Here is a 51,314-nt window from a genome sequence, read left to right on the forward strand (position 1 = left end):
CCGGCAGGCGGGTAGCCCGCCGGGCCGACTGCCGGTTGCCCCGCCGGGCCGAACGGCGGCAAGCCCGCCGGGCCGACCGGCGGTTGGCCCGGGGCCCCGACGGGCGGTCGGCCGGGTGCTCCGAGAGGGGGCTGGCCCGGCGCGGGCGGCTGGCCCGGCGCGGCGACCGGCTGCCCCGGCATGGGGGCAGCGGGGCCGCCGGCGGGGCCACCAGCAGGGCCACCGTCTGGGCCGGCTTGGCCGTTCGGCCCGCGGGGCGTGACCGTCGGCCATGCCTGCGGGCGGTCCCCGCGCACCGGGTTCGCCGGCTCGGCGGGCGCACCCGGCTGGACGTTGGCCCCGCCCGCGGGCGGGGTGGTGGGGCCGCCGACCACGTAGAGGGTGCGGTCCTCGCCGGGAGTGTTCGCGCCGGGGGATGCCGGGCGCGCTGGCGATCCGGGCACGGAGGCCTTACCCAGCGGTGGCGGGTCGAGATCCTCCGGCGGCCAGAACGGTTCGTCCGCCGACGGTGCCCCGCTGCCGGGCACGTAGACGCGGTCGGCGTACGGGTCCTCCACGGCGTCCTCCTCCCCCTAAAGATTGAGCTGTGGGCCTGCTAGCACCATTGCACAGCCGCTCATCCCACGTATACCGCCCACGCTCCGGGCTCCGTCCACCACGATCTTTTCCGGCTCATCGACCCGGCGACGCCGTCGTCCAGGATGGGCACCTCGCCGTCCCGGGGCACGATCGCGACGGCCCGGCCGCCGGCCCGGCGCACCTGCATGGCGACCTTCTTCCGGACCAGCAGTGATCGTCGCGCCACCGGGACCGCCACGGCGACCTCGACCCGGCCGTCGGCGGGATCGGCGGAGGTGAGCAGCGGCATCCCGGCGCCACCGATGTACCCGCCCGCGTTCGCCACGACGCACGCCACGATCGGGTCCTCCCCGGCGCTGAGCACCTTGCCGTCCACCTCCACCCGGGCCCGCCAGGGTACGGCCTGGCCGCCCTCGTCGGTGCCGCCGACGAGGGCACCGTCCAGGGTGACCGAGCCGGCGTCGTTGCGGAGCAGGTCGAGCCGGCGCACCGTGCCGCCGAGCACGGCCGCCGCGACCTCCTCCGGCCTCCGCGGCAGCCCCAACTGGGTCGCCAGCCCGGCGACGGGAGCGGCGTTGGCGGGGTCCAGCGGGAGGACGCCGATGGGTGGCAGGTCCGGCACGGTCCGCGCGGATGGCAGGTCGGCCGGGCGGCGGCTGGGCGGCGGCGCGTACCGGCGGACCAGGCGGCGGACGACGGCGCGCACCTGGCCGTCGGCGGCCGCGGCGACGACCAGCCGGGCCTCGCCGTCGGCGTCCGGCCAGGTCAGGCCGTCCGGGCGCGGCGGTGCGTCGAAGCGGGCGATGACCTCGTCGATGGCCGCGTCCGAGTCGGCGGTGACCGTCTCCACCCGCGCGCCGGCGGCGGTCAGCGCGTCCGCGCAAGCCAGTACCGGTACCCGGGGCCGGCAGCCGGGTGTGCCGGAGCCGTCCAGGGTGAGAAGTACCACGTCGTACACCGGCCGGGCCTCCCGCCACGTTCCTGTCCGCGTTCGCGGTCTTGTTAGCCTGACACCTCGGGCTCGCCAACTGGTCGCCACCGGGCACCTGAGCCCCCAGTTAAGGCGGGATGGAGATGCCAGCGATCGTGCTCCTTGGCGCCCAGTGGGGCGATGAGGGCAAGGGCAAGGTTACCGACCTGTTGGGGGAGCGGGTCGACTACGTGGTCCGGTACTCGGGCGGGAACAACGCCGGGCACACGGTGATCACGCCGGACGGGCAGAAGTACGCCCTGCACCTGATGCCCTCGGGCGCGCTGTCGCCCACCGCGATGATCGTGATCGGCAATGGCGTGGTGGTGGACCCGAAGGTGCTGCTCGCCGAGATCGACGGGCTGAACGAGCGCGGCGTGGACACGTCCCGCCTGCGGATCTCGGGGGACGCGCACCTGATCATGCCGCACCATCGGGCGCTGGACCGGGTGGTCGAGCGCTACCTCGGCTCGGCCCGGATCGGCACCACCGGGCGCGGCATCGGCCCGGCGTACGGGGACAAGGTGGCCCGCATGGGCATCCGGGTCCAGGACCTGCTCGACCCGGGGATCCTGCGCCAGAAGCTGGAGCTGGTGCTCCGCGAGAAGAACCAGATGCTGTTCAAGGTCTACAACCGCAAGGCGCTGGACGTGGACGCGGTGGTGGCCGAGTACCTGGAGTACGCGGAGCGGCTGCGCCCGTACATCGCCGAGACCCGGGCGATGCTGTGGGACGCGCTGGACCGGGGCGAGACGGTCCTGATGGAGGGCGCCCAGGCCACCATGCTGGACATGGACCACGGGACGTATCCGTTCGTCACCTCGTCCAACCCGACCTCGGGCGGCGCCTGCGTGGGTACCGGGGTGCCGCCGACGAGCATCACGCGGGTGATCGGGGTCAGCAAGGCGTACACGACCCGGGTCGGTTCCGGCCCGTTCCCGACCGAGCTGTTCGACGACGCGGGGCAGCATCTGCGCAAGATCGGCGGAGAGTACGGCGTGACCACCGGCCGGGAGCGGCGCTGCGGCTGGTTCGACGCGGTGGTGGCCCGGTACGCGGCCCGGCTGAACGGGATCACCGACCTGGTGGTCACCAAGCTGGACGTGCTGAGCGGCTTCGAGAAGGTGCCGATCTGCGTGGCGTACGAGATCGACGGGCGCCGGGTCGACGACATGCCGATGAGCCAGACGGCGTTCCACCACGCCCGCCCGGTGTACGAGGAGCTGGACGGCTGGTGGGAGGACATCGGCAAGGTTCGCTCGTTCGAGGAGTTGCCGGCCGCGGCGCAGCGGTACGTGGAGCGGATCGAGCAGCTGTGCGGCACCCGGGTGAGCGTGATCGGCGTCGGGCCGGGGCGCGAGGAGAACGTGGTCCGGCACGACCTGCTCGGCGGCTGACCCAAGGGCTGGGACGCGGTTATCCACACCCTGTGGATGGATGTCCACAGGGTAGCCTGGGCGCTCGTGCGCGTACTTCTAGTCGGCACCGGGGGGCGGGAGCATGCGCTCGCGCTCGGCCTGGCCGCGGACCCCGCCGTCACCCAGCTGATCGCCGCCCCGGGCAACCCCGGCATGGCCGCCATCGCCGACCTGCGCGAGGTCGTGCCCACCGACCCGGCGTCGGTCGCCGCGCTGGCCGTGGAGGCCGGTGCCGACCTGGTCGTCATCGGCCCGGAGGCGCCGCTGGTGGCGGGCGTCGCGGACGCCGTGCGGGCCAAGGGCATCGCCTGCTTCGGACCCTCGGCGCAGGCGGCGCGGCTGGAGGGCTCGAAGGCGTTCGCCAAGGACGTGATGGCCGCCGCCGGGGTGCCCACCGCCCGCTCGTACACCTGCGCGACGCCGGTGGAGTCGGACCGGGCGCTGGCCGAGTTCGGCCCGCCGTACGTGGTTAAGGACGACGGCCTGGCCGCCGGCAAGGGCGTCGTGGTGACCGGGGACCTGGCCGAAGCGCGCGCGCACGCCGCCGCCTGCGGGCGGGTGGTGATCGAGGAGTACCTGGCCGGGCCCGAGGTGTCGCTGTTCGTGGTGACCGACGGCGAGGCGGCGGTGCCGCTGCTGCCGGCGCAGGACTTCAAGCGCGCCGGTGACGGCGACACCGGCCCGAACACCGGCGGCATGGGCGCCTACGCGCCGCTGCCGTGGGCGCCGCCGGGGCTGGTGGACGAGGTGATGGCGAGCGTCGCGCACCCCACGCTCGCGGAGATGCGCCGCCGGGGCACCCCGTTCGCGGGCCTGCTCTACATCGGGTTGGCGATGACCGCGGCCGGCCCCCGGGTGGTCGAGTTCAACGCGCGCTTCGGGGACCCGGAGACCCAGGTCGTGCTGGCGCTGCTGGAGACGCCGCTGGCCGGGCTCCTGCACGCCGCCGCCACCGGCACCCTGGGTGCCCACCCGCCGCTGCGCTGGCGCCCCGGTTCGGCGGTCACGGTCGTGCTGGCCAGCCAGGGGTACCCGGAGACGGCGCGCACCGGGGACGTGATCGTCGGCGCCGAGCGCCCCGGGATCATCCACGCCGGTACCGCGCGCCGCCCGGCCGATGATGCGGTCGTCTCGTCCGGTGGGCGGGTGCTGTGCGCCACGGCCACCGGTCCGGACCTGGCCGCCGCCCGGGACGCCGCGTACGCGCTGCTCACCGGGGTGGAGTTGACCGGTGCGCAGCACCGTTCGGACATCGCGCTCTCCGCCGTGCGGGGCGAGGTGGGCCTGCCCGGGTAGCCCGGGCGGCGGGCGGTACCCGGTGGGCGAGCCGTCGTCCGGTCCGCGTGGCACGAACAGGGGAGCGCGCGCGGCGGGCCGCGTTCCTACCGTGTGAGGGGACACCGCGCCGGCCGAGAGGGAACCCGATGACTCGCCAGTCCCCGAGACGAGTGATCCTGCTGTCGGCCGCCACGGTGGCGGCTCTCGCGCTGGCCGGCTGCGGCGGCGGTGACGAACCGTCCTCCGCGGCCGTGCCGGCGCCGCCGGTCACTCCGGCGCCGACGACCCCGGCCCCGACCGCGCCGGATCCCACGCCCGCGGCGACCGCCGCCAAGACCAAGAGCGGCACCCCGCGCCCGCCCGCCGGCCAGCAGCCCGCCGGGCCGGCGATCGTCTACTTCCGGGTCGCGACGCCGCCGGTCTGCCCCGGCGCCGAGAATCCGGCGGGCCGGCAGGTGACGGTCGAGTGGAAGGTCACCGGCGCCTCCACCGTGACGATCTCGATCGACGGGCCGGGGATCTTCGACACCTACCCGATGGCCAAGGGCACCGCGACGCTGCCGTTCCCCTGTTCCGGGTCGGCCGGCGACAAGCAGCAGCACACCTTCATGCTGGCGACCGCCGGCGAGATGCCCCGGATCACCAAGAGCATCACGGTGAGCGCGACGGTCAACCAGGGCTGAGAGTCATTCCGGGCGCGGGCGGCGGACCACCACGAAAGCCGCGCGGGCTCCCGGCGCTCGGGAGCCCGCTACGGCGTCGCGGGGCTCACCGGATCGGCATTCCGGAGATGGCCCGGGACACGACCAGGCGTTGGATCTCGGAGGTCCCCTCGAAGATGGTGTAGATCTTGGCGTCCCGGTACCAGCGCTCCACCGGGTGCTCCCGCAGGAACCCGGCACCGCCGAGAATCTGCACCGCCTTCTCGGTCACCGCCACCGCCACCTCGCCGGCCTTCAGCTTGGACATGGAGCCCTCGCCGGCCGCGAACGGCCGGTTGTTGCGCCCCATCCAGGCGGCCCGCCAGACCAGCAGCCGGGCGGCGTCGATCTCCATCCGCATGTCGGCCAGCGCGAAGGCGATCGCCTGGTTGGCGATGATCGGCCGGCCGAACTGCTCGCGTCCCTTGGCGTACTCCAGGGCGTACTCGTACGCCGCCCGCGCGATGCCCAGCGCCTGCGCCCCGACCGTCGGCCGGGTCAGCTCGAACGTGCGCATCGCCGCCTGCCCGGCCGCCTTCCGCCCCTGCCGTGCCCGGTCCAGGCGCGCGAGCAGGGCCTCCCGGCCGCCGAGCAGGCAGCGTCCCGGCACGCGGACGTCGTCCAGAAACACGTCCGCGGTGTGCGAGGCGCGCAGGCCCAACTTCTTCAACTTCCTGGTACCGACGAGGCCGGGTGTGCCGGGCGGCACCACGAAGGCGGCCTGCCCCCGGGAGCCCAGTTCCGGGTCGACCACGGCCGTGACGACGTGCACGTCGGCGATGCCGCCGTTGGTCGCGTACGCCTTCTGGCCGTTGAGGACCCACTCGTCCGTCGCCTCGTCGTACACGGCGCGGGTGCGCATGGCGCCCACGTCCGAGCCGGCCTCCGGTTCGGTGCTGCAGAACGCGCCCACCTTCGGCGTGGACGCGTCACCGAAGCACTGGGGCACCCACTCCACCAGCTGCTCCGGCTGGCCCGAGCCGTAGATCGCGGCGACCGCCAGCGAGGTGCCAAAGATGGACATCGCGATGCCGGCGTCGCCCCAGAACAGTTCCTCGTTCACCAGCGGCATCGACAGGCCCGTCGGGTCGGCCCAGCAGTTGGCGAGGAACTCGAAGCCGTACAGCCCGATCTTCGCCGCCTCCTGGATCAGCGGCCAGGGCGTCTCCTCGCGCTCGTCCCACTCCGCCGCGGCGGGGCGCACCGTGTCGGCGGCGAAGCCGTGTACCCACTCCCGCAGGTCGCGTTGCTCCTCGGACAGGTCGAGGGAGAACTCCGGCATGGCGGCGTCAGGCCTTCGGCATGTCGAACAGGTTGGCGATGTTCGCGGCCAGGCCCAGGTCGCCCTTGGCCTTGAGCTTGCCGGTCATGAACATCATCACCGGGTTGCCGTCGCCGCTGATCACCTTCAGGAACTCGACCGGGCCCATGGTCAGCGTGAGCCGGGGCTCGTCCTGCGGGGGCTTGCGGGTGGTGCAGGTGCCGTCCGCGACGACCACCTCGTAGGTGTCCGAACCGCCGTCCGCGCGACCGGTGATGGTCCAGTGCACCACGGCGTTGGTCGACCCCGCCCGGTCCGGCCGGAACAGCGACGGCATCCGGTCGAACACCGTGTCCAGGATCCGCTCGCGCAGGTCGCCGGACATGACCTCCTTGATCTGGGCGTCCGGTGTCGTCTTTACCAGCTTGGCGAACTGCTGGGGCCCCACCGACGCGAAGGTGGCCGGGTCGAATTCGGTCATCGCTCACTCCCCACGTACTGCTGTCAACTTACTCGCGCGTAACCTTACGCGTGAGTAGGTATGCTCGCAACCATGGCGGCAGCAGCCGGTCCGGCACCCAGTTTCAAGCGCCTCCCCCGCGCCGTGCGCGAGCGGCAGATGCTCGACGCCGCGGTCCGCGTCTTCGCCCGCCGCGGCTTCCACGCCGCGAGCATGGACGAGATCGCCGAGGACGCCGGCATCTCCAAGCCCATGGTGTACGCCTACCTCGGCACCAAGGACGAACTGTTCCTGGCCTGCCTGCACCGCGAGGGCACCCGGATCATGGAGGCGCTGGTCGCCGTGGTGCGCCCCGACCTGCCACCGGACGAGCAGATGTGGCGTGGCCTGCGGGCGTTCTTCCGCTACGTCGGGCAGAACCGCGACGGCTGGGTCGTCCTCTTCCGGCAGGCCCGCGGCCGTTCCCGGGCCGCCGGCGCCCTGGCCGAGATGCGCGCCCGCATCATCGAGATCGTCACCGGCATGCTCGGCCGTGCGGTGCCCGTCGACGGCCGCCCCGTGCGCCCGAACGACCTCACGGCGGTGGCGTACGCGCTGGTCGGCGCGGCGGAGTCGATGGCGGACCGACTGGCCAGCGACCCGGCGGCCGACCCGGACAGGACCGCCGCCCGGATGATGAACATCGCCTGGCTGGGCGCCGCCCAACTGCTCGCCGGCTCCGTCTGGCGCCCCGACCAGCCCTGACGCGACAGCGACCGGAGGCGGTGCCGCCGGTGGTATCAGGCGCCTACGTGATCGAGCCGGTCAGGTGGGGCCTGCCGGAGCGGGCGTCGTGCAGCGTGAACCCGGTGCCGTTCCACCCGAACGAAACCGTGCCGGGCAGGAACACCGGGAGCTTGAACGCGACGTCCACCGTGTACGCCGCCGGGAGGCGGCCGGCCAGCGCCGCGAGGCAGCGGGCCTTGCTCCACATGCCGTGGGCGATCGGGCGGGGGAAGCCGAAGAGCCGGGCGCCGAGCCGCGAGGTGTGGATCGGGTTGTGGTCGCCGGAGACGCGGGCGTAGTCCGTACCGACGCGCCGGGTCGGGCGCCAGACGGCGGAGCCGGGTGGCGGGGTCGGGCGGTCGGCCGAGGTGCGAGAGCCGCCCGGGCCGCCCGAGCGGCGCAGGTACGTGGAGACGCCCGCCCAGACGACCTCCCCCGCCACGCTGGCCGTGGCGACGATGTCGAACTGGTGACCCCGGTCGTGGGGGCGCAGATCGGCGGCGCGGACGGCGAGGTCCAGCCGCTCGCCGGCGTCGATCGGGCGACGGACGGTGATCCGGTTCGCGACGTGGACCAGGCCGATGACCGGGAACGGGAAGCTCGGCGCGGCCATCATGCGCATGGCGAGCGGGAACGCGAGCACGTGCGGGTAGGTGGCGGGTAGGGCATCGGTCAGCCCGAAGCCGCACACCCGGTCGTACTCGGCCAGGTGCGCCCGGTCGACGGTCACGCCCTCCCGGGTCAGGGTGGCCGCCGGCAGCGATGACGGGCGGCGCAGCGGGAGCATGCCGATGACGGCGTGCCGGTAGACCGACATGTCAGGCCCCCAGCAGGCTCTGGCCGCAGACCCGCACCACGTTGCCGGTGACGCCGCCAGAGCCGGGTGAGGCGAACCAGGCAATGGTCTCGGCCACGTCCACCGGCCGGCCGCCCTGCGCCAGGCTGTTCATGCGGCGGCCGGCCTCGCGCAGCGCGAGCGGCATCTTCGCGGTCATCCTGGTCTCGATGAACCCGGGCGCCACGGCGTTGACGGTGATGTTCCGGTCGGCGAGCAGCGGCGCCATCGACCGGACCAGGCCGATCACGCCGGCCTTGCTGGTGGCGTAGTTGGTCTGGCCGCGGTTGCCGGCGATGCCCGCGATGGAGGCCACCCCGACGATCCGGCCACCGGTGCGGATCAGGCCCCGGTCGACCAGTTCGTCGTTGATCCGCTCCTGGCTGGACAGGTTCACGTCGAGCACCCGATCCCAGCGATCGGGGTCCATCCGGCCGATGGTCTTGTCCCGGGTGATGCCGGCGTTGTGCACCACCACGTCCACGCCGCCGTGCCGGGTGCGCAGGTACTCGGCCAGCCGGGCGGGCGCGTCGCCGGCGGTCAGGTCCAGTTGGAGGGTCTCGCCCTTGATGTCGTTGGCGACCTCGGCGAGCGACTCCCCGGCGGCGGGCACGTCGAGGGCGATGACGCGCGCGCCGTCGCGGGCCAGGACTTGGGCGATGGCCGCCCCGATGCCGCGGGCGGCGCCGGTGACCAGGGCGACCCTGCCGGCCAGCGGCCGCTCCCAGTCCTCCGGCGGCGTGACCTCGCCCGGTCCGATGCGGATGACCTGGCCGGAGACGTACGCCGAGCGGGCCGAGAGCAGGAACCGCAGGGTGGACTCGATGCCGGCCTCGGCGCCCGGGGTGACGTACCCGAGTTGGGCGGTGGCGCCGCGGCCGAACTCCTTGCCGATGCTGCGGGTCAGGCCCTCCAGGGCGCGCTGCGCGGTCGCCTCGCGCGGGTTCTCGCAGCTCTCGGGCGGGGTGCCGAGGACCACGACCCGACCGCTGGGCCGCAGCGCGCGGGCCCGCGGGTGGAAGAAGTCGTACAGGGCGCGCAGGCCGGTGGAGTCGACGATGCCGGTGGCGTCGAAGACCAGCCCGCCGAGCGGCGCCTCGTCGCCGAGCGGGACCCCGGCGGCGGTCAGCAGCTCGCGGACCGGGTCGGCCAGCCGACCGTGCGGGGCGCCGTCGACCAGCACGGGCGCCTCGACGAGCGGCTGGCCGGGGCGGTACCGGCGCAGGCGGGGCGGATTCGGCAGCCCGAGCCGCTTGACCACGGCCTTGCCGATCCCGGAATGGGCGAAGCTCGCGTACCTGTCGGCCATGCGAGTAGCCTACTCGCGAGTAGGTTAGTGGCAACACATCGGGAGGAAGCCGTGCGCCGCGTCGCCATCGTCGGGGGCAACCGCATCCCGTTCGCCCGCTCCAACGGCCGGTACGCCCGGGCGTCCAACCAGGACATGCTGACCGCCGCCCTGGACGGGCTGGTCGCCCGGTACGGGCTGGCCGGCGAGCGGCTCGGCGAGGTGGCCGCGGGCGCGGTGCTCAAGCACGCGCGGGACTTCAACCTGACCCGCGAGGTGGTGCTCGGCTCCCGGCTCGACCCGCATACCCCCGCGTACGACGTCCAGCAGGCGTGCGGCACCGGGCTGGAGGCGGCGATCCTGGTCGCCAACAAGATCGCACTGGGTCAGCTGGACGCCGGGATCGCCGGCGGCGTGGACACCACGTCGGACGCTCCGCTCGCGCTGAACGAGGAGCTGCGCCGCACCCTGCTGGAGATCAACTCGGCCCGCTCGCTGGGTGCCCGTCTGCGCGCGGCCGCGAGGCTGCGCCCGACCCAGCCGTTCCGGCCGGAACTGCCGCGCAACGCCGAGCCGCGCACGGGGCTGTCGATGGGGGAGCACGCCGCCCGTACCGCCGTGCGGTGGGGCATCGACCGGGCGGCGCAGGACGAGTTGGCCCTGCGGTCCCACCAGCGGCTGGCCGCGGCGTACGAGCGCGGCTTCTTCGACGACCTGATGACCCCCTACCTGGGGCTGGCCCGGGACCAGAACCTGCGCCCGGACACGTCGCTGTCGAAGCTGGCCGAGCTCAAGCCGGTGTACGGGACCCGCGGGCCGGACGCCGAGCGGGCCACGATGACGGCCGGCAACTCCACCCCGCTGACCGACGGTGCCTCCGTGGTGCTGCTCGCCTCCGAGGAGTGGGCGGCGGAGCGCAACCTGCCGGTGCTGGCCTGGTTCGTGGACGCCCAGACCGCCGCCGTCGACTTCGTGCACGGCGACGAGGGGCTGTTGATGGCGCCCGCGTACGCGGTGCCCCGGCTGCTGGCCCGGCGCGGGCTGACGCTGGCGGACTTCGACTACTACGAGATCCACGAGGCGTTCGCGTCGCAGGTGCTGGCGACGCTGGCGGCCTGGGAGTCGCCCGAGTTCTGCGCGGACCGGCTGGGCCTGGCCGGCCCGCTCGGCTCGATCGACTCGGTGAAGCTGAACGTCACCGGCTCGTCGCTGGCCGCCGGGCACCCGTTCGCGGCGACCGGCGGCCGGATCGTCGCCACGCTCGCCAAGCTCCTGAACGAGAAGGGGTCGGGGCGCGGGCTCATCTCCATCTGCGCCGCCGGCGGGCAGGGCGTGGTGGCGATCCTGGAGCGCTGAGGCGCGACCCGTGGCACCCAACTCCCCAATAACTCTTTGACAGTGGGGGCGACGCGCCCCTAAGCTCCCCAACATGTCTTTGGGAGATGAGCTGGCGGACGCCACCGGCCAGCTGCGGATGCTCGCGCACCCGATCCGGATACGCATCCTGTCCCTGCTGACCGGGGCCGCGATGACCGCCGCCGAGGTGGCGCGCGAGCTGGACCTGACGCACGCCAACGCCAGCTACCACCTGCGCCAACTCCTCGCCCACGGGGTCATCGAGATCGCCGGCGAGGAGCAGATCCGGGGCGGCGTCGCCAAGCGCTACCGGTACCGGGTGGAGCAGGGGCCCGTCCGTGTCCGGGCGCCGCACTCCCCGACCGACGCGAGCGAAGCGGGACGGCGCATGATGATCGCCGCCGTGGCGGCCGAGCTGCGCCGCCGCGCCGAGCGGGAACGGTTCGCCCCCGGATCCATCCTCGCCGACGCCGAACTGTGGGTCGAGCAGGCCGCCTGGGAGCGGTTCCGCGAGCGGGTCCAGGACGCCGCCCTCGACCTGCACCGGGCGGCCCGGCCGCCGCGCACCCAAGGCACCGCCCACGTCAGCGCCACCATCGTCGCCTTCCGAATGGAGACCGGAGCATGAGCGACACCTTCGCCCCGCTGCGCCACGCACCGTTCCGCAACCTCGCCATCGGCACCTTCGTCACCCGGCTCGGCAACGGCGTGGCGCCGATCGCGCTCGCCTTCGCCGTCCTGGACCTCACCGGCTCGGTCCGGGACCTGGGCCTGGTGGTCGGCGCCCGGTCCCTGTGCAACGTGCTGTTCCTGCTCTACGGCGGGGTCATCGCGGACCGGTTGCCCCGCCACCGGGTGATCCTGCTGACCGGTGTGATGGCGGCCGTCACCCAGGGTGCCGTGGCGACGCTGGTGCTCACCCACACGGCGAGCATCGGGACGCTGATGGCGCTCGGGGCGGTCAACGGCATCGTCACCGCGTTCGAACTGCCCGCCGCGTCCGCGCTGATCCCGCAGACGCTGCCGGCGGGCCTGCTCCAGCAGGCGAACGCGCTCAACCGGTTCGGGATCAACGGCGCGATGATCGGCGGTGCCTCGCTCGGCGGCATCCTGGTGGCGGCGGTCGGACCCGGCTGGGGTCTGGCCGCGGACGCGGCCACGTTCGCCCTCGGCGCCGCGCTGTTCGCCCGGATCCGGCTGACCGCCCCGGCCGAGCGCCCCCGCGCCCGGGGCAACCCGCTCGGCGAACTGCGCGTGGGCTGGACCGAATTCCGCTCCCGGACCTGGCTCTGGGTGGTTGTGGTGGCCTTCACCTTCATGAACGCCGCCTGGGTCGGCGCGGTGGGCGTGGTCGGGCCGTCCCTGGCGGACGCCTCGATCGGCCGCGGCGCCTGGGGCGTGGTGCTCGCCGGGCAGACCGCCGGCATGCTGGTCGGCGCGCTGGTGGCGATGCGGCTGCGGATCCGCCGGCTGCTGTTCGTCGGCTGCGCCTGCATGCTGGGTTGGGTGCCGTTCCTGGTCGCGCTGGCCGAGGCGCCGGTGTTGGTGGTGCTGCTGCCGGCGGCGTTCCTCGGCGGGCTCGCCGTCGAGCAGTTCGGGGTCGCCTGGGAGACCACCATGCAGCGGCACATCCCCGCCGACAAGCTGGCCCGGGTCTACTCGTACGACATGCTCGGCTCGTTCATCGCGATCCCGCTCGGCCAGGTCGTCGCCGGACCGGTCGCGCTGGCGGCCGGCGACGCGGCGGCGGTGCTGGGCGCGGCCGGGATCGTGCTGGCCGGAACGCTGTTCATGCTCGCCAGCCGGGACGTGCGCCAGCTGGTCATCGAGCCGGCCCCGGCCCCGGAACCGCCCGCCGCCGCGCCGGCCGACCCGGAGGCCACGGGAGAGCCCGCGGCATCCGAGGCCGCGGCGCCGCGCTGATCCGCTCGCGGGCGGCGGGCGGGTCGGCGGCAGAATGGGGTACGTGCCGAACCCGATCCCGAACGTGCTCGCCGCCCGCTACGCCTCCGCCGAGCTGGCCGCCCTCTGGTCCCCCGAGGAGAAGGTACGCGCCGAGCGCCGGCTCTGGCTCGCGGTGCTGCGCGCCCAGCGCGACCTCGGCGTCCCGGTGCCCGACGGGGTCATCGAGGCGTACGAGTCGGTGCTGGACCGGGTCGACCTGGCCGCGATCGCCGAGCGCGAGCGGGTCACCCGGCACGACGTCAAGGCACGGATCGAGGAGTTCTCCGCCCTCGCCGGCCACGAGCACGTCCACAAGGGGATGACCTCCCGCGACCTCACCGAGAACGTCGAGCAGCTGCAGATCCGCGCCTCGCTCGAGCTGGTCCGGGACCGGGTCGTCGCCACCCTGGCCCGGCTGGCCCGGCTGGCCGTCGAGCACTCCGAGCTGGTCATGGCCGGCCGCTCGCACAACGTGCCGGCCCAGGCCACCACGCTCGGCAAGCGCTTCGCCAGCGCCGCCGAGGAACTGCTCATCGGGTACGAGCGCCTGGCCGACCTGATCGCCCGGTACCCGCTGCGCGGGGTCAAGGGGCCGGTCGGCACCGCCGCCGACCAGCTCGACCTGTTCGACGGGGACCCGGCGAAGGTCGCCGACCTGGAGCGCCGGGTCGCCGCGCACCTGGGCTTCCAGCGGGTGCTGGACAGCGTCGGCCAGGTCTACCCCCGCTCGCTGGACTTCGACGTGGTCGCCGCGCTCGCCCAGGCCGCCGCCGCCCCGTCCTCGCTGGCCACCACGATCCGGCTGATGGTCGGCCAGGAACTCGTGACCGAGGGGTTCCGCCCCGGCCAGGTGGGCTCCAGCGCGATGCCGCACAAGATGAACACCCGCTCCAGCGAGCGGGTCAACGGCCTGGCCGTGGTCATCCGGGGGTACCTGTCGATGGTCGGCGAGCTGGCCGGCGACCAGTGGAACGAGGGCGACGTCTCCTGTTCGGTGGTGCGCCGGGTCGCCCTGCCGGACGCGTTCTTCGCCGCCGACGGCCTGTTCCAGACGTTCCTCACCGTGCTGGACGAGTTCGGCGCCTACCCCGCGGTGATCGGCCGCGAACTGGACCGGTACCTGCCGTTCCTGGCCACCACGAAGATCCTGGTGGCGGCGGTCCGCCGGGGCGTGGGGCGGGAGGTCGCGCACGAGGTCATCAAGGAGCACGCGGTGGCCGTCGCGCTGGCCATGCGGGAGAAGGGCGTCGCCGAGAACGACCTGTTCGACCGGCTGGCCGCCGACGGCCGGCTCGGCCTGACCCGCCCGGAGATCGACGCGCTGGTCGCGGACCGGTCCGCCTTCGTCGGTGCCGCCCCCGCCCAGGTGGCCGCCGTGGCGCAGCGGGTCGCGTCGGTGGTCGCGGCCCACCCCGAGGCGGCCGCGTACACCCCGGCCCCGATCCTCTGAGTCCCTTCGGTCAGGCGGCCGGCAGGGCCGGTTGCTCGCGTTCGCGCTCCCGGCGCTCGTGCTCCTGGCGTTCCCGGTCCCGGCGCTCCTGCTCGCGGTGCCGGTCCTGCTCCTCCCGCTCGACCGCGGCCCGGTCGGCGATGACCACGGCGGTGCCGTAGGCGCAGATCTCCACCCAGGCGGTGGTGACCTCGCGGTGGTCGAACCGCATGGCGACCACCGCGTTGGCGCCCTTCTTCTGGGCGCCGGTGATCATGTTGTCCACCGCCTCCTGGCGCCAGCGGGCCAGGACCTCGGCGATGGCGGGGTTCGGGTCGCCCCAGAGGGTGCGGACGCCCTCGGTGAACGGGTTGTAGGTCCGGGCGCAGATGCCGATCACCTGGCCGACCACCCGGCGGATCAGGTACCCGGGCAGCTCGTCGGTCGTGACCACCAGCATGGACCGAGCGTAAGTGGCCGCGCGACGCGCCGTAGTGGATGCCGAGTCGCCCATTTGTGCGGTTTGATGGTGGATGCCGACCATCCGGGGGAGCGGCGGCCCGGCCGATCCGGCGCGCCTTACCGGATTCGATCACCCGTATCCGATGTCAACGGAGTGTCGCCTGTCCGATACTTGCCGGTGCCGTTTCGGCGGGGAAGCTCCGCAGTTCCGCTGGTCGGCGGGGTACCCGGCCAGCCCGGCCATCGACCCAACGGCCGGATCCCGCCGTTCGCCCGGTAGTCTGGGCCGCGCTTGGACCGTTGCGCCAGTGCCGGCGCGGCGGGCGTCAACTGTCGCGTCAGGGGCGGTGCGCGACATGCACCGGAATCACAGAGCGGGAGTACCTTCAGTGGCTCGCGTCGTCGTAGACGTCATGCTCAAGCCCGAAATCCTCGACCCGCAGGGCCAGGCGGTCGCCAACGCGCTGCCGCGCCTCGGTGTGACCGACGTTACCTCGGTCCGCATCGGTCGTCGAGTGGAGATCGAGTTCGCCGGCGAGCCGGACCTGGACCGGGCCCGGGAGATCGCCGACAAGTTGCTGGCCAACCCCGTCATCGAGGACTTTGAGATCCATCTGGAGTCGCCGGAGGGTTCGGGGGAGCCCGTTCCGGCCGTCAACGGCGCGGGGGAGCCGTCGTGAGGATCGGAGTCGTCACCTTCCCCGGGTCGCTGGACGACACCGACGCGTCCCGCGCGGTGCGCATCGCCGGCGCCGAGGCGGTCCGGCTGTGGCACGCCGACAAGCGGCTGCCCATGATCGACGCGGTCGTGCTGCCCGGCGGCTTCTCGTACGGGGACTACCTGCGCTGTGGGGCGATCGCCCGGTTCGCCCCGATCATGGACGCGGTGGTCGACGCCGCCCGCGGCGGGATGCCGGTGCTCGGCATCTGCAACGGCTTCCAGGTGCTCTGCGAGGCCCACCTGCTGCCCGGCGCGCTCACCCGCAACCAGCACCTGCGCTTCCGCAACCACGACCAGGCCCTGCGGGTGGAGAACGCCGCCGCGTGGACCAACGCGTACGAGCCGGGCCAGCAGGTCGTGATCCCGGTCAAGCACGGCGAGGGCTGCTACGTGGCCGACGAGCGCACCCTCGACGAGTTGGAGGCGACCGGCCGGGTCGCGTTCCGGTACCTGGGCGGGAACCCGAACGGGTCCCGGCGGGACATCGCCGGCATCACCAACGAGGCGGGCAACGTGCTCGGCCTCATGCCGCACCCGGAGCACGCCGTCGAGGCCCTGACCGGCCCGTCCACGGACGGTCTCGGCGTGTTCACCTCGGTCCTGAAGCACCTCGCGGGAGCACCCTCATGAGCACCACCGACCAGGTGGCGCCGCCGGTCACCGGCGACGCGTGGAAGCACGCGCCGGACACCGTCGAGGCGGCCCGCGCGAACCCGGACGAACTCCAGCCGCACCTCGAGTTGGGGCTGCGCGACGACGAGTACGAGCGGATCAAGCAGATCCTCGGCCGCCGGCCCACCCAGTCCGAGCTGGCCATGTACTCGATCATGTGGAGCGAGCACTGCTCGTACAAGTCGAGCAAGGTGCATCTACGCCAGTTCAGCGAGAAGGCCCCGCCGAGCGAGCGGATGCTCGCCGGGATCGGGGAGAACGCGGGCGTCGTCCGGATCTCCGACACGCTCGCCGTGACGTTCAAGGTGGAGTCGCACAACCACCCCAGCTACGTGGAGCCGTACCAGGGCGCCGCGACCGGCGTCGGCGGGATCGTGCGGGACATCCTGGCGATGGGCGCCCGCCCGGTCGCCGTGATGGACCCGCTGCGCTTCGGCGCCGCCGACCACCCCGACACCGCCCGGGTGCTGCCCGGCGTGGTCGCCGGCGTGGGCGGGTACGGCAACTGCCTCGGCCTGCCCAACATCGGCGGCGAGGTCGTCTTCGACCCGTGCTACCAGGGCAACCCGCTGGTCAACGCGCTCTGCCTGGGCGTGCTGCCGGCGGACCGGCTGCAGAACAAGGCCGCGGCCGGCCCCGGCAACGTGGTCGTGCTGCTCGGCGCGAAGACCGGCCGGGACGGCATCGGCGGCGTCTCCGTGCTGGCCAGCGCCACGTTCGACGACGAAAGCCAGCAGCGCCGACCGTCCGTGCAGGTCGGCGACCCGTTCACGGAAAAGCTGCTGATCGAGGCGTGCCTCGAGCTGTACGACGCGAACCTGGTGGTCGGCATCCAGGACCTCGGCGGCGCCGGCCTGACCTGCGCGCTGACCGAGACCGCCGCCGCGGCCGGCACCGGCATGCGGGTCTGGCTGGAGCGGGTGCCGCTGCGCGAGCCGTCGATGGAGCCGCACGAGATCCTGGCGAGCGAGTCGCAGGAGCGGATGCTGCTGATCGTCACCCCCGAGCGGCTGGACGCCGTGCTCCAGGTCGCCGCCAAGTGGGGCGTGCTGGCCACCGCGATCGGCGAGGTCACCCCCGCCCAGCCGGACGGGCAGCCCGGCCGGCTGCTCATCACCTGGAACGGGTACCCGGTGGCGGACGTGCCGCCCGGTTCGCTCGCCGACGACGGGCCGGTCTACGCCCGGCCGATGCGCGAGCCGGCGGACCTGATCCTGCTCCAGGCCGACCGGGCCGAGACCCTGCCCCGCCCGGCCACGCCCGAGGCGCTGCGGGAGACGCTGCTGCGCATGATCGGGTCGCCGAACCTGTGCGACAAGACCTGGGTCACCGAGCAGTACGACCGGTACGTGCTGGGCAACACGGTCCTCGCCCAGCCGGAGGATGCGGGCGTGATCCGGATCGACGAGCGGACCAACCTGGGGGTGGCCCTCTCGGTCGACGGCAACGGCCGGTACGCCCGGCTGGACCCGTACACGGGCGCCAAACTGGCGCTGGCCGAGTCCTACCGGAACGTGATCGTGACCGGCGCGGCACCGGTCGCCGTCACCAACTGCCTCAACTTCGGCTCCCCGGAGGACCCGGGGGTCATGTGGCAGTTCGCGGAGGCGGTGCGCGGGCTCGCGGACGGCTGCGCCGAACTGGGCATCCCGGTCACCGGCGGCAACGTCAGCTTCTACAACCAGACCGGCGCGGCGGCGATCCACCCCACGCCGGTCGTGGGCGTGCTCGGCGTCCTGGAGGACGTCACCCAGCGGGTGCCGATGGGCTTCCACCGCGACGGCGACGTGATCATCGTCCTGGGCGAGACCCGGGCCGAGCTGTCCGGCTCGGAGTGGGCCTGGGTCACCCACGGCCACCTCGGCGGCGTACCCCCGCAGGTGGACCTGGCCCGGGAGAAGCTGCTCGCCGGCGTGCTGGCCGACGCGATCAAGGTGGGCTTCATCAGCTCCGCCCACGATGTCTCCGAGGGCGGCATCGCGCAGGTTCTGGTCGAGTCCTGCCTGCGGCGTGGCGTCGGCGCCCGGGTCGCGCTGCCGCCCCGGTTCGCCGTCGGCGCCATGCCGTTCCTGTACCTGTTCTCGGAGTCCGCGGGCCGGGCGGTGGTGGCGGTGCCACGCGGCCAGGAGAAGGCGTTCACCGCGCTCTGCGACGAGCGTGGCCTGCCCTGGAGCGCGATCGGCGTGGTCGACGCCACCGGCGGCGAGCTGGAGATCCGTGGGCAGTTCACGATCGGCCTGGACGAGCTGCGCGGGGCGTACAGCCGCACGCTGCCGGACCTGTTCGGTGCCGCGGCGGCCACGCCGACCCCGGTCCCGGTCGGGGCGGAGTCCGAGCCGGTGACCGAACTGGCCGCCGAGCCGGCGGCGCAGGAAACCGCCCCGCGCGACGACGGCGACGGCTGACCGGGGAAGGTTCGGCGACGGCGGTGACTCCCTCGGTCTTCGCCCAGCCCGGCAGCGGCGCGCGCTTCGACTGGGGGCTGGGCGGCGCCGCCGAGCTGGGCCGGGTGTGTGCGGTGCTGGTGGTGGTGGACGTGCTCTCGTTCACCACCTCCGTAGACGTGGCCGTCGCCAGGGGCATGCGTGTACACCCATTCCCCTGGGGTGAGCAGGCCGCCGAGTACGCCCGCCGGATCGGTGCGGCCGTCGCAACCGGCCGGCGGCGGGTCACCGAACGGCAGCCGTGGTCGCTGTCGCCGGCCGTGCTGAGAGCCGCGCCGGCCGTCCCGGATCTCGTCCTGCCCTCACCGAACGGCTCCGCCATCTGCGCCGCCGCGGGCGCCACCGGGGTACCGGTCGTCGCCGGCTGCCTGCGCAACGCCCGCGCCGTTGCGGCGTGGCTGCTCGCCGAGGGGTACGGGACCGTGGACGCCCCGATCGGCGTGGTGGCGGCCGGGGAGCGCTGGCCGGACCGGACCCTGCGGCCGAGCGTGGAGGATCTCCTCGGCGCCGCCGCCGTCCTGGATGCCCTCTCCGGGGTGCCGGGCGGGCTTTCCGTGGAGGCAGCGGTGGCGCTGGCCGCCTACGCCGCCATCCCCGACGTGTCGTCCGCGGTGCGCGGCTGCGCCTCGGGGCGCGAACTCATCGAGGCGGGCTTCCCCGAGGACGTCGAGATGGCCGTGGCCAGGAACGCCTCCGAGGGTGTCCCCGTCCTGCGCAACGGCACGTTCACGCGCGCCTTCTGACGCCCGCGCCGGCTTTGGGTCGCGCCGCCCGTCAGACGTCGCGGACTGTCTGTCAATGGCGCCCGGCGCGAATCGCGCCGGGCGCCAGCCCGCCGGCCGTCCGCTCACATGGAGCGTCAGTCGTCGAGCCAGTCGACCGTGCGGCGGCCACCGCCGCCACCGCCCGGTGGCGCCGGCGGCGGCGGGGCCGCGTGCCGCGACGAGCGGGTGTTTTGCTGGTCGTCCTCGTAGTAGCCGCCCTGGTCGGCGCCGCCCCGGGGGGCGTAGCCGCCACCGGCGTGCGGGTCCTCGTAGCCGCCGCGCTGGGGCGGGACGCGGTCGTAGTCGTCGGCGGCCTGGCCGTACCCGCCGCCGCCCTGCTCGTAGCCGCCGCGGTCGTACCCGCCCCGGTCGTAGCCCCCGCGGTCGTAACCGCCCTGGTCGTACCCGCCGCCGCTACCGCTGGCGGTCGGGGCCTGGTAGCCGCCGCCGGCGGCGCCGTAGCCGCCCGCGCCGGGCTCCTGGTAGCCGCCGCCACCACCGGCAACGCCGCCGTAGCCGCCGCCCTGGGCGTCGTAGCCCTCGGCGTAGCCACCGCGCTGGTCGTAGCCCTGCTCCTGGTAGCCGCCGCCCTCCGGAACCGCGCCGTGCCCGTAGCCCGGCTCGGCGCCGCCGTAGCCGCCGCGCTGGTCGTACCCGCCCTGCCCGGCGCCGTAGCCCTCGCTGCCGCCGTAGCCGCCACCGTCACCGCCGGCCGGTTGGCCGTAACCGGGGCCGGGGCCGCCGCGGTCGTAACGCCCGGTGGGCTCGTCGTACTGCTCCGTACCGCCGGCCCGGGTGTCGTACCCCCCGGCGCCAGCGGATGGGTAGTCACCGCGACCGCCGTAGCCGTCCCCGGCCCGCGGCGCGCCGTACTGGCCGCCGCCGTATGCGCCAGCGCCGGAGGCGGGGTTGTTGGGGTATGCGCCAGCGCCGGTGGCTGGGCCGCCGCCGTACGCGCCGCCGCCCGAGGCCGGGTTGTTGCCGTATGCGCCGGCGCCTGAGGCCGGGCCGGCGCCGTATGCACCGGCGCCCGCGCCGCCGTAGCCGGTGGCTCCCGCGCCGCCCCGGTATCCCGGGTCGGGCTCGTCGGACCAGCCGCCCACCTGGGTGGGCGCGCCATAGTCCGGCGCGCCCTGCCCCGGCCGCATGGGCGGGGCGCCGTACGGGTCCGGGAACTCGTCGTCGACGGCGGGGCGCAGCATCGTCGTGGGCGCGTCCGCCAGGGCCGCGTTGCGGGCCGCCATGGTGGGGTCCGGCCGGGCGACCCGGGTCGCGTCGTCCCCGCCCCGGTACCCGCCCCGGCTGTTCGGCACCGGGGCTCCCGCCGTGGGCACGGGCTCGTCCGGGTCGCCGTCCTCGCGGCGGCGCCGCACCATCAGCAGCACGATCGCGCCGATGCCCAGCGCGACCAGCAGGCCGCCCAGGATGATCAGCAGCAGGGAGAGGAAGCCGCCGCCGCTGTCCTGGTTGTTCGCGGCCGGTGCCTGCGCGACGCCGGTCTCCTCGGCGGCCTCTTCCTCGGTGGGCTCGTCGGTCGGCACCTCGACGGTCGCCTCGGCGGTCGGGGTGGCGCTCGGGGCGGCGTCGGCCCGCATGACGACGCGTACGTTCCGGGAAGCCTGGCCGGCCTGCACGTTGATCGACTTGGTGGGCGTGGACCACCCGGACTTCTGCGCGGTGATCTGGATCTCACCGGGCGTGATCGGCTTGCCGGCCGAGCCGGTGAACTTGAACGAGCCGCTCTCGTTGGTGTTGGTGGTGTACGCGTGGTTGTCGGAGTCGAGGATGCCGACCAGCGCGCCACCGATGCCGTCGCCGGTGGCGAGGTCGGCCACCTTGCCGGAGATCTCGGCGACCGTGCTCGGCGCGTCCGGCCCCTGCACCGTCATGTTCCGGCTGTCCGAGCCCTGGTCGGTACCGCCGAGGATCCCGCCCGGCGCGCTCGCCGTGACCTGCACCTGGCCGCGCTTGGTCTGGCCCTGCGCAACGTTGCCGGCCTTGAGCGTGACGGTGAACTCGGCCCGGTCGCCCGGCTCGATCCGTTGCGACGGAGAGCAGTCGCCCGAGCAGCTCAGGCCGTCGAACACACGGACCTGGATGGTGAAGTTCGCCGGTGGGCCCTCGGTGTTCCGGTTGACGATGCTGTATTTCATCGTCGCCTGCTCACCGGAGCGCAGGGAGGCGTTCGTCAACGAGTCGATGTTGACGTCGGGGTTCACGGCCAAGGCCGCCCTGGGTAGTGCCACGAGCGATCCTGCGGCCAACACCGCGACCACCCCGGCGCGAAGCATCCAGGTTCGTCGGTGTGTTGTCACGTCCACCGCCCTCCGGTCTGCCACCCTGTGTCTGCCACCCGCTGTGTGCATACACCGTCGGCCACTATGCCTTGTCCGGGTGCCTCGGCGCGACCCAGGGCCGGGGTCAAACATGTCCCGGGCGGGTCGTATCGTCCCGGCGTGTCCTCTGCGCACAGTAAGTCCGCCGCGGTCGCGGCCGTCCTGACCGCGATTGACGCGGGTGCGGAGCCGGAGCGGGCGGCCCTGCGTGACGCGGTGCGCGAGTTGCTGCGGGGGCTGGTGGCGAAGGCGCCCGGCCGTTCGGTGGAGGTGCGGGTTCCGCCGTTCGGGGCGGTGCAGTGCGTCGCGGGCCCCCGGCACACCCGGGGGACTCCGCCGAACGTGGTGGAGTGCGCTCCGGTGACGTGGGTGATGCTGGCCACCGGGCGGCTGGAGTGGCGGTCCGCCGTCGAACAGGGGAGGATCAGAGCTAGCGGCACGCGCGCCGACATTTCCGATTACATCCCGATCTAGCGATAGCCCTCGATCACTTTCGGCATCCGAAACGTGGCTCTCAGTAAGGTCTGGCCACTCGCGTACACTGTGGCGGACAACGCACCGATCAGCACGAGGAGCGGCAGGTGCCCCGAGGCGACGGCCGGTTGAGCCACGACCTCGACCCCCAACGGCCCGGCCCGCAAGACGCTTGCGGAGTGTTCGGCGTGTGGGCCCCGGGGGAAGAGGTCTCCAAGCTCACCTACTTCGGCCTGTACGCGTTGCAGCACCGCGGCCAGGAGGCCGCGGGCATCGCGGTCAGCGATGGATCGGGCGTGGTGGTCTACAAGGATCTGGGCCTGGTCGCCCAGGTGTTCGACGAGCCGACCCTGGCCAGCCTGCGTGGTCACCTCGCGATCGGGCACACCCGCTACTCCACCACCGGCGGCTCGACCTGGGAGAACGCGCAGCCGACGATCCGGGCCACCCCGGCCGGCACCACGATCGCCCTCGCGCACAACGGCAACCTCGTCAACACCGCGGAACTCGCCCGTACCGTCGCCGAGTGGGGCTTGGACGTGGCCGGCTCGACCTCCGACACCGCGCTGGTCACCGCCCTGCTCGCGGGCCGGCCGGACCTGTCGGTGGAGGCCGCCGCGCTGGAGGTGCTGCCCACGCTGCGGGGCGCCTTCAGCTTCGTCTTCATGGACGAGACCACCCTCTACGCGGCCCGTGACCCGCACGGCGTGCGCCCGCTGGTCCTCGGCCGGCTGGAGCGCGGCTGGGTGGTGGCGAGCGAGACCGCCGCGCTGGACATCGTCGGCGCGAGCGTGGTCCGCGAGGTGGAGCCCGGCGAGTTGATCGCGGTGGACGAGGACGGCCTGCGCTCGGCCCGGTTCGCGGCGCCGGAGCCGAAGGGCTGCCTGTTCGAGTACGTCTACCTGGCCCGGCCGGACACGACGATCGCCGGCCGCAACATGTACGCCGCCCGGGTGGAGATCGGCCGCCGATTGGCCCGCGAGCACCCGGCCGAGGCGGATCTGGTCATCGGCGTGCCGGAGTCCGGCATCCCGGCGGCGATCGGCTACGCGGAGGAGTCCGGCATCACCTACGGCGCCGGGCTGACGAAGAACGCGTACGTCGGGCGCACGTTCATCCAGCCGTCGCAGACGATCCGGCAGCTCGGGGTGCGGCTGAAGCTGAACCCGCTGCGGGAGAACGTGCGCGGCAAGCGGCTGGTGGTGGTGGACGACACGATCGTGCGCGGCAACACCCAGCGCGCGATCGTACGGATGCTGCGCGAGGCCGGTGCGCTGGAGGTGCACGTGCGCATCTCGGCGCCGCCGGTGACCTGGCCGTGCTTCTACGGCATCGACTTCCCCACCCGCGCCGAGCTGATCGCCAACGGCCTGGACGTCGACGGCATCCGGCGCTCGATCGGCGCGGACTCGCTCGGCTACGTGTCGCTGCCGGGGCTGATCGCGGCCTCCGAGCAGCCCCGCAGCCGGCTGTGCACGGCGTGTTTCGACGGCGAGTACCCCATCGGGTTGCCCGCCGGGCATCTGATCGGTAAGCACGTACTCGAGGGCGTGGAGCGGCGGGTGACGGCCGACCGGCCCGAGCGGGGGGAGCACCAGGCGGACGCCGAACCGGTGGCCGCCGGGGCGACCGGTGGCGATCCGTCCCACCGGGCCTAGCACGACCGCCGGACACCGTCCGGCACACCCACCGCGGTCGACACCGCGGCCTCACAAAGGGGAGAACCGTGACGCACGTGACCGAGCGCAGCGCCGGTGGCATCGGCCGCCGGGAGGACAGCGACCGCCAGCCGTGGCAGGTGGGCAACGGGCGCACGGCTCGCCAGCGCACCGTCACGTACGCCGACGCGGGTGTGTCGATCCACGCGGGGGAGCAGGCGGTGTCGCTGTTGAAGTCGAAGGTTCACCGGACGATGCGCCCCGAGGTGATGGGCGACATCGGCGGCTTCGCCGGCCTGTTCCGGCTGGACATCGCCAAGTACCGCAACCCGATCCTCGCCTCGTCGACCGACGGGGTGGGCACCAAGCTGGTCATCGCGCAGCAGATGGACATCCACGACACCGTCGGGATCGATCTGGTCGCGATGGTGGCGGACGACCTGGTCGCCTGCGGGGCCGAGCCGCTGTTCCTGCTGGACTACATCGCCTGCGGCGAGGTGGTGCCGGAGAAGGTCGCGGAGATCGGCGCGGGCATCGCGGACGGCTGCCGGTACGCGGGCTGCGCCCTGCTGGGCGGGGAGACCGCGGAGCACCCGGGGGTGCTGCGCCCGCACGAGTACGACCTGTCGGCGACCGGCGTCGGGGTGGTCGAGGAGAGCGCCCTGCTCGGCCGGGACCGGGTCGAGGTCGGCGACGTGGTGATCGCGATGCGCTCGTCCGGCCTGCACTCGAACGGGTACTCGCTGGTCCGGCACGTGCTGCTGGGCGCCGGCCGGATGCGGCTGGACACCGTGATCGAGGAGTTCGGCCGCCAGCGCACCCTCGGCGAGGAGCTGCTCAGCCCTACCAAGATCTACGCGAAGGACTGCCTGGACCTGATCGTCGAGTGCGAGGTGCGCGCGTTGGCGCACGTCACCGGCGGTGGGATCCCGGGCAACCTGGTCCGGGTGCTGCCGGAGCACGTGGACGCGGTCGTCAACCGGGCCACCTGGAAGCCGCAGCCGATTTTCGACCTGGTGCAGAGCAAGGGCCGGATCGAGAGCCCGGAGATGGAGTCCACGTTCAACATGGGCGTGGGCATGTTCGCGATCGTCTCGGCCACGGACGCGGACCGGGCGCTGGCGTTCCTCACCGGCCGGGGCGTGGACGCCTGGCAGGCCGGCGAGATCGTCGACGGTTCGGGCAACGTGCTGATGGTCGGCCAGCACACCCGGGGTTGACCGATCGTCCGCCGCGGCTTCACCCGGGTGGACGGTTCCCCCTAGCCTGTCTAGGCACACCTGACGGCAGAGGGGGAGTTCGTGGTCGGCCCGCAGCGCGGTTCGGGCGGCATGCGTGGCATCGCCGCCGTGCCCGGGTACGTGGTCATGCAGCCCACCACCCTCTGCAACCTGGACTGTTCCTACTGTTACCTGCCGTTCCGGGCCGCGGACCGGCGGATGGGGGTGCCGGTCGCCGAGGCGGTGGCGGCGGCCGTCGAGGGCTGGGCCCGGGCGGGACGGTTCTCGGTCGTGTGGCACGGCGGCGAGCCAATGGCGGCGGGCCGGGAGCACCTGGCGTCGCTGCTCGCCCCGTTCGACCCCGCGGTCGAGCATCACGTGCAGACGAACGCCACGCTGATCGATGACGACTGGTGCGAGTTCTTCGCCCGGCATGCCGTGCGGGTCAGCGTGAGCGTGGACGGCCCGGAACGGCGCAACGGTGCCCGGGTGACCCGGGGCGGCCGTCCGGCCTACCAGCGCGTCCTGAGGGGCGTGGCGGCCCTGCGCCGGCACGGCATACCCTTCTCCGCCCTCTGCGTGGTCTCCGAGCCGTCCCCGGGGCTCGCCGCCGAGCTGTACGGGTACTTCCTCGACCTGGGCGTCGAGGTGCTCGGCATCAACATCGAGGAGCGGGAGGGCGTGAACCTTCGGGACAACCGCCACCCGGCCGAGGCGGTGAGCGGGTTCTGGGCCGAGCTGACCGCGGCCTGGCGCCGCGACCCCCGGGTGCACGTCCGGGAGATCGAGTGGACCCTGCGGTACGCGGCCGCGGTGCTCGACGGCACGGCCGGCGAGTTGCTGCCCCGCCAACTGGACCCGATCCCGACGGTCGGGTATGACGGCTCGGTGGTGCTGCTCTCGCCCGAGTTGGCCGGCTTCACCGACGCCCGGTACGGCGACTTCACCAGCGGCAATGTGTTGACGACCCCGCTCGCCGAGATCCTTGCCGGCGCCGCCGCCGGCCCGGGCTGGATCGGCGAGTTCCTGCGCGGCGTGCAGGCGTGCCGGCGCGGCTGCCCGTACTTCGACTTCTGCGGGGGCGCGCATGCTGCCAACCGCTACTTCGAGCATGGGCGTTTTGACGGTACGGAGACTGATCACTGCCGCAACAGCAAGATGCGCCTACTGGAGGGAGTGCTGGACCATGCCAGAGACCACGGGGCCGCAGTCGTCGGCCGACCCGGTCGGTGATCGGGTGCGGGCGGCGGCACCAGGGCTGGTGGCGCTGCTCGCCGAGGCGGAGGAGGCGCGTCGGCTGCGGGTCGAGGCGGCGGGCGCTGACGGCGGCTCGGCCGTCTGTGCCTGGAACCACTTCGAGAACATCCCGACGTTCTACAACTGGAACAACCGTCCCCGTTGATGAGCCACGCAGTGAGCACGCGCGGATGCGCGTGCTCACTGCTTACGTGGAATCAGACCGGATCAGCGACGGGGGGACGCCCAGGCGTCGTCGTCGTCCTCTTCGTCGTCCTCGTAGTCGCGGTCTGTCGCGTCCGTGAGGTCATCGCTGGACTTCCCCCCGCCTGCGGCTAGCTCGCGCTGCAAGGCGGCGAGGTCGGTGTTCGGGGAGTGGTACTTCAACTCCCGCGCCACCTTCGTCTGCTTGGCCTTAGCTCGGCCGCGCCCCATGGCTCGACCCCCTCGCACAGAAACGGGGCAGCCCGAAGGCGGGCCCCGATGACGTCAGGCATCTCTCGTGCGGTCTACGGTACATGGGGACCACGCGATTCGGCACCTCGGGTTACCCCGGTGCGTCGCGAGTCGCATCCTCGCGCCCCCACATACCGTGTGTAAGGGGTGCGTTACGCAATCACCCCTGACCGGTCACACTCTGATGGTACGCAGCCGACCGACCTCGACCATCCGCCTTTCCGCCATCCGGTCCGCGGCGACCGCGGGCGGGATACCCTCCGCGTCCGCCTGGGCCAGGATCCGCTTCGTGGTCTCGTAGATCCCGGTCGCCCGCAGCTTGGCCCGCTCGAAGGAGAACCCCTCGATCTCGTCGGCCACCTGGATCACCCCGCCGGCGTTCACCACGTAGTCCGGCGCGTACAGCACGCCCCGCTCGGCGAGCGCCTTCTCGACCCCCGGGTGCGCCAACTGGTTGTTCGCCGCGCCGGCGACCACCTGGGCGCGCAGCACCTGGACCGTCCCGTCGTCCAGCGCGCCGCCCAGCGCGCACGGCGCGTACACGTCGATGTCCGAGCGGACCAGTTCCGCCGCGTCCGCCACCAGATCCACCTGGGGGTGGGTGCGCCGCAACCAGTCCAGCGCGCGCTCGCTGACGTCCGTGGCGACCACCGACGCGCCGTCCTCCAGCAGGTGCCCGGTCAGGTGCTTGCCGACCTTGCCCAGCCCGGCGACGCCCACGCGGCGCCCGCGCAGCGACGGCACGCCCCACCGGTGCTCCACGGCCGCCCGCATGCCCTGGTAGACGCCCCAGGCGGTGAGCACCGACGAGTCGCCCGCGCCGCCGTGCTCGACGCTGCGGCCGGTCACATACCGGGTCTCCCGGGCCACCGTGTCCATATCCGGCACGTAGGTGCCGACGTCGCACGCCGTGTAGTACCGGCCGCCCAGCGACTGGACGAACCGCCCATACGCGCGCAGCAGCGCCTCAGACTTGATCTTCTCCGGGTCGCCCCAGATCACCGCCTTGCCGCCGCCCAGGTCCAGGCCGGCCACGGCGTTCTTGTACGCCATGCCGCGGGAGAGTTCCAGCACGTCGTGCAGGGCCTCCTCCTCGCTGGCGTACGGGAAGAAGCGGGTGCCGCCCAGGGCGGGGCCGAGGGCGGTGGAGTAGATCGCGATGATGGCCCGCAGGCCGGTGGCCCGGTCCTGGCAGAACACGACCTGCTCGTGCGGGGTGTCGCTGGCGAATACGCCCATGGCTGGCTCCAAGCATCGATGTGTGCCCTTGTGGGGCGGACGGGGCCGGCGAGGGTGAGCCGGCTTCCTCGAAGCCTAGTGACATCGACGGGCGCCCGGAGGCGCTAGATCGGCGGGGCTGGCGCGCCGATCGGGCACGCCGACCGCGACCGGGGGTACCTTTTCGTGGGAGGATCGCGCCGTGCCGTCGCTGTTCGCGTCATACCTGCGGGTGTACGAACCGTTGACCGCGTTCGACCGGGAGCGCCAGGTGTTCTGGCGGCGGTACGTGCGGGAGGGGCGCGCGATCGCGCCCGGTGAGGGGCCGGTGCGCCAGCGCACCACCGTCATGGAGGCGCTGGGCGCGGGCTGGAGCCGCCTGCCCGACCTGCCGGACGAGGCCTACGTCCTGGAGTCCGACGACACGCTGCTGGTCTGCCCGTGGAACCTGCGGGTGCGGGTGGCCGAGGCGGCCCTGTCCGCCCGGGACGGCGTGCCGAGTGTGCTCGCCGACGCGTTCGTCCCGCCCTCGCTCGCCGGGCAGGCCCGGGCCATCGTCGACGACTGGCGCAGCGGCGCACGGGTGCTGGAGCAGGGCGTGCCCCGGGTGCACGAGCAGATCGCCACCTGGGGCGTGCCGCTGCGCTGGTTCGTCTTCATCGACCCGACCGAGCGCGAACTGACCCTCGACGACGGCCGGCGCCGGACGCTGCGGTACCGCACCGAGATCTCCAAGTCCCGCCGGCGCGCCCACCGCGCGGTCTCGGTGCTGCGCAAGTCGGTGGGCGACGTGCCGATCACGCAGGCGGTCGAGGAGGGTGCCCGCTGGTTGGAGGAGTTCCACCCGCGTTCGGTGGTCGAGCTGGACTACGGGGGCCTGGTCGATTTGCTCCCGGCGGACACCCTGGCCGCCGACGATTCGCCGCAACTGGTCGCCGCCGGGCTCCAGGGATTGGCGCGCGGCGATGCGGAGGGGGCCACCGAGGCGTACGAGCGGCTGGTCGCCCGGTGGCGGGCGGTGCAGCTGCTGGAGCGCTGCAACTAACGACAACGGCCGATGAACCGGGTCCATGGGCACGCTCCCAACGCGAAAGGGACTCGTAATTGCGTCTTCACCGACCGTGATTTACTGTCCGAATATGGACACTTCTGGCACAAAAAAAATGGAAAAATCGGTCATTCATCATCCGACTATCCAGCGACGTTCGGCCGTTCGGCCCATGTCGGACATCGGGGACTAGCCGGACCATGAGAAACGCGTCGGCCGGCGGGACCCCGGCCGATGTCATGAGTACCTGTGGAGGAGTGACCGATGGCATCGCGTACGCACGAACCCGAGCCGCTGTTGACACCGGCCGAGGTTGCGTCGATGTTCCGAGTCGACCCGAAGACCGTGACCCGGTGGGCTAAGGCGGGCAAGCTTAGCGCAATCCGCACCCTGGGTGGGCATCGGCGCTACCGGGAATCGGAGGTGCGAGCCCTGCTCCAGGGCCAGATCCCGCAGCAGCGGCAGGGGGACTAGCGGCTGTTGCGCCACCACAACCGCCGGCCGTACCAAGGCGAGGGTCACCGCGACCCTCGCCTTCGTGTATCACCACCGGCTGCTCCCGGCCGGGGCGGCGTAGCGTGCGGGCATGAATCAACCGCGGATCGGGGACGTGTTCGGCGAACTCCTGCGTGACGAGTTGGCCGTGCGGACCGGCGTGGGTCCGCGGCCGCTGGCCGGCGGCCGGCTGCCCCGACCGATTGTCGAGATCATCGAGCGGGACGACGGACTGATCAACGGCGCGCCGGCGGCGCACTACCTGGCGGGGCCCGAGGACTGGCCGGACCACGACCACCGGGCGCTGGCGCGGGTACGCGGGCGGATCCTCGACGTCGGCGTCGGCGGCGGGCGGATCGCCCTGGAGTTGCAGGGGCGCGGGCACGACGTGACCGGGCTGGACATCTCCCCCGGCGCGCTGGAGGTGGCCCGGCGATGGGGCGTGCGCCGGCTGGTACGGGGCACGGTGGACGAGCACGCCGGCGCGGGCCAGCGGTACGACACGTTCCTGCTGCTCGGCAACAACCTGGGACTCATCGAGGGGCGGGAGCGGGCACCCGGCTTCCTGGCGGCGCTGGCCCGGATGGCCGCGCCCGGCGCGCAGGTGATCGCCCACGGCAGCAACCCGTACGGCACGACCGATCCGGTGCACGTCAACTACCACGAGCGGAACCGGCGCCGGGGCCGGCTGGGCGGCCAGTTGCGCCTGCGGCTGCGGTACCGGGACGCGGCCACCGAGTGGTTCGACTACCTGGTGTGCTCGCCGGAGGAGCTGACCGGGCTGGTGGGGGGCACCCCGTGGCGGCTGGCGGACGTGGACGACGCGGACCGCCCGTACTACCTGGCGACCCTGCGGTTGCGGGCGGACGACTGAGGCCCGGCAGGGGGTACATCGCCGCGACCGCCTGAGCCGGGCACCCGCGACTGGCAACATGACCTGCTGTGGCGCCCCGATCCGCTGCGGGGGCCCGCCACGTCGCGTCCGCGGGCGGAAGGACCAGGCATGTTCGGTACCCTCGCGCGCGGGGTCGTCCGCGCCCGGTGGTTCGTGATCCTCGCCTGGCTGGTGGCGGCCGCGGCCGTCATCCTGACCGCGCCCAGCTTCTCCTCGGTCACCCAGTCCGACCAGTCCGCCTTCCTGCCCGCCTCCGCGGAGTCGGTCCGCGCCGCGCGGCTGGCGAGCGAGGCGTTCCCGAGCGACAACGGCGCGTCCGCGGTGGTCGTGGTGCAGCGGCGGGACGGCCGGCCGCTCACCGAGGCGGACGCGTCGTCCCTGATCGACGTGGCGGGGCGGCTGAACCAGAGCAAGCCGGCGACGCTGCGTGGCGTGGCCTTCGACCCGGCGCAGAACGTCGCGCAGAACCGGTCGGTGGCGCTGCTCAGCGCCCAGTTCACCGGCTCACCCGAGGAGCCGGCGGTGACCGACGCGGTCCGGGCGCTGCGGACGCGGGCGCGGGACGCGCTGGCCGGCACGGCGCTCACCGCCGGGGTCACCGGCCAGGCCGCGATCGTGGTGGACAACAAGGAGTCGTTCGCGGGCGCGGAGAAGGTCGTCACCATCGCCACGGTCGTGCTGATCGTCGTCCTGCTCCTGCTGATCTTCCGCAGCCCGCTCGCCGCGCTGCTGCCCCTGCTCTCGGTCGGGCTGGTGTTCGGGCTGTCGACCTCGGTGATCGCGGCGGTCGCCACGGTGCTGCACTTCCAGGTCGGTCAGGAGGTCACCACGCTGCTCACCGTGGTGCTGTTCGGCATCGGCACCGACTACATCCTGTTCCTGCTGTTCCGGTACCGGGAGCGGTTGCGTGCCGGGGACAGCCCGCGGGAGGCGGTGGTGGCGGCGGTCGAGCGGGTCGGTGAGGCCATCGCCTCGGCGGCGTTCGCGGTGATCGCCGCGTTCGGGGCGCTGGCCCTGGCGCTGCTGGGCTTCTTCAGCACCCTCGGCCCGTCCCTGGCGATCGCCGTCGCGGTGATGCTGCTGGCCGCGCTGACCCTGGTACCCGCGATCGTGGCGGTGCTGGGCCCGCGCGTCTTCTGGCCGTCGCGGTCGTGGCGGCGGGCCCCGCGCGGCCGCGGCTTCCCGGCGCTCGGCCGGTTCGTGGGCCGCCGTCCCGGGCCGGTGCTGCTGGGCACGCTGGTGCTGCTCGGGGCGCTGGCGGCCGGCGTTGCCGAGTTCAGCCCCGACTACGACCCCATCGACCAGTTGCCGCCCGGCACCGAGTCCACGGTCGCGTTCAAGGACCTTCAGCGCGGCTTCCCGGCGGGCGCGCTGCAACCCACCGAGGTCTACGTGCGGGCGGACCGGCCGGTGACCGAGGCGGAGATCGGCGAACTGGTGGGCGCGCTGCGCTCGGTACCGGGGGTGGCGACCCCGCTGCCGCCGAGGGCGACCGCGGACGGCCGGACCGTCTCCGTGCCCCTGATCCTCCAGGGGGCGCCGTTCGCCGCGTCCTCGCTGGATCTGGTCTCCGGACCGCTGCGGTCCACCGCCCGCGGCGCCGCGCCGGCCGGGTCGCTGGTGCTGGTCGGCGGGCAGACGATGGCGTTCGCCGACATCCGCGCCACCACCGACCGGGACTTCTCGCTGATCTTCCCGGTCGCGGGTGCGCTGTTCGTGGTGATCCTCGCGTTGCTGCTGCGGGCCGCGCTGGCGCCGCTGTACCTGGTCGCGGTGGTGGTGCTCGGCTTCGCCGCCACGCTCGGCGCCTCGGTGTGGGTGTTCCAGGGCGCGCTCGGGCACGCCGGGCTCTCCTACCTGATCCCGATCGTGCTGTACCTGTTCGTCACCGCGATCGGCACCGACTACAACATCCTGATGACCGCGCGACTGCGCGAGGAGGTCCGGGCCGGCCGGTCGTCCCGGGAGGCGGCGACGCTGGCGATCGCCCACGCGGGTCCGTCCATCGCCGCGGCGGCGGTGATCCTGGCCGGCACGTTCGGCGCCCTGCTGATCTCCGGGGTGCCGTTCTTCGTCCAGATCGGCTTCGCGGTCACGCTGGGCATCCTGCTGGTCGCGTTCGTGGTCTCGATCCTGCTCGTGCCGGCGCTGACCGCGATCGCCGGCCGGGCGGCCTGGTGGCCGGGGCGGGTGCGGCCCGCCGGCCCGCCGGCCGGGCCGGGTGCGCCGGCCCCCGGATCGTGAACACGCGTCCCACCGATCGTGACAGCGGGTGGGAAACGGTGCACGGTAGGCGACCTTCGCTTGTAGCTTCGAGGCATGGGAGTCGGTCGACGCCTGGGTAACCTCCTCGGCAGCGCCGGCGTCCTGGCCGCGGTCGCGTCGATCGCGTTCGGTCTCCCCGCGGTCGACCGGGCGATACCGGCCGGTCGCCCGGTGCCCGCCGGCGAGCCGTACGAGATCGGCGGCGGGGTCACGCTGGTACCGCCGGCGGGGGCGCTGCTCGACGTGACCAAGAGCCGCCCGGGCCCCGACCGTGGCACGGCGCTGTTCCTGATCGGTGCGGTCCGGTGCGCCGTCGTCGCCGCGCCGTTCACCGGCACGCTGGAGGAGGCCGCCGCCCGGCTCCGTGACAAGATCACGGCGACCCGGGGGTACCAGGTCACCGGGCGGGAGGCCGACGTGCGCACGCAGAGCGGGCTGGTGGGGCGGCAGGGCGGCTACACGGCGCCCGGGCGCGGCGGCCGGTACGCGGTCTACCTGGCCGGACCCGTGGTCGTCGAGGTCACGATCAGCGGCACCGACCTGGAGTTACGCGACGTGCTGCGGACGATCGAGGAGAGCATCACCACGATCGCCCGCACCGGCACCCCGTCCCCCGCCCGGGCGGGGCCATGAGCGCCGACACTGCGGTCCGGCCGGCGCCGGCAACCGGTCGCCGGGTACCGGTGCACCTGCCCGCGTTCTGGCTGCTGCTGGTGCTGCTCGCGGCCGGGGCCGCCAAGGTCACCCTGCTGCTGCACGGCCTGTTCGCCCGGTACCCGGCCGCCACGGTCACCGCCGTGGCGCTGTTCGCCCTGTACGCCGTCCCGTTCTGGCTGTTCGTCACCGCGCTGGACTACCTGGAGCGGGAACCGCCGCTGCTGCTGGCGGCGGCGTTCGCCTGGGGCGCCCTGGTCGCCACGGCCGCCGCGATCCCCGGCGCGACCGCCGCGCACAACCTGGTCGCGAAGCTCACCTCGCCCCGGTACGCCGCCGCGTGGGGTTCCGCCGTCGTCGGACCCACCGTGGAGGAGGTGCTCAAGGCCCTCGGCATCGTCGTCATCGTGCTGGTCGCCCGCGCGCAGGTGAACAGCGTGCTGGACGGCGTCGTCTACGGCGCCCTGGTCGGCCTGGGCTTCCAGGTCGTCGAGAACATCGTGTACGCGGTGAACGCCGTTGCCCTGGCCGGCAACGGCGACCGGGTCGGCCCGGTGGTCGCCACGTTCTTCCTGCGCGGGTTCCTCGCGGGGCTGTGGAGCCACGCGCTGTTCGGCGCGCTGGCCGGCGCCGGCATCGGGTACGCGGTGATCAGTGCCCGGCGGCGGCGGAGCACCCGGATCGCGGTCGCGGCGCTGGCGCTCTGCGGCGCCTGGCTCTGCCACTTCGTGTGGAACTCGCCGGTGCTCGTCGACGGCGTCGGCTGGGGCCCGTACGGCGTGCTGCTGGTGCTGCTGCTCAAGGGTGTGCCGCCGCTGGTCGGGATCCTGCTGCTGGTGCGCGTGGCGCGGGAGCGGGAGGCCGACTACTACGCCGCGCACCTGGCCGAGCTGGACGACCCCGAGATCAGTACCGAGGGCGAGCGGCGCGCCCTGAGCGTGGGAAAGCTGCGCAGCGACGCCCGTCAGTACGCATACACCAGCGCGGGCCTGCGCGCCGGGCACGCCGTGCGGCGCCTGCAACGGGCGCAGGCGCGGCTGGCCGTCGAGCTGAGCCGGGCGCACGACTGCGCCGATGCCGGCTGCGCCGATGCCGCGTGTACGGAGGGCGCGCAGGGCTGCCGCTCCCCGTGGGTGGACCGATGGCGGGCCGAGGTGCTGGACCAGCGGGCCCGGCTGCGGGTCCTGGGGCACCCGGAAGCCGTCCCGCCGCAGCCCCGCCCGCGCGACTGGCGTCGCTGGGCGGGGCCGGCGGCCGGTGCGCTCGCCCTGCTGCTCGCCTGGGCGGCGATCCGGGCGTTGGGCGGCTCGTAGCTACGCGGTGGCCGGCGGGTGGCCGCCGTCGCCGTCGACGACCGCGTCCGGGGTGCCGTCCTCGTCCCGGTCGACCATGGTGACGTCCACCTTGCCGTCCCCGTCCGTGTCGAACTGGAACAGGTCCGGCTTGCCGTCCCCGTCCGTGTCCGCCACCCAGACGTCGGGCCGGCCGTCGTCGTTGGCGTCCATGGCGATCAGGTCCACGCGCTCGTTGCCGCGCGTCTCGACGGTCTCCTGCGGGTCGGTCATCACTGCTCCTGTCGAAGGGGTCCGGTCCGGCGTTCACCGTAAGGCCCCCGCACCATCAGCGCGACCCGCCGGCGCCGCCGCGCACGCTGCGCAACGCGCCGCTCAACGCATGGTGTACGGGTTGGTCGCCGCGTCGAGATAGGTGACGGTGTCCAGTGCGCCGTCGCCGTCGGTGTCCCGGATCACCAGGTCCCGGTCGCCGTCGCCGTCGGTGTCCTTGACCACCTCGTCCGGGCGGCCGTCGTGGTTGGTGTCCCGCACCCACGTGTCGGGTCGGCCGTCGTGGTTCGTGTCCAGGATCAGCGAGTCCACGATGCCGTCGTGGTTCGTGTCCAGCGCCACGTAGTCGATCATCCCGTCGCCGTTGCGGTCGGCGAGCACCCGGTCCACCCGGCCGTCGTCGTCGAGATCCTGGAGCACCGTGTCGAGCCGGCCGTCGTGGTTGGAGTCCACATAGGTCAGCTCGGCGATCCCGTCGTGGTCGAGGTCGCGCGCCACCACGTCCGCGTACCCGTCGTGGTTTGTGTCCTGCACCGAGACCAGCGAGCCGTCCGGGTACCGCTCGACGATCACGGTGGGCTCGTGCCCGTACCCCGGCCCCGTGGCGGCGCCGAAGCCGTCGTGCTCGATCGGGGTGTCGCCGGTGGGGTCGTCCAGAAGCGGGATGCCGTCGCTCATTGTGGGTTCCTCTCGCCGGAGCCGTCCGTGGCTGTCGTCTGTCACCGGCGACGCTACGGCCCGGCACCCGCTCAGGGGATCCCGGAAACGTGCCACTGCCCGCGCCGGGTCAGTGCTGGAGGCTGATACCGGCCCTGGTGAGCGCCTTGATGACCTGGGCGGACTCGGCGAAGCCGATCACCAGGACGGCGTCCGGCCCCCAGTCCTTGATGTCCCCGGCGGCGCTGAAGAAGTCGAGCGGTGTCTTCGAGTCCTCGGGCGGGGTGTAGGTGACCTGCTTGATCTGGTCCGGGGTGATGCCCACGTTGCCCAGCTCGCTGGCCACGTTCGCCTGCAGACCCTTGCCGTAGTCGTCGTCCCGCGCCACGATCGTGATCTTGCGGACGCCGTCCCGCATCATCACGTCCGCCAGCGCCTTGCCCTGCAAATTGTCCGAGGGCGCGGTGCGGAAGTAGAGGCCGTCGTCCTGCGCCGTGCTGAGGAACGCGGCGGTGTTACACGGCGAGAACAACACCACGCCGGCCGCGACCGTCTGGTCCAGCACCGCCTTGCTGATGCTCGACGCGCCCGCCCCGATCAGCACGTGCACACCCTCGTCGATCTGCCGGCTGACGGTCGCCCGGGCCACCTCCGGGTTGGTCCCGTCGTCGCCCGGCAGCCAGACCACCTTCTCGCCGAGCACCCCGCCCGCGGCGTTGATCTCCTTGATCGCCAGTTCGGCGGCGGTGGACATCGGCGGGTACATCAGGGACAGGTCCCCGGTCTGCGGCAACAGCCCGCCGATCTTCAGCGGGGCGCCGCTCCGCCCCGGGCTGCCTTTCGCCGGCGCGGGACCCTTCCCGCCCGCGGCGCCCGCCGCGTCCCCGGCGCCGAGGAACTCCGTCTTGCCGTCGTCCAGCCTGTCGTCACGGCCGAAGTGCAGCGTGGCGTACGTGGCAGTGGACGGCTCCCCGGCCGGCGTGAACCCGGCCCGGGTCAGCGACACGCCCCGGTACTCGATGTCCCGGCCCGCCCGCGCCAGGGTCAGGCACTGCGCGACCGCGTCGCAGCGCTCGCCGCCCTGGGTCACGCCGTTGATGTACTTGGCGATCTGCGGCGGCTTCGTCGTACCCGCCAGCTGCGCGGCCAGCGCGCTGATCACCACGGCGTCGTACGACTCGCCCGCGTACGTGTAGTCGTTGAGGTCCGGCCGCACCTGGTGCAGCCGGTGCTTGAAGTCCTCGGAAAGCTGGGTCATGGGCGTGGTGCCCTTCATGCCCGCCAGCGTCCCCGGCTCCTCCTTGAATTCCTCACCGAAGGAGTTGCTCATGTTACCGTCGGTTCCGTACAGCCGGACCTGGGTCGGTGTGGACGTATCCCCCGCCGCCTTGTCGCCGCCGCAGCCGGTCAGCGCCGCTACCAGCGCCGCGCAGGCGGCGATCGCCAGACCACGCGAAACTCGCATGGCTCCTCCCTCCCCAAAGGTCCGGCTGGCAATGTAGCGCGCCCGCAGGCCAACGCGCGAAACCGGCCGGTAGGCTCGCGGCCGTGGAGGGCTTCCCGGAGGGGCTCGGCGGGCTGGGCGGCCTGGCCGAACGCATGCGGATCACGCTGGTGGAGGCGGCGCCCGAGCGGGTCGTCGGCACCATGCCCGTGGCGGGCAACACCCAGCCGTACGGCCTGCTCCACGGCGGTGCCTCCTGCGTCCTGGCCGAAACCCTGGGCTCCGTCGGCGCCGCCCTGCACGGCGCCACCATCGGCCGCCCGGCCGCCCTCGGCGTCGACATCAACGCGACGCACCACCGCGCGCTGCGCACCGGCACCGTCACCGGCGTCGCCACACCGGTGCACCTCGGTGGCAGCGTCGCCACGTACGACATCGTCATCACCGACCCGGACGGCAACCGCGTCTGCACCGCCCGCCTGACCTGCCTCCTCCGCTCGCCCTGACCCGGGCAACCGCGGCGGCGCCGTCCGCGCTGCGCGGGTTGCCGGGTGGGCATACGCTGCGGCACGTGAGCGATCCGATGCGCGACGCCGCCGACGACGCGGTGCAGGTGCTGGCCAGCGCCCTCGACGGCGACACCGACGCGGTCGCCGGTGCCTTCGACGCCGTGGTCAGCCGCGCCGGGATGGTCGGCGCCTACGACGTCGCCTGGGCCCTCGCCGCCACCATGGTCGGGGAGAACGTGCCCTCCCGCGGCATCTGGACGCTCGACTTCCCCGGCATCGACGACGCCGGGTACGGGCACCGCTGGGTCGCCCGCTTCGTCAGCGCCTACGCGAACGCGGATGCGTCCACCGGCGCGGCACTGTTCGGCGCGGCGCTGGAGGACGGCCAGCTTTCCGAGTGCCTGCTCACCCTCGCCGGCTCCGCCGTCGCCACCCTCCGCCACCGAGCCGACTAACCCACCGGCCACCACTCCCGGCGATCTTCTCGCCGGGGCCGGCCCGCCGGGCAGGCGGTGACGAGGTCACATAAAAGCAAAACGTCCACCGGCGTTTCCGCTGGTGGACGCTGCGATAGCCCGGCGAAAGGCTATGTGGCCAGGGGCGGGGTCGAACCGCCGACCTTCCGATTTTCAGTCGGACGCTCGTACCAACTGAGCTACCTGGCCAGAGCGGTCCTGACGGGACTTGAACCCGCGACCTCCGCCTTGACAGGGCGGCGAGCACTCCAACTGCTCCACAGGACCTCGCTCACCGTTCCGGTCGAGACCGGAACCGTGCCCCCAACGGGATTCGAACCCGTGCTACCGCCTTGAAAGGGCGGCGTCCTGGGCCGCTAGACGATGAGGGCGGCCCCGCCATCATCGCACACGGCACATCAGGTGCTGTAACCAGGTGCGGTCAGGCGGCTGAGCTCCCATCCGGCCCCGCCGGAGGCCTGGCAAGCATACGCGATCCACCGGATGCGACCAAACGGGTTCCCTGGCCGTGGCGGCTCATCGCATCGGTACCAGGGAGAACTGCTTCTTGAGGGTGGGGATGATGGTGCGGCAGGCGGTGATGGTGGCGCTGCGGTCGCCGCCGCCGTCGTGCATGAGGACGATCGAGCCGCGGTGGGTGTTGCGCAGGACCCGGTCGGTGATGGTCTTGGCGGGGGGCCGGCGCCAGTCGTTCGGGTCGACGCTCCAGCCGAGCGGGGTCATGCCGAGGCTCTTGGCGACCGAGACGACGTTGGGGGTCCACATCCCGCCGGGCTGGCGGTAGTAGCGGATGGTGGCGCCGGGGACCGCGCGGCGGATGGCCGCGTTGGTGCGGGCGAGGTTGGCTTCGATGGTGCCGACCGACTTGGTGCCGAGCTTGAGTTCGTGGTGCCAGCTGTGGTTGCACAGGGTGTGGCCCTCCCGCGCGATCTGGGCGACCAGGTGCGGGTACTTCTGGACCTCGGTGCCGATCAGGCAGAACGTGGCCTTGATCCCCTGGGCGCGGAGCAGGGCGAGCAGTTGCGGGGTGTAGGGGCTGGGGCCGTCGTCGAAGGTGAGGGCGACGTTCTGGCCCGCGCTCTTCTTGACCCCGGCGACGGGGCCGATGGTGCTGCCGCCGGGGCGGGTGGCGACCGGCGGTGTGTCGGTCGCCGGCTGTTTCGGTGGCGCGGTCGGCGTCGTGGTCGGGTCGGCCGTCGGCGCCGCGGTAGGGCCGGCGGCGGCGATGGTCTGTGCCGGGGTGCAGGCGGTGATCCGCCCACCCAGCAGCAGGGCGAGGGCGACGATGCCGGCCACGACGACCGACTTCGGAACCCGTCGAGGCGTCATGGCGCGTGCTCCCGGTGGTGGGTTGTGCTCGGGCCGGTCACATACCCTAGCCCATGCCACCTAGTGATTTTTCGCCCATATGGTGGAGAAGCGGACTAATTCGGGAAGAGTAAGCTGAACGTCACACACCGCAACCGTGCCGGCCCGAGTCGTCGGTCAGCCCGACCGTGCCCACAGTGGGCCGCTGACCCCGGCCAGCCACGGTGCGTAGGCGTCCGGCTCCGCGGCCAGGTCGCGGCGCAGGTCGGCCGGGTCGACCCAGCGCACATCGGCGACCTCGGCCGGGTCCGGGCGCAGGGCCAGATCCTCGGGTACGCGGCCGACCAGCACGTGATCGAACTCATGCTCGACCCGCCCGGTGGCCGGGTCGGTCGCGCGGTACCGGTACACGGCGATGGGGTGCAGTTCGACCCCGGTGACGCCCAGCTCCTCGACGAGGCGGTGCCCGGCGGCGTCAACCGGAGTCTGCCCCGGAGCCGGGTGGCCGCAGCAGGCGTTGGCCCAGCGCAGCGGGAAGCGGGTCTTGACCTCCGCGCGCCGCTGGAGCAGCAGCCGCCCGGCCGGGTCCACGAGTTGGACCGAGAACGCCCGGTGCAGCCGGCCCGGCTCCCGGTGTGCCTCCTCGACGGTCAGCGTGCCGCAGGCCCGGCCGGCGTCGTCCACCAACTCGACGAGGTGCTGCTCGCGGCCGGTCACCGCAGCGCTCCGGTCACCCGCGCGGCGGCCAGCTTGCCGGAGATCAGCACCATCGGTACGCCGACGCCGGGCTGGGTCCCGGAGCCGACGAACACCACATTGGACAGTGTGGGGTGCAGGTTGCGCGGGCGGAACGGTCCCGTCTGGGCCAGCGTGTGCGCGGCGGCGAACGGGGTGCCGGCGGCCAGGCCGAGGTCCGCCCACCGGGCCGGGGTGACCACGTCGCGCACCTCGACGCCGGCGCCGAACCCGGTGTAGCCGCGCTCCTCCAGGGTCCGCAGGAGGGAATCCGCGTACCGGCTGGGCAGGTCGCCGCGCCAGTCGAGCGGGGCGCGTTCCAGGTTGGGGACGGGCGCGAGCACGAAGTACGTGTGCCGACCGGGCGGGGCCACCGACGGGTCGGTGCGGCTCGGGTTCGTGACCAGCAGGGACGGGTCGCTCATCAGTTCGCCCCGGCGGATCACCTGGTCGAACGTGGTGCGCCAGGCCCGGCCGAAGTGGATGTTGTGGTGCGCGATCCTCGAGTACCCCCGGGTCGAGCCGACGTGCAGCACCACGCAGGACGGCGAGTACCGCACCCGGCGCGGCTGCTGGCCCAGCAGGTCCCGGTAGGCCACGGGCAGGTCGGGGTTGAGCACCACCGCGTCGGCCAGGATGCGCTCGCCGTCCTCGGTCACCACGGCGGTGGCCCGGCCGGCGGCGGTCTCCACGTGGGCGGCGGGCGTGCCGTAACGGATCGTCACGCCGTGCTTCTCGGCCGCGCCGGCCAGCGCCCGGGGCACCGCGTGCACGCCGCCGCGCGGGAACCAGACGCCGGCCACCGCGTCCAGGTAGGCGATCACGGCGTACAGGGCCAGCGCGTCGTGCGGGGCCAGCCCCGCGTACATCGCCTGGAAGGAGAAGATCCGGCGGGTGCGCGGGTCCCGGAAGAATTGATTGATCTTGGTTTGCAGGCGGCGGAAGCCGCCGGCGGCTAGCAGCCGCAGCAGGTTGGCGGTGAGCAGGTCGCGGGGCGAGTCGAGGTTGCGCTCGATGAAGTCGCGGCGCTCCAGCCGCCACAGGGCGCGGGCGTGGTCCACGAAGCGCAGGTAACCGTCCGCCTCGCGGGCACCGCAGACCCGGGAGATCTCCGCCGCCATCCGGACGGTGTCGGTGATCACGTCGAGCGTGGAGCCGTCCGGGTAGTGCGCCCGGTAGGCCGGGTCCAGTTGGGTCAGGTCCAGCCAGTCTCCCAGCTCCTCGCCGACCGCGCCGAGCGCCTCGGCGATCAGTTCCGGCATCGTGAGCACGGTCGGCCCGGTGTCGAACTCGTACCCCTCCAGGGCCAGCCGGCCGGCGCGGCCGCCCGGTACCGGCTCGCGCTCCAGCACCGTGACCCGGCGCCCCGCCGCGGCCAGGTGCAGCGCGGCGGCCAGGCCGCCCAGACCCGCCCCGACGATCACCACCCGCTCGGTGGGTCCGCTCACCGTCCGCATCCCGCCTCCTTCGGCCGTCCGCCGCGGCCGCGCCTCCATCATGATGGCCGGCGGCCGGCTCACGACCACCACCCGGTGGCGGTGACGGCACGTGCGGTGACGCGTCCCGCGCGGCGGGCGGATCGGCGCGGCGCGCCAGGTCGCCGGCCCGTTCGGTCGATGATGCGCTCCGACCGGTGCGGCGCGGCGGGTCTCGGGCCGAGGTCGCCCGGGCGCGCGATCCACCCCCGCCCTTCGCGGGACGCATCAGCGGCGTCCCGGGCCTGCTCTCCGGCGCCGCGGTTCGCCGCGGGAGAGCAGGCCCGGGTACTGTCCGGCCACGTGTGCGCACCCGAGGCGCAGCCGCCCGGTCGCGCCGATCGGTGCGTCGAGTCGCCGGAGGGGGCGGGAGTGGAGACGAGCCTCGCCGCCGCCTACGAGCGTTGCCGCCGGCTGCACCGGCGCCACGGCCGGACGTACTACCTGGCCACCAGTCTGCTGCCGGCGTGGAAGCGGCGGCACGTGCACGCCCTCTACGGCTTCACCCGGTACACCGACGAGATCGTGGACGAGCTGGGCGGCCGGCCCGCCGCGGTGCGCGCCACCCGGCTCCGGCTCTGGCGCGACCGCTTCCTGGGCGGGCTGGCCGGGGCGCCGGTCGACGACCCGCTGCTGCCGGCCGTGCTGCACACCATCGCGATCTTCGACCTGGACCCGGCGGACTTCACCCGGTTCCTGGACAGCATGGCGATGGACCTCACGGTCACCGGCTACGACACGTACGCCGACCTGCTGGCCTACATGGAGGGTTCGGCGGCGGCGATCGGCACGATGATGCTGCCGGTCCTCGGCGCCCGCGACCCGGCGGCCGCCCGCGAGCCGGCCCGCCAGCTGGGCCTGGCGTTCCAGCTCACCAACTTCATCCGGGACGTGGCGGAGGACCTCGACCGGGGCCGGGTCTACCTGCCGCGGGAGGACCTCGACCGGTTCGGCGTCCGCCGGGACGACCTGGCCGCCGGTTCGCCCCGGGTCAGCGAACTCATCCGGTACGAGGTGAGCCGCGCCCAGGCGCACTACGCGGCCGCGGCCGGGGGCATCCCGCTGCTGGAACCCGCGTCCCAGGCGTGCATGCGCGCCGCGTACCACCTGTACGGGGGCATCCTGGACGAGGTGGCGGCCCGGGGGTACGACGTCTTCGCCGCCCGCGCCACCGTCCCGAACCGGCGCCGGCTCGCCGTGGCCCTGCGTTCGCTGGCCACCCGCGCCGGCGCACCGGTGCGGCTGCCCGGTCCGCCGCCGGCGGCGCGGCGCGCGGCGTGACAGGCTTACGGGCGTGGCTGTCGAGGCGGATGTCGTCGTTCTGGGCCTGGGCGTCGGCGGCGAGGAGGTGGCCGGGAAGCTGGCCGCCGCCGGGCTGTCCGTGGTGGGCATCGAGCACCGGTTGGTCGGCGGCGAGTGCCCGTATTGGGGCTGCGTCCCGAGCAAGATGATGATCCGCGCGGCGAACCTCCTGGCCGAGGCGCGGCGGATCGAGGGGATGGCCGGCCGGGCGGACGTCCGCCCGGACTGGTCGCCGGTGGCGAAGCGGATCCGGGAGGAGGCCACCGACGACTGGGACGACGCGGCCGCCGTGAAGCGGTTCACGGACCGGGGCGGGCGCTTCGTGCGCGGGTACGGGCGGCTGGTCGCGCCCGGCGTGGTGGCGGTCGGCGATGACGAGTTCCGGGCCCGGCGCGGCATCGTCATCGGCACCGGTACCGCACCCCGCATCCCCGCACTCGACGGGCTCGCCGGCACGCCCTACTGGACCAACCGGGAGGCGCTGGAGGTCGAGGAACCGCCCGATTCGCTGCTGATCCTCGGCGGCGGAGCCATCGGGCTCGAACTGGCGCAGGTGTACGCCCGGTTCGGCGTGCGGGTGACCGTCATCGAGCCGTCCGGCCGGCTGCTGGGGATGGAGGAGCCGGAGTCGTCGGCGGTGGTGACCCGGGCGCTGGAGGCCGACGGGGTCACGGTGCGGACCGGCACCACGGCACAGCGCGTCGAGTACGCGAACGAGTTCCGCCTGACGGTGGCCGGCGGCGAACTGCTCAGCGCCGCGGCGCTGCTGGTCGCCACCGGCCGGCAGGCGAAGCTGGACGACCTGGGCCTGGAGACGGTGGGGCTGGACCCATCGGCCCGGTTCATCGCCACCGACGAGCGGATGCGCGCCGCCGACGGGGTGTGGGCGGTCGGCGACGTGACCGGGAAGGGCGCGTTCACGCACGTCGCCATGTACCAGGCGGGCATCGTCATCCGCGACGTCCTCGGCCGGCCGGGCCCGCCGGCCGGGTACCACGCGCTGCCCCGGGTCACCTTCACCGACCCCGAGATCGGCGCGGTCGGGCTGACCGAGCGGCAGGCCCGGGAGGCCGGGCTGACCGTCCGGGTCGGCTTCACCGAGTTGGCCGACTCCAGCCGCGGCTGGATCCACAAGGCGGGCAACGACGGGTTCATCAAGGTGATCGCGGACGCGGACCGCGGCGTGCTGGTGGGCGCGACCTCCGCCGGACCGGCCGGCGGCGAGGTGCTCGCCGGGCTGCTCGTGGCGGTCCACGCCGAGGTGCCGGTGGAGCGCCTGGCCAGCATGATCTACCCGTATCCGACCTTCCACCGGGCCATCGAGGCGGCGCTGGCGGACCTCGGCTAGGAGAAGACGGTCAGCCGTTTGCGCAGCGACGGCGGGATCGGGAAGTCGGCGGGCAGCCGGCCGGCGGCGGCCGAGACGAACTCCTCCCGGCCGAGCCGCACCCGGTCCTCGCCCTGGCGGGCGACGACCGCGTCGCCGTCCGGGCCGATCGTGACGTCGTCCCGGCCCGCCTCGCGCAGCGCGACGCAGGCGAACTGGAACATCCATGCGAGCCGCTCGGCCCGCTCCTCGTCGGTGATCGGGGCGCCGGCGTCCTCCGCGTGGATGGACAGTTCGGTGGCGAGGTAGTACGTCTGTAAGCCGAGCGGGTAGCCGCCGACGGAGGTGTCGATCTCGGCGTCCGCGCCGCGCTCGCGCAGCCGGCGCCGGTTCTCGGCGGACAGTTCCCGCCACTCGGCGAGCAGTTGCGCCGGGGTGCGCCCCGCGCGCTGGCGCACGCCCCAGGCGTTGAAGTCGTCCATGCCGCGCCCCTCGGCCCGCCCCATCAGGTCGGCAACCGTACCGTCCAGGCCCGCGCGGGTGTAGTCCTCCACCGCCAGCAGGTGCGCCAGCAGGTCGCGCCGGTCCCAGCCGGCGCACCGGGTGGGCACCCCCCAGTCGGCGTCGGACAGCCCGCCGTAGAACCGGTCGATGCGGGCCGCTTCGGCGTCGAGCAGGTCAAACGGATCGATTTCCTCCATGGTTCCCATCCTGACAGGCGGGTACGGATGTCGGCGAGATGAGCATTGATAGATAACTTGCGCAAGCGCGTCCGGCCGGCCGGTGAAACACTGTGCCGGTGAGTGAGCCGGTGCTGCTGGTGGTGGACGCGGCGAACGTGGTCGGCTCGGTGCCGGACGGGTGGTGGCGGGATCGCGCCGGTGCCGCCCGCCGGCTGCGCGACGCGCTCGCCCCGGTCGCCGAGCACGGCCTGCCGGAGCTGCCGCCGCCGCTGGAGGTCGTGCTGGTCGTCGAGGGCCGGGCCCGCGGCCTGGAATCCATCCCGGGGGTACGCGTGGAGTCCGCGGCCGGCTCGGGCGACGACGCGATCGTGGCGCTGGCCGCGGCCCGGGACGCCGGCCGCGAGTGCGTGGTGGCGACCGCCGACCGGGGCCTGCGCGAGCGGGTCCTGACCACCGGGGCCCGGGTGATCGGTCCCCGCTCCGTGCCCCGCACGCCCTGACGCGCCCCGGCTAGGAGCGCGGAAGGATGCCCGACACGTCGATTTCTCCGTCGTAGCAGACCCAGGCCAGCCAGGCGGCGGGCGTCATCGTGCCGGCCTGGGCAACGGTCCGCGGGTCGGTGCCGCGCTCCGCCAATAGAGCGAGCCGCCTCGCCCACTCCGAGCGCACCTCGTCGGTTGCCCCCGCCGGTTCCACCCGGGCCAGCCGATGGGCGAGTTTCCGCAGTTCACGCCGGTGAGCCCGGTGCCGCGGGAGATCGACCCCCGGGTGCGGCGCGGCGCGGCGTCGCACGGCGTCGAGCCGCACCGCCAGGACGACGATCACCAGGAGAATGATCGCGGTCACCGGCGCCCAGAACGCCACCTGTTCCGCCGAGAACCCCCGAGAGTCGGAGGCGCCGGCGAGAACGCGAAGCATCAACAACACGGCGACGAGTCCACCGACGATCACGGTGACGGTCGTGCCGTAACCCGCCGCCTCTTCCCGCACCGGCAGGAACAACAGCGGAACGAGGCACAGCAGCGCGACGACCGCGGCCGGCGCGGCGACGGCCACCGCCAGCTCCGGGTCGAGATAGGCGTTCTTCCTTCCCGGTGGCCCGAACATCACGGCGGTTACCAGACCGGCGAGCAGGCCGACGCCGAGGAGGCTGCCCCACAGGGCCAACCAGACGGCCACCCGGGGAGGTCGCGACGGCTCCGTCGGGGAGGATCCTGCCCGATCTGTGGTGGTGCGGTGAGCGGCCGGAGCGAGCAGGCGCTGCCGCTCGTGATGCAGGCCCAGCAACGGGGCGAACAGGGCCCGCCGCATCTCGTGATCCGGGCGCAGGGCCTTCGCCGCGGCCTGTGCGACGGCGATCACATCGCGGTCGGATCCGTGGAGCCGGATGACCCCCTTCATGCCCCCACCGGTGCCTCGCGCTCAGTTATCGCGGTGGATCGCATGCAGGACATCCTCCATCTGGCGCACGGGCAGGCCGTCATCGCGTCGCTCGCCGCGCCGCGGCCGGCTTGAAAAGTACAGAACGGCGGCACCCGCGCACAGGATGGGCCCGAGGGACAATCCCGCGGGTGCGATGCCCTCGCTCATCGGGACGCCGAAGAATCCCTGCACGACCGAGGCGACGATCAACGCGGCCCCCACGGCTCCGATGATCAGTGCCGGGACGCGGTAGGGGCGGATCCGTCGCTTGCGAGACATGCGCGCACAGTACGACCCCTCGCCAACCCGCGGCCGCGGCCGCTCCCGGCCGCACGCGCTAGCGCGCCGGGGCGAACGCCTCCAGGGCGGCCTCGGCCCGGCGCATCGACTCGGCCGGGTCCGCCGACGGGGAGCCGATCTCCGGGTCGAAGTTGAGGTCGACGAACAGTTCGGTGATGCCGCACCCGGCCAGCCGCCCGAAGTCGTCGCGGATCTCCGCCGGCGACCCGGTCAGGGGCTCGCGGTCCACCGCGCCGGCCGGCCGGACCCGCACCGAGCCGCGGCAGACCATCCGCAGGTCGTCCGGGTTCCGGCCGGCGGACTCCGCCGCCTCGCGGACCGTCCGCACCTGGTCTCCGATCGCGGCCAGGTCGGGGCCGCTGCCGCAGACCCAGCCGTCGGCCAGCCGGCCGGCCCGGCGCAGCGCGGCCGGCACCCCGCCACCCAGCAGGATCGGCGGGTGCGGGCGCTGGACCGGCTTGGGTCGGGCCGACATGCGCGGTACCCGATAGAACTCGCCGGTGTGCTCGACCGGCTCGTCCGTCCACAGTGTCTTGAGCACCGCGACGTACTCCTCGGACCGCCGCCCCCGCCGGGCCATCGCCATGCCGGTCGCGGCGAACTCCTCGGGCGACCAGCCGATGCCCAGGCCGGCGTCGAGCCGGCCGCCGGAGATCAGATCGAGCGTGGCGAACTGCTTGGCGAGCAGCACGGGCGGCAGGAACGGGGCGTTGACCACCGCCACCCCGAGCCGGACCCGGGAGGTCTGCCCGGCCAGGTACGCGAGCGTCACCAGCGGGTCGGTGACGCTGCGGTACTGCTCGCCCCACGCGCCGTCGACCGGCGAGAGCAACCGCTGGAACGCCCAGAGGGAGGCGTAGCCCAACTCCTCGGCCCGCCGTGCCACCCGCGTCATCGCCAGCGGGGTGGCCCAGGAACCCGACACGGGTACCGCGAATCCGATATCCACCCGGCGCACCGTACCGCCGCCCCGGTGGCCGAAGCGGCTGGTAGCTGCGCATCTACCCGGGCCGGGCGTACGCTTTGTCGCGGGTTGGCCTGAGAGGGGCGGGTGGGATGAGCGGCGAGCGTGCGGCGCCGGTCGGCGACCACGCGGCGCTGCCCCCGGTGCCGCCCGCCGCCCGCGGGGCCGGCGATGTTTGACGCCTCCCCGGACCTGTCGCCGCTGCTCCTGGTGGTCTCGTTCGGCCGCGCCCAGGTGCGCAGCACCCGGCACGCGGTGGCCCGCGCGGTCGCCGCCGCCGGCCTGACCGGCACCCGGGCGGACGACTTCGTGCTCGCCGTGAACGAGTTGATCACGAACGCGGTCCGGCACGCCGGCGGGCGGGGCCGGTTGCTGCTCGGGCTGGCCGGCAGCGCCATCGCCTGCGACATCATCGACACCGGCGGTGGCATCCCGGCCAGCCGGCTCCGCCGGCATGAACTGCCGGCGGAGTTCGCGGTCGGTGGCCGGGGCATCTGGCTCGCCCGGCACCTGTGCGACCTCTTCCAGGTCGAGACGGGCCCGCACGGCACCACGATCCGGGTGGCCGTCGCCCTCCCGTCGGGCGTGCCGGGCGTCGGCTAACCGGCCACCCGCGTCAGGTGCGCCAGCGTGCTGGCATGGTCGCCGGGCGGCAGGTCCAGCGGCAGCCCGTGGGTCAGCAGCACGGCGCCGTGGTACTCCGCGCCCGTCGCCTCGTCCCGGTACCGGGCGGCCGGCTCCAGACCGGCCAGGCGCAGCGGCGTGGGCCGGTGACCGAACGCCGGGCTCACCCGGTACGCGAAGACCACCGTCGCCGAGCCGTCGGCGGCCACGTACTGCACCGCCGCCGGGGGTGGCCCGCCCGGCGCCCGCAGCCGGTACTGGAGTCCATGTTGGACGACCGGCCGGATCGCCTTGTACCGCGCGATCAGCTCACGCGCCCGGGCCAGCTCGCCGGCGGTCCACTCGGGAAGGTTGCCGCCGACGCCGAGCACCCCGGTCATCGCCACGTGGAACCGGAAGTCCAGCGGCACCCGGCGGCCGTTGAGGAAGTTCGGGCTGTCGGTGACCCAGGCCGCCATCACCGCCGCCGGGTAGATCTGGCTGAAGCCGTGCTGGATGCTCAGCCGGTCCACCGCGTCGGTGTTGTCGGAGGTCCACACCTCGTCGGTGCGGGTCAGGATCGCCGGGTCGACCCGGCCGCCGCCGCCCGCGCAGGACTCCACGCGCAGGTGCGGGTGGTCGGCCCGGAGCCGGTCGAGGATGCCGTACAGGTTCTCCACGTACGCCACCCACAGCCGGTCCGGGTCGCCGTCGCCCGCGCCGGGCCAGCCCGCCTCCGTGAACGGCCGGTTCATGTCCCACTTCAGGAAGTCGATCTCGTTGTCCCGGACCAGCCGGTCCAGCCACTCGTGCGTCCACGCCGCCACGTCGTCCCGGGCCAGGTTCAGCACCAGTTGGTTGCGCAGTTCGGTGCGGCGCCGGTTCGGCTCGTGCAGCACCCAGTCGGGGTGCTCGGCGTACAGGCCGCTCGCCGGGTTCACCATCTCCGGCTCGACCCACAGGCCGAACCGCATGCCGAGCCGGTGCACCTCGTCCACGAGCGGCTTGAGCCCGCGCGGGAACCGGTCCGGGTTGACCACCCAGTCACCGAGCCCGGCCGCGTCGTCCAACCGCCGGCCGAACCAGCCGTCGTCCACCACGAACAGTTCCACGCCGAGCGCGGCGGCCGCGGCGGCCAGGCGTAGCTGGTTCTCCTCGGTGACGTCGAAGGTGGTGGCCTCCCACGAGTTGTAGAGGACCGGCCGCAACTCCTCCGGGTGCGGCAGGCGGGCGCGCAGGTACCCGTGCCAGGCCCGGCTCGCCGCGCCGAAGCCGCCCGCCGTCCACAGTCCGGCCAGCACCGGCGTGCGCAGCACCCCGCCCGGCGCCAGCCGTAGCGAGACCCCGTCGTGCCCGTACCCGCCGGTCAGGCCCACCTCGTCGGTGGGGGTGCGGGCCAGGGTGATCCGCCAACTGCCGCTCCACGCCAGCGCGGCGCTCCACACCTCGCCGCGCCGCTCGTCCGCGTCCCCGGCGTCGATCATCACCCACGGGTTGGCGTGCTGGCTCGTGATGCCCCGGCGGCTGGTCAGCGTCGTCTCGCCGCGCGGCAACTCGACCCGCTCCAGCCGCGTCTCGCCGGCCCAGTGCCCGGTGACGTGGCTGAGCCGGTACCCGTCCCGCCGGGGCAGCGGCCACGCGGCCGAGTCGGCGCGCAGCACCGCGATCGGCCCCTCGGTACCGGTGTGGCGCAGCGTCGTCCACCGCTCGATCACGTCGCTGCCGGCGGCGGCCCGGTAGTGCAGGGTCACCTCCAGCGGGTAGTGCGAGTCGGCCAGCCGGACCCGCAACTCCTCGCCGTCGATGTCGTGGCCGGCGTACCCCAGTTCCAGCGCTCGGGCGTCGTCGGCGAACCGCACCAGCAGCCCGGCGACCCCGAAGTAGCTGCCGCCCAACGCCGCCAGTTCACCCGCGCCCGGCCACGGCGGGTCGAAGAACGCCTCGTGGACGACCTCCGGCACGGGCACGGTTGCGGCCTGCTCCAGCGTCAGCGGCCCGCCCCAGTGCACGTGGCGCAGCTCCGCCCCCGCCCGGCGCAGCGCGTACGAGCCGCCCGGTGTACTGATCAGGAACGTGCCCGTGGCGGCGTCGAAATCGACCGGCATGCACCCGAGCCTACGGGCCCCGGTGCCGGCCCCCGCGAACCTTCTTACCGGCCCTTGGCGAACTCGACGAATTCACGAAACTGGTCGCGGGTGACCAGGAGGACGCCGCCTTCGGGATTCTTGGAGTCGCGGATGGCCACCTGTCGGCCGATCTCAGCGACCTCGACGCAGTCGCCGGACCCGTTGCTGCGGGTGGCCTTGCGCCACTTGGCGTTGGTCAAGTCCGTCATGACGTCAGATACTCCTCGGTGATCTTGCTGATGAAGATGAGGGATTCTCGGGGATCCAGGCTTCTGGTGAGCAGGTCGGCCCAGATCGCTTCGTAGGTGCTCACCTCGGTGGGCTTGTCCAGATAGAGCGATCCGGTGGGCTTGTCGCTGTGCACGGTGGTTGGCTCGGATCGCCGGCCGTTGCGCGGAAAATCCAGGATACAAAACCCGCCGGCGACGGCGGCCCGGTGCAAACCGGCGGAGTGGGGCAGGACTCGCAAATCCACCGCTTCGGTTTGCGCCACGCGCATCATGTGCCGAAGCTGCTCGGCCATCGCCTCCCGGTCGGAGAGGGGGCGCCGCAGGACGGTCTCGCTGATCACGATGTCCAGCTTCGGTGCGGGTGGCGTGGTGCGGGTCAAGAGCCGTTGTCGGTCGCGTTTCAACCTGACCTTGGCCTCGACCTCGGGTGGGCTGAGGTGCGGCTCCTCAATGGCCAGGATCTCACGCGTGTACGCCTCGGTGTGCAGCAGGCCGGGCACCAGCTCGGGGTCGTACTTGCGCAGCCGGCTCGCGGCAGTCTCCAGCCCGACGTACAGCTCGAACCAGGGTGGGATGGACTCCCCGTAGGCGTGCCACCATCCCCTGGCCTGGGTCTCGGCGGCCAGGCCGGTCAGGACCTCGGCCATCTCCGTGGAGGCTCCGTAGAGCTGGCACATGGCCTGCACGTCGAGCTTGCGGATCGGTCTGGAGCCGGCGCCGCTCTCCAACCGCCAGAGCTTCTGGACGGACCATTCCAGAGCGACCCCGGCCTGCTCCAGGGTGATCCCCGACTCCTGGCGTAGCTCCCGCAGGTACCTTCCGAGTTGCCGCCGAGGAACGGTCGATCCCGCCTCCGTGGTCACCCTCTCGCCCCCGTTCGCAATGG

At 73.4% G+C, this 51,314-nt stretch carries 51 protein-coding genes, 3 tRNA genes and 1 pseudogene; 29 read left to right on the forward strand and 26 right to left on the reverse strand.

Annotated elements, in window-relative coordinates; translation table 11 throughout:
- A pseudogene (locus tag KJS59_RS31890) lies at positions 1-557 on the reverse strand (hypothetical protein); the annotation flags it as partial.
- A 59-nt stretch (positions 558-616) separates the two neighbouring features.
- Positions 617-1,537, reverse strand: coding sequence for a diacylglycerol kinase family protein (locus tag KJS59_RS27145; RefSeq protein WP_213456161.1), 921 nt, complete (start codon positions 1,535-1,537; stop codon positions 617-619).
- Between the two features lie 116 nt (positions 1,538-1,653).
- Here KJS59_RS27145 and KJS59_RS27150 point away from each other — a divergent pair, with 116 nt between their 5' ends.
- From KJS59_RS27150 to KJS59_RS27160, 3 genes are all read left to right on the forward strand, one after another.
- Positions 1,654-2,946 carry an adenylosuccinate synthase gene (locus KJS59_RS27150; protein WP_213456163.1) on the forward strand — a complete coding sequence of 431 codons (1,293 nt, stop codon included), beginning with the start codon at positions 1,654-1,656 and terminating at the stop codon, positions 2,944-2,946.
- Positions 2,947-3,012: 66 nt separating this feature from the next.
- Positions 3,013-4,263: a phosphoribosylamine--glycine ligase gene (gene purD, locus KJS59_RS27155; RefSeq protein WP_213456165.1), complete on the forward strand. Its 1,251-nt coding sequence runs from the start codon at positions 3,013-3,015 to the stop codon at positions 4,261-4,263.
- Positions 4,264-4,391: 128 nt separating this feature from the next.
- A complete protein-coding gene (locus tag KJS59_RS27160) occupies positions 4,392-4,928 on the forward strand; it encodes a hypothetical protein (protein ID WP_213456168.1) in 537 nt (178 codons plus the stop codon).
- 85 nt (positions 4,929-5,013) lie between these two features.
- On the opposite strand, the gene KJS59_RS27165 is transcribed toward KJS59_RS27160, so the two are convergent.
- On the reverse strand, positions 5,014-6,228 hold the full coding sequence (locus KJS59_RS27165; RefSeq protein ID WP_213456170.1) for an acyl-CoA dehydrogenase family protein: 1,215 nt from the start codon (positions 6,226-6,228) through the stop codon (positions 5,014-5,016).
- Positions 6,229-6,235: 7 nt separating this feature from the next.
- Positions 6,236-6,688, reverse strand: a complete 453-nt coding sequence (locus KJS59_RS27170; protein ID WP_213456172.1) for an SCP2 sterol-binding domain-containing protein — start codon at positions 6,686-6,688, stop codon at positions 6,236-6,238.
- Between the two features lie 72 nt (positions 6,689-6,760).
- Between KJS59_RS27170 and KJS59_RS27175 the strand changes: the two genes are divergently transcribed.
- Positions 6,761-7,411, forward strand: coding sequence for a TetR/AcrR family transcriptional regulator (locus tag KJS59_RS27175; RefSeq protein ID WP_213456175.1), 651 nt, complete (start codon positions 6,761-6,763; stop codon positions 7,409-7,411).
- Between the two features lie 43 nt (positions 7,412-7,454).
- Here KJS59_RS27175 and KJS59_RS27180 read toward each other — a convergent pair whose 3' ends face one another.
- Together KJS59_RS27180 and KJS59_RS27185 are read right to left on the reverse strand one after the other, a co-directional pair.
- On the reverse strand, positions 7,455-8,249 hold the full coding sequence (locus KJS59_RS27180) for a MaoC/PaaZ C-terminal domain-containing protein (protein WP_213456176.1): 795 nt from the start codon (positions 8,247-8,249) through the stop codon (positions 7,455-7,457).
- Between the two features lies 1 nt (position 8,250).
- Positions 8,251-9,576 (reverse strand): 3-oxoacyl-ACP reductase, encoded by a 1,326-nt coding sequence (locus KJS59_RS27185; RefSeq protein WP_213456178.1) that lies wholly within the window; start codon positions 9,574-9,576, stop codon positions 8,251-8,253.
- Between the two features lie 27 nt (positions 9,577-9,603).
- Between KJS59_RS27185 and KJS59_RS27190 the strand changes: the two genes are divergently transcribed.
- The 4 genes from KJS59_RS27190 (at position 9,604) to purB (ending at position 14,305) form a co-directional block, all read left to right on the forward strand.
- Entirely contained in the window at positions 9,604-10,911 is a 1,308-nt protein-coding gene (locus KJS59_RS27190) for an acetyl-CoA C-acetyltransferase (protein WP_283775903.1), read from the forward strand.
- 73 nt (positions 10,912-10,984) lie between these two features.
- Positions 10,985-11,539 (forward strand): ArsR/SmtB family transcription factor, encoded by a 555-nt coding sequence (locus KJS59_RS27195; RefSeq protein WP_213456182.1) that lies wholly within the window; start codon positions 10,985-10,987, stop codon positions 11,537-11,539.
- On the forward strand, positions 11,536-12,834 hold the full coding sequence (locus KJS59_RS27200) for an MFS transporter (protein WP_213456185.1): 1,299 nt from the start codon (positions 11,536-11,538) through the stop codon (positions 12,832-12,834). The genes KJS59_RS27195 and KJS59_RS27200 overlap by 4 nt, the downstream gene beginning before the upstream one ends.
- Before the next feature lie 43 nt (positions 12,835-12,877).
- Complete coding sequence (gene purB, locus KJS59_RS27205; protein WP_376771281.1) at positions 12,878-14,305, forward strand: adenylosuccinate lyase; 1,428 nt, start codon at positions 12,878-12,880, stop codon at positions 14,303-14,305.
- 10 nt (positions 14,306-14,315) lie between these two features.
- On the opposite strand, the gene KJS59_RS27210 is transcribed toward purB, so the two are convergent.
- A complete protein-coding gene (locus tag KJS59_RS27210) occupies positions 14,316-14,744 on the reverse strand; it encodes a YbjQ family protein (RefSeq protein ID WP_213456189.1) in 429 nt (142 codons plus the stop codon).
- 391 nt (positions 14,745-15,135) lie between these two features.
- Here KJS59_RS27210 and purS point away from each other — a divergent pair, with 391 nt between their 5' ends.
- From purS to KJS59_RS27230, 4 genes are read left to right on the forward strand one after another with little or no spacing between them, the layout of a single operon-like run.
- Complete coding sequence (gene purS, locus KJS59_RS27215) at positions 15,136-15,426, forward strand: phosphoribosylformylglycinamidine synthase subunit PurS (RefSeq protein ID WP_213456191.1); 291 nt, start codon at positions 15,136-15,138, stop codon at positions 15,424-15,426.
- Positions 15,423-16,097 (forward strand): phosphoribosylformylglycinamidine synthase subunit PurQ, encoded by a 675-nt coding sequence (purQ, locus tag KJS59_RS27220; RefSeq protein WP_213456193.1) that lies wholly within the window; start codon positions 15,423-15,425, stop codon positions 16,095-16,097. The genes purS and purQ overlap by 4 nt, the downstream gene beginning before the upstream one ends.
- Positions 16,094-18,544, forward strand: coding sequence for a phosphoribosylformylglycinamidine synthase subunit PurL (gene purL / locus KJS59_RS27225; RefSeq protein WP_213456196.1), 2,451 nt, complete (start codon positions 16,094-16,096; stop codon positions 18,542-18,544). The genes purQ and purL overlap by 4 nt, the downstream gene beginning before the upstream one ends.
- 23 nt (positions 18,545-18,567) lie before the next feature.
- Positions 18,568-19,326 (forward strand): 2-phosphosulfolactate phosphatase, encoded by a 759-nt coding sequence (locus tag KJS59_RS27230; RefSeq protein WP_213456198.1) that lies wholly within the window; start codon positions 18,568-18,570, stop codon positions 19,324-19,326.
- A 116-nt stretch (positions 19,327-19,442) separates the two neighbouring features.
- On the opposite strand, the gene KJS59_RS31895 is transcribed toward KJS59_RS27230, so the two are convergent.
- Complete coding sequence (locus tag KJS59_RS31895; RefSeq protein ID WP_213456200.1) at positions 19,443-21,593, reverse strand: carboxypeptidase regulatory-like domain-containing protein; 2,151 nt, start codon at positions 21,591-21,593, stop codon at positions 19,443-19,445.
- A gap of 210 nt (positions 21,594-21,803) precedes the next feature.
- On the opposite strand from KJS59_RS31895, the gene KJS59_RS27240 reads away from it, so the two are divergent.
- The 5 genes from KJS59_RS27240 to amcA all read left to right on the forward strand — a co-directional run bounded on the left by KJS59_RS27240 (position 21,804) and on the right by amcA (position 26,437).
- Positions 21,804-22,157 carry a sterol carrier family protein gene (locus KJS59_RS27240; protein WP_213456202.1) on the forward strand — a complete coding sequence of 118 codons (354 nt, stop codon included), beginning with the start codon at positions 21,804-21,806 and terminating at the stop codon, positions 22,155-22,157.
- A 107-nt stretch (positions 22,158-22,264) separates the two neighbouring features.
- Positions 22,265-23,815 carry an amidophosphoribosyltransferase gene (gene purF / locus KJS59_RS27245; protein WP_213456204.1) on the forward strand — a complete coding sequence of 517 codons (1,551 nt, stop codon included), beginning with the start codon at positions 22,265-22,267 and terminating at the stop codon, positions 23,813-23,815.
- 68 nt (positions 23,816-23,883) lie between these two features.
- Complete coding sequence (purM, locus tag KJS59_RS27250; protein WP_213456206.1) at positions 23,884-25,035, forward strand: phosphoribosylformylglycinamidine cyclo-ligase; 1,152 nt, start codon at positions 23,884-23,886, stop codon at positions 25,033-25,035.
- 111 nt (positions 25,036-25,146) lie between these two features.
- The gene (amcB, locus tag KJS59_RS27255; RefSeq protein WP_213456250.1) at positions 25,147-26,268 is read left to right on the forward strand and encodes a cyclophane-forming radical SAM peptide maturase AmcB; all 1,122 of its coding nucleotides are present in this window, start codon (positions 25,147-25,149) and stop codon (positions 26,266-26,268) included.
- Positions 26,222-26,437 carry a multiple cyclophane-containing RiPP AmcA gene (gene amcA, locus KJS59_RS27260; RefSeq protein ID WP_213456207.1) on the forward strand — a complete coding sequence of 72 codons (216 nt, stop codon included), beginning with the start codon at positions 26,222-26,224 and terminating at the stop codon, positions 26,435-26,437. Before amcB ends, amcA begins: the two co-directional genes overlap by 47 nt.
- A 62-nt stretch (positions 26,438-26,499) precedes the next feature.
- Here the strand turns inward: amcA and KJS59_RS27265 are convergent, their stop codons facing one another.
- Both KJS59_RS27265 and KJS59_RS27270 read right to left on the reverse strand, forming a co-directional pair.
- The gene (locus KJS59_RS27265) at positions 26,500-26,706 is read right to left on the reverse strand and encodes a DUF3073 domain-containing protein (RefSeq protein ID WP_213456209.1); all 207 of its coding nucleotides are present in this window, start codon (positions 26,704-26,706) and stop codon (positions 26,500-26,502) included.
- A 195-nt stretch (positions 26,707-26,901) separates the two neighbouring features.
- Positions 26,902-27,966 (reverse strand): Glu/Leu/Phe/Val family dehydrogenase, encoded by a 1,065-nt coding sequence (locus KJS59_RS27270; RefSeq protein ID WP_213456211.1) that lies wholly within the window; start codon positions 27,964-27,966, stop codon positions 26,902-26,904.
- A 181-nt stretch (positions 27,967-28,147) separates the two neighbouring features.
- Here KJS59_RS27270 and KJS59_RS27275 point away from each other — a divergent pair, with 181 nt between their 5' ends.
- The 6 genes from KJS59_RS27275 (at position 28,148) to KJS59_RS27300 (ending at position 34,615) form a co-directional block, all read left to right on the forward strand.
- A complete protein-coding gene (locus KJS59_RS27275) occupies positions 28,148-28,990 on the forward strand; it encodes a hypothetical protein (protein ID WP_213456213.1) in 843 nt (280 codons plus the stop codon).
- A 267-nt stretch (positions 28,991-29,257) separates the two neighbouring features.
- Entirely contained in the window at positions 29,258-29,467 is a 210-nt protein-coding gene (locus KJS59_RS27280; protein WP_007073996.1) for a BldC family transcriptional regulator, read from the forward strand.
- Between the two features lie 112 nt (positions 29,468-29,579).
- Positions 29,580-30,362, forward strand: coding sequence for a class I SAM-dependent methyltransferase (locus tag KJS59_RS27285; RefSeq protein ID WP_213456215.1), 783 nt, complete (start codon positions 29,580-29,582; stop codon positions 30,360-30,362).
- 129 nt (positions 30,363-30,491) lie between these two features.
- Positions 30,492-32,627, forward strand: coding sequence for an MMPL family transporter (locus tag KJS59_RS27290; protein ID WP_213456217.1), 2,136 nt, complete (start codon positions 30,492-30,494; stop codon positions 32,625-32,627).
- Positions 32,628-32,702: 75 nt separating this feature from the next.
- Entirely contained in the window at positions 32,703-33,281 is a 579-nt protein-coding gene (locus KJS59_RS27295; RefSeq protein WP_213456219.1) for a hypothetical protein, read from the forward strand.
- Positions 33,278-34,615: a PrsW family intramembrane metalloprotease gene (locus tag KJS59_RS27300; protein ID WP_213456221.1), complete on the forward strand. Its 1,338-nt coding sequence runs from the start codon at positions 33,278-33,280 to the stop codon at positions 34,613-34,615. Before KJS59_RS27295 ends, KJS59_RS27300 begins: the two co-directional genes overlap by 4 nt.
- Here KJS59_RS27300 and KJS59_RS27305 read toward each other — a convergent pair whose 3' ends face one another.
- From KJS59_RS27305 to KJS59_RS27315, 3 genes are all read right to left on the reverse strand, one after another.
- Positions 34,616-34,867 (reverse strand): hypothetical protein, encoded by a 252-nt coding sequence (locus KJS59_RS27305; RefSeq protein ID WP_213456223.1) that lies wholly within the window; start codon positions 34,865-34,867, stop codon positions 34,616-34,618. It abuts the gene before it with no gap.
- Between the two features lie 102 nt (positions 34,868-34,969).
- Positions 34,970-35,545, reverse strand: a complete 576-nt coding sequence (locus KJS59_RS31505) for a hypothetical protein (RefSeq protein ID WP_249714953.1) — start codon at positions 35,543-35,545, stop codon at positions 34,970-34,972.
- Positions 35,546-35,654: 109 nt separating this feature from the next.
- On the reverse strand, positions 35,655-36,989 hold the full coding sequence (locus tag KJS59_RS27315) for an ABC transporter substrate-binding protein (RefSeq protein ID WP_213456225.1): 1,335 nt from the start codon (positions 36,987-36,989) through the stop codon (positions 35,655-35,657).
- An 83-nt stretch (positions 36,990-37,072) separates the two neighbouring features.
- Here KJS59_RS27315 and KJS59_RS27320 point away from each other — a divergent pair, with 83 nt between their 5' ends.
- Positions 37,073-37,474: a PaaI family thioesterase gene (locus tag KJS59_RS27320; protein WP_249714955.1), complete on the forward strand. Its 402-nt coding sequence runs from the start codon at positions 37,073-37,075 to the stop codon at positions 37,472-37,474.
- 77 nt (positions 37,475-37,551) lie between these two features.
- Positions 37,552-37,932, forward strand: coding sequence for a hypothetical protein (locus KJS59_RS27325; protein ID WP_213456256.1), 381 nt, complete (start codon positions 37,552-37,554; stop codon positions 37,930-37,932).
- A 136-nt stretch (positions 37,933-38,068) separates the two neighbouring features.
- On the opposite strand, the gene KJS59_RS27330 is transcribed toward KJS59_RS27325, so the two are convergent.
- The 6 genes from KJS59_RS27330 to crtI all read right to left on the reverse strand — a co-directional run bounded on the left by KJS59_RS27330 (position 38,069) and on the right by crtI (position 41,453).
- Positions 38,069-38,142: transfer RNA gene (locus KJS59_RS27330), tRNA-Phe, on the reverse strand.
- 4 nt (positions 38,143-38,146) lie between these two features.
- A tRNA-Asp gene (locus KJS59_RS27335) sits at positions 38,147-38,220 on the reverse strand.
- 31 nt (positions 38,221-38,251) lie between these two features.
- A tRNA-Glu gene (locus KJS59_RS27340) sits at positions 38,252-38,324 on the reverse strand.
- Positions 38,325-38,469: 145 nt separating this feature from the next.
- Positions 38,470-39,282 (reverse strand): polysaccharide deacetylase family protein, encoded by an 813-nt coding sequence (locus tag KJS59_RS27345; RefSeq protein ID WP_213456227.1) that lies wholly within the window; start codon positions 39,280-39,282, stop codon positions 38,470-38,472.
- Between the two features lie 156 nt (positions 39,283-39,438).
- Entirely contained in the window at positions 39,439-39,978 is a 540-nt protein-coding gene (gene idi, locus KJS59_RS27350; protein WP_213456230.1) for an isopentenyl-diphosphate Delta-isomerase, read from the reverse strand.
- On the reverse strand, positions 39,975-41,453 hold the full coding sequence (gene crtI / locus KJS59_RS27355; RefSeq protein ID WP_213456232.1) for a phytoene desaturase family protein: 1,479 nt from the start codon (positions 41,451-41,453) through the stop codon (positions 39,975-39,977). Before crtI ends, idi begins: the two co-directional genes overlap by 4 nt.
- Positions 41,454-41,843: 390 nt before the next feature.
- Here crtI and KJS59_RS27360 point away from each other — a divergent pair, with 390 nt between their 5' ends.
- Both KJS59_RS27360 and KJS59_RS27365 read left to right on the forward strand, forming a co-directional pair.
- Entirely contained in the window at positions 41,844-42,752 is a 909-nt protein-coding gene (locus tag KJS59_RS27360) for a phytoene/squalene synthase family protein (protein ID WP_213456257.1), read from the forward strand.
- A gap of 13 nt (positions 42,753-42,765) precedes the next feature.
- Positions 42,766-44,121 carry a dihydrolipoyl dehydrogenase family protein gene (locus KJS59_RS27365; RefSeq protein ID WP_213456234.1) on the forward strand — a complete coding sequence of 452 codons (1,356 nt, stop codon included), beginning with the start codon at positions 42,766-42,768 and terminating at the stop codon, positions 44,119-44,121.
- Here the strand turns inward: KJS59_RS27365 and KJS59_RS27370 are convergent.
- A complete protein-coding gene (locus KJS59_RS27370) occupies positions 44,118-44,801 on the reverse strand; it encodes a maleylpyruvate isomerase family mycothiol-dependent enzyme (protein WP_213456237.1) in 684 nt (227 codons plus the stop codon). The two genes, KJS59_RS27365 and KJS59_RS27370, sit on opposite strands and share 4 nt — an antisense overlap.
- A 98-nt stretch (positions 44,802-44,899) precedes the next feature.
- Between KJS59_RS27370 and KJS59_RS27375 the strand changes: the two genes are divergently transcribed.
- On the forward strand, positions 44,900-45,283 hold the full coding sequence (locus tag KJS59_RS27375) for a PIN domain-containing protein (protein WP_213456239.1): 384 nt from the start codon (positions 44,900-44,902) through the stop codon (positions 45,281-45,283).
- A 10-nt stretch (positions 45,284-45,293) separates the two neighbouring features.
- Here the strand turns inward: KJS59_RS27375 and KJS59_RS27380 are convergent, their stop codons facing one another.
- The 3 genes from KJS59_RS27380 to KJS59_RS27390 are packed head-to-tail and all read right to left on the reverse strand — an operon-like array spanning position 45,294 to position 47,454.
- Entirely contained in the window at positions 45,294-46,184 is an 891-nt protein-coding gene (locus KJS59_RS27380) for a hypothetical protein (protein ID WP_213456241.1), read from the reverse strand.
- Positions 46,185-46,205: 21 nt separating this feature from the next.
- A complete protein-coding gene (locus tag KJS59_RS27385) occupies positions 46,206-46,484 on the reverse strand; it encodes a ubiquitin family protein (RefSeq protein ID WP_213456242.1) in 279 nt (92 codons plus the stop codon).
- Between the two features lie 58 nt (positions 46,485-46,542).
- Complete coding sequence (locus tag KJS59_RS27390; protein WP_249714960.1) at positions 46,543-47,454, reverse strand: LLM class F420-dependent oxidoreductase; 912 nt, start codon at positions 47,452-47,454, stop codon at positions 46,543-46,545.
- Between the two features lie 186 nt (positions 47,455-47,640).
- On the opposite strand from KJS59_RS27390, the gene KJS59_RS27395 reads away from it, so the two are divergent.
- The gene (locus tag KJS59_RS27395; RefSeq protein ID WP_213456244.1) at positions 47,641-48,072 is read left to right on the forward strand and encodes an ATP-binding protein; all 432 of its coding nucleotides are present in this window, start codon (positions 47,641-47,643) and stop codon (positions 48,070-48,072) included.
- On the opposite strand, the gene KJS59_RS27400 is transcribed toward KJS59_RS27395, so the two are convergent.
- Genes KJS59_RS27400 through KJS59_RS27410 form a run of 3 tightly spaced genes read right to left on the reverse strand, consistent with a single transcriptional unit; the run spans position 48,069 to position 51,312 of the window.
- On the reverse strand, positions 48,069-50,177 hold the full coding sequence (locus KJS59_RS27400; RefSeq protein ID WP_213456246.1) for an alpha-galactosidase: 2,109 nt from the start codon (positions 50,175-50,177) through the stop codon (positions 48,069-48,071). The genes KJS59_RS27395 and KJS59_RS27400 overlap by 4 nt on opposite strands.
- Positions 50,178-50,221: 44 nt before the next feature.
- Entirely contained in the window at positions 50,222-50,407 is a 186-nt protein-coding gene (locus tag KJS59_RS27405) for a DUF397 domain-containing protein (protein ID WP_213456248.1), read from the reverse strand.
- Entirely contained in the window at positions 50,404-51,312 is a 909-nt protein-coding gene (locus tag KJS59_RS27410) for a helix-turn-helix domain-containing protein (RefSeq protein WP_249714961.1), read from the reverse strand. The genes KJS59_RS27405 and KJS59_RS27410 overlap by 4 nt, the downstream gene beginning before the upstream one ends.
- Positions 51,313-51,314 lie beyond the last annotated feature (2 nt).

Source organism: Rhizomonospora bruguierae, from assembly GCF_018397995.1.
Lineage (GTDB): Bacteria > Actinomycetota > Actinomycetes > Mycobacteriales > Micromonosporaceae > Rhizomonospora > Rhizomonospora bruguierae.

Excerpts from the sequence above, each read along its gene's own strand:
- KJS59_RS27290 (WP_213456217.1), top strand. The coding sequence starts at position 30,492 with ATGTTCGGTACCCTCGCGCGCGGGGTCGTCCGCGCCCGGTGGTTCGTG.
- KJS59_RS27270 (WP_213456211.1), bottom strand. The coding sequence starts at position 27,966 with ATGGGCGTATTCGCCAGCGACACCCCGCACGAGCAGGTCGTGTTCTGC.
- KJS59_RS27345 (WP_213456227.1), bottom strand. The coding sequence starts at position 39,282 with ATGACGCCTCGACGGGTTCCGAAGTCGGTCGTCGTGGCCGGCATCGTC.
- KJS59_RS27210 (WP_213456189.1), bottom strand. The coding sequence starts at position 14,744 with ATGCTGGTGGTCACGACCGACGAGCTGCCCGGGTACCTGATCCGCCGG.
- KJS59_RS27385 (WP_213456242.1), bottom strand. The coding sequence starts at position 46,484 with ATGTCTCGCAAGCGACGGATCCGCCCCTACCGCGTCCCGGCACTGATC.
- KJS59_RS27265 (WP_213456209.1), bottom strand. The coding sequence starts at position 26,706 with ATGGGGCGCGGCCGAGCTAAGGCCAAGCAGACGAAGGTGGCGCGGGAG.
- KJS59_RS27305 (WP_213456223.1), bottom strand. The coding sequence starts at position 34,867 with ATGACCGACCCGCAGGAGACCGTCGAGACGCGCGGCAACGAGCGCGTG.
- purL (WP_213456196.1), top strand. The coding sequence starts at position 16,094 with ATGAGCACCACCGACCAGGTGGCGCCGCCGGTCACCGGCGACGCGTGG.
- KJS59_RS27170 (WP_213456172.1), bottom strand. The coding sequence starts at position 6,688 with ATGACCGAATTCGACCCGGCCACCTTCGCGTCGGTGGGGCCCCAGCAG.
- amcA (WP_213456207.1), top strand. The coding sequence starts at position 26,222 with ATGCCAGAGACCACGGGGCCGCAGTCGTCGGCCGACCCGGTCGGTGAT.
- KJS59_RS27165 (WP_213456170.1), bottom strand. The coding sequence starts at position 6,228 with ATGCCGGAGTTCTCCCTCGACCTGTCCGAGGAGCAACGCGACCTGCGG.
- KJS59_RS27160 (WP_213456168.1), top strand. The coding sequence starts at position 4,392 with ATGACTCGCCAGTCCCCGAGACGAGTGATCCTGCTGTCGGCCGCCACG.
- KJS59_RS27285 (WP_213456215.1), top strand. The coding sequence starts at position 29,580 with ATGAATCAACCGCGGATCGGGGACGTGTTCGGCGAACTCCTGCGTGAC.
- KJS59_RS27380 (WP_213456241.1), bottom strand. The coding sequence starts at position 46,184 with ATGAAGGGGGTCATCCGGCTCCACGGATCCGACCGCGATGTGATCGCC.
- KJS59_RS27405 (WP_213456248.1), bottom strand. The coding sequence starts at position 50,407 with ATGACGGACTTGACCAACGCCAAGTGGCGCAAGGCCACCCGCAGCAAC.
- KJS59_RS27315 (WP_213456225.1), bottom strand. The coding sequence starts at position 36,989 with ATGCGAGTTTCGCGTGGTCTGGCGATCGCCGCCTGCGCGGCGCTGGTA.
- KJS59_RS27175 (WP_213456175.1), top strand. The coding sequence starts at position 6,761 with ATGGCGGCAGCAGCCGGTCCGGCACCCAGTTTCAAGCGCCTCCCCCGC.
- KJS59_RS27280 (WP_007073996.1), top strand. The coding sequence starts at position 29,258 with ATGGCATCGCGTACGCACGAACCCGAGCCGCTGTTGACACCGGCCGAG.
- KJS59_RS27395 (WP_213456244.1), top strand. The coding sequence starts at position 47,641 with ATGTTTGACGCCTCCCCGGACCTGTCGCCGCTGCTCCTGGTGGTCTCG.
- crtI (WP_213456232.1), bottom strand. The coding sequence starts at position 41,453 with ATGCGGACGGTGAGCGGACCCACCGAGCGGGTGGTGATCGTCGGGGCG.
- KJS59_RS27400 (WP_213456246.1), bottom strand. The coding sequence starts at position 50,177 with ATGCCGGTCGATTTCGACGCCGCCACGGGCACGTTCCTGATCAGTACA.
- KJS59_RS27195 (WP_213456182.1), top strand. The coding sequence starts at position 10,985 with ATGTCTTTGGGAGATGAGCTGGCGGACGCCACCGGCCAGCTGCGGATG.
- KJS59_RS27185 (WP_213456178.1), bottom strand. The coding sequence starts at position 9,576 with ATGGCCGACAGGTACGCGAGCTTCGCCCATTCCGGGATCGGCAAGGCC.
- KJS59_RS27200 (WP_213456185.1), top strand. The coding sequence starts at position 11,536 with ATGAGCGACACCTTCGCCCCGCTGCGCCACGCACCGTTCCGCAACCTC.
- KJS59_RS27180 (WP_213456176.1), bottom strand. The coding sequence starts at position 8,249 with ATGTCGGTCTACCGGCACGCCGTCATCGGCATGCTCCCGCTGCGCCGC.
- KJS59_RS27300 (WP_213456221.1), top strand. The coding sequence starts at position 33,278 with ATGAGCGCCGACACTGCGGTCCGGCCGGCGCCGGCAACCGGTCGCCGG.
- KJS59_RS27295 (WP_213456219.1), top strand. The coding sequence starts at position 32,703 with ATGGGAGTCGGTCGACGCCTGGGTAACCTCCTCGGCAGCGCCGGCGTC.
- KJS59_RS31505 (WP_249714953.1), bottom strand. The coding sequence starts at position 35,545 with ATGAGCGACGGCATCCCGCTTCTGGACGACCCCACCGGCGACACCCCG.
- KJS59_RS27325 (WP_213456256.1), top strand. The coding sequence starts at position 37,552 with ATGCGCGACGCCGCCGACGACGCGGTGCAGGTGCTGGCCAGCGCCCTC.
- KJS59_RS27370 (WP_213456237.1), bottom strand. The coding sequence starts at position 44,801 with ATGGAGGAAATCGATCCGTTTGACCTGCTCGACGCCGAAGCGGCCCGC.
- amcB (WP_213456250.1), top strand. The coding sequence starts at position 25,147 with ATGCGTGGCATCGCCGCCGTGCCCGGGTACGTGGTCATGCAGCCCACC.
- KJS59_RS27150 (WP_213456163.1), top strand. The coding sequence starts at position 1,654 with ATGCCAGCGATCGTGCTCCTTGGCGCCCAGTGGGGCGATGAGGGCAAG.